Below are 56,630 nucleotides of genomic sequence, written 5' to 3' on the forward strand. Positions count from 1 at the left end.
GACGCTGCTGAGCGGACGCTTCACCTGGCGCACGATCTGAGGAGTGGGATGACGAGCAGCAGTCTGTTCACGAACGCGAAGGTGTTCACAGGGGAGTCCGAGACGACGTTCGCCTCGGCGTTCCGGGTGACCGACGGCGTGGTCGACTGGGTGGGGGATGCCGCAGAGGCGCCGGCCGCGCTCGACGCCGTCTCCATCGATCTCGGCGGGCGCACCGTGCTTCCCGGGCTGATCGACAGCCACACGCATCCGGCTCTGATCGCGGGCACCGGCGCGGCCGCGGAATGCTTTCCGCCCGCCGTCACCTCGGTCGACGATCTCGTGGCGGTGCTGCGTGCCCACGCCGACGGGCTCGCTGACGACGACTCCTGGGTGCTCGGACGAGGGTTCGATGACACCAAGTTCCCGGGACGGCAGATGCCGACGGCCGCCGACCTCGACCGGGTCAGCACTGAACGCCCGGTGCTCGTGTGGCGCTGCGACGCGCACTCCGCGGTCTGCAACACGCGTGCCCTCCAGATCGCCGGCATCACGGCAGAGACGCCCGACCCCGACGGTGCCCGCTTTGAGCGTGATGCCGACGGGCGGCCGAACGGCGTGCTGACCGAGATCGCCGCCGTGGGCGAGGTGGCCGCGTTCATCCCTTCGCCCTCGCGTGACGAGCAGATTGCCGCCCTCGTCGGACTGGGCGAGGAGCTCGCCTCGCGCGGCATCGTCGCCGTGTGCGATCTGCTGTCGACGCGCATCGACGACCCGCTTCGCACCTTCCGCGCGGCGGTCGAGCGCGGACTCCGCACCCGCGTCGCGCTGTACCCCGGATGGGATCCGGCCGAACCGCTCGCCGACCTCGCCCCCGGCGATCGCGAAGGGCAGATCCGCATCGGAGGAGTGAAAGTCGTCCTCGACGGCGCGTACTCCAACCGCACCGCGTGGGTGCACGAGCCGTACCCCGAATCGTGCGACCACGGACTGCGGCTCGTCGACGACGCCGACGTGTTGGCGGCGGGCGACTGGGCGCGACGCAACGGCGTGCAGCTCGCGGTGCACGCCATGGGCGACCAGGCGCTCGATCGCGTGGTCGAGCTGTTCGAAGACGCGGAGCCCTGGCTCGACGGCATCCCCTCCGTGCGCATCGAGCACGCCACGATCATCAGCGACGACTACCTCGTCCGGCTCCGCGATGCGCGCATGGTGTTCGGGATCGCGACCCACACGGTCTTCTTCTTCGCCGAGTACGACGGGTACGAGAAGGCGCTGCGCGCCGAGCAGGTGACGGACGCCTATCCGATCGCACGCCTGTACGCGGGGCTCGAACCGCTCGCGCTGTCGTCGGACCGGCCGGCCACCGCGTGGAGCGGCGCCGACGACGTGATGCTCTCGGTCGAGGCCGCGGTGCGCCGCCGCACCTACAACGGCATCGACTTCGGTCCCGAGGCCGCGATCACCGTGCCGCAGGCTCTGATGCTGTACACCGGTCGGGCGCGGCTGCTGTCGCCGCTCGAGGGTGTGGGCGTGCTGCGGCCAGGCTTCGACGGCAGCTTCGCGGTGCTCGAGCGCGACGTGTTCACGGTGCCGGATGAGGAGATCGCCGAGGTGCGCGTCGCGGAGACGTGGATCGGGGGCGAGCGCGTCTGAGGTCGCGCTCCCGCCCGACAGAGACCCGCGCGACCGGGACGGCCCCCACGTGGCGGGTGTAGTCTCTCGGGGTGCTGATCTTGAGGAGCGCCGGTCAGGCGCAGAGGGGAGTCACGGGCGCGTTCTGCGCCGGTGGCAGAGGCTGACGACCGGCCGGAGGCGGATTTCCGTCCCCGGTGATCCGTCATACCTTCTCTCCTTCCTCCTCTCTCGATCGTCTGATCGAGCCCGTTCGAAAGCACTCCTCTCATGCGTCCCATCGACGAGCGCGCCATCCGCGCCTCCTTCCTCAACGCCTCCCGCAAAGAGGTCGCCGACCTGCGTCTTCCCGCAGACTTCGCCGACATCGACTTCTCACGCCTCGACTACCTCGGCTGGTCCGACCCCAAGGCGCCGCGCCGTGCCTACGTCGTCACCGAGCTCGGCGATCGGCTGGTCGGCATCCTGCTGCAGCAGGCCGAGCAGCGCGTGATCGCCCGCGCGCAGTGCACCTGGTGCGAAGACGTCACGCTCCGCAACGACGTGCAGCTCTTCACCGCGCGCAAAGCCGGACCGGCCGGACGCAAGGGCGACACGGTCGGCACGCTCGTGTGCGCGAACTTCGGATGCTCCGCGAACGTGCGGCAGCTTCCGCCACTCGCCTACGCCGGATTCGATCGAGAGGCCGCGCGCGACCAGCGCACGATGCGGCTCGGCGAGCACGTGCGCGCGTTCGTGGGCGCCGTCGAGAGCTGAGCGCGGCTAGCGCGGCTGAGAGGTCAGAGATCGCCGCATCTTCGGGCCCGGATGCGACGGTTTCTGACCTCTCGCCGTCAGTCGCCCGCGACGACCTCGATCGCCGTCACGGTCTCCTCGTGGTCGCAGGCCTCGCCCACCCACAGGCGGATGCGCCCCGGCTCGACGCGGCGCACCCCGTCGCGCCCTGTAAACGCCAGTCGCTCCGTGGGAACGTCGATCTCGACCCGCCGCCGCTCGCCCACGGCCAACGGCACGCGTGCGAAGCCGATCAGCTGCGCCACAGGCCGGGCGACGCTCGCGAGCTCGTCGTGGGCGTACAACTGCACGACATCGGTCCCTGCGGTCTCGCCGGTGTTGCGCACCTCGACGCTCACGCGGAACGATCCGTCCGCTGCGACCGTCGCCTGCGTCCGCAGATCACTGTGCGCGAAGGTGGTGTATCCGAGGCCGAAGCCGAAGGGCCGCGTGGGGGTGGGGTCGACGCTGGTGACGTCGGCGCGTCCTCCGAGCACGGCATGCAGGTACGAGTAGGGCTGCGCGCCGGCCGACCGCGGCAGCGACACCGGCAGACGACCTGAGGGCGCCACGCGTCCGGTGAGCAGCCCGGCCAGCGCGGGGCCGCCCTCTTCGCCCGGGAAGAACGTCTGCAGCACGGCCGCGGGAACGCGCCCACCCGAAGAGCCAGAACCCGACGCGCGAGCAGCAGGAGCAGCAGCCGGAGAGTTCACCGCGCCGATCCCGGCCGTCACTCCGACCGCGACCTCGCGCGGCGGCAGCGCCCAGTCGAGCGCGTACGGGCGACCGGTCATCGTGACGAGCACGACCGGCGTCCCCGTGGCGACGACCGTCTCGACCAGCTCACGCTGCACGCCCGGCAGATCGAGCGTGTCGACGTCGTTGCCCTCGCCGACGGTTCCGCGACCGAAGAGTCCGGCCCGGTCTCCCACGACGAGCACGACGACGTCCGCCGCCTCGGCCTCGGCGACCGCCGCCGCGAATCCGCTGCGGTCGTCGCCCTCGACCTCGCATCCGCTCGCGTGTGTGACGTCCACGCCGGCGAGCTCCGCGCGCAACGCCTCGAGCACGGTCGGCAGCGCGATGCCCGCCGGGGTGCCCGGGTGGTGCGCGAGCACGTGGTTCACGAATGAGTAGCAGCCCATCAGCGCCTCGGTGCTGTCGGCGTTCGGCCCGATCACCGCGACGCGGCCGAGCGCCGTGGCATCCAGCGGCAGCACGCCGTCGTTGCTGAGCAGCACGACCGATTCCTCCGCGAGCTCGCGCGCGAGTGCGCGATGTGCGGGCGAGTCGAGGTCGACGGCATCCGGCGGGGCAGCCGAGAAGTCGGCGTCCAGCAGCCCGAGATCCTCCTTCTGTGTGAGCACCCGCCCCACCGAGCGGTCGACGAGGCTGACATCGAGCGAACCGTCGCGCACCTGCGCGGCAAGGGTCGTGTACGCGTCGGGCGAGGGGAGCTCCACGTCGATGCCTGCCCTGATCGCCAGTGCGGCGGCCTGCGCCGGGTCGGCCGCGACCCGATGCATCGAGCGCAGGAAGTCGATGGCGAAGTAGTCCGACACCACCACGCCGTCGAATCCCCAGCGCGTGCGCAGTACCTCGTCGAGGTAGTACGGGTCGGCGGCGACGGGCACGCCGTCGATGTCGGTGTACGAATTCATGACGCTGCGGGCGCCGCCCTCGCGGACCGCCATCTCGAAGGGCGGCAGCAGCACGTCGGCGATCTCGCGCGCTCCCGCGTGCACGGGCGCGTGGTTGCGTCCGGCGCGCGAGGCCGAGTACCCCACGAAGTGCTTGAGCGTGGCGTGCACGCCCTGCGACTGCATGCCCCGCACGTACGCGGTGCCCAGAGTGGCGACCACGAGCGGATCCTCGGCGATGCACTCGTCGACGCGCCCCCAGCGCGGGTCACGGATCACGTCGAGCACCGGCGCCAGGCCCTGGTGGATGCCGAGGCTGTGCATCGACGCCCCGATCGCCGCCCCGACGCGCTCGACCAGCGCGGGGTCGAACGACGCGCCCCACGCCAACGGAGTGGGGAACGTGGCCGCCTTCCACGCGGCGAGCCCGGTCAGGCACTCCTCGTGCACGAGCGCAGGGATGCCCAGACGCGTCTCGTTCTGCAGTCGCGCCTGCTCGGTCCACAGCCAGCGCGCACGCTCGATGGGCTCGACCGGACGGGTGCCGTAGACGCGGGTGAGGTGGCCGATCCCGTGCGCGGTCGCCTCGTCATAGCGAGTCGAGGTCTTCTTCTCGCCCGACATCGGCGCGACGACCTCATCGCCCTGATCGACCCAGAAGCCCACGAGCTGGGCCTGTTTCTCCTCGAGCGTCATCTGCGCGAGCAGAGCCTCGACGCGGTCCGAGAAGCGGGGGCGGGGGGTGGGATGCGACACATCCATCTCTTTCCGTAGTGAGTCGACGATCATGCTCAGCCCTTGACCGCGCCGGTCAGACCGCCGACGATGCGGCGCTCGAACAGGCTGAAGAAGATCAGCGCCGGGATCATCGACAGTGACGTGAACGCGAGCACCTTCGCGGTGTCGACGGAGTACTGCGATGCGAAGGACTGCACGCCCAGGGGGAGGGTGAACGCGGCGGCGTCGTTGAGCACGAACAGCGGCAGCAGGTAGCCGTTCCAGCTGCCGATGAACGCGAGGATGCCGGTCGTGATCACCCCGGGGAGTGACAGCGGCAGCACCATCCGCCAGAAGAAGCCGATGCGGCTGCATCCGTCGATGAACGCGGCCTCCTGGATCTCGTCGGGGATGGCCCGCAGGAACGGCACCAGGATGATGATCGTCGTCGGCAGTGCGAACGCGATCTGGGGCAGGATGACGCCGCCGAGCGAGTTCATCAGGCCGAGGTTGCGCACCACGATGTACAGCGGGGTGATGGCGACCGTCAGCGGGAACATCAGCCCTGCCGCGAAGAACGCGTAGAGCACTCCGCGTCCGGCGAAGCGGTACCGCGCGAGCACGTACGCCGCCATCAGGCCGAGTGCGACTGCGCCCGCTGTGGTGGCGAGGGCGACGACGGTGGAGTTCAGCACCTGCCGCCAGAATACGCCCCCAGCGATCACGTCGAGGTAGTTCGAGAACACCCACGGCTGCGGCAGCCCGGAGGGATCGGTGGTGATCTGGGCGTTCGTGCGGAAGCCGCCGATGATGATGTACGCGATTGGAGCGAGCATGAGCCCGACCGCGATCAGCGCGACGAAGTACACCACGGGGTTGGCCCAGGGGAGGGGTGCTCTGGTGGATCGTCCGCGTCGCTGCGTGACGAGTACCGAGGTGGCGGTCATCGTGTCTTCCTCTTCCTGATTCCTGAGGCGCCGGTCCCGGCTGCACCGGTGAGCGCGCCGTCGGTGTCGCGACGCAGCACCGCGCGCTGGTAGATCAGCGCCACGACGAGCGAGACGACGAACAGCACCACGGCGACGGCGTTGCCGTAGCCGAAGTTGCCGGCGTTGCGCCCCTCCGACACCATGTACGTCGCCATGGTCGAGGTGCCGGCGGTCGAGGCGATGTACTGGCCCCAGATGATGTAGACCAGGTCGAACAGCTGCAGCGACCCGATGATCGACAGGAACGCCCAGATCCGCAGCGTCGGCGCGAGCAGCGGCAGGGTGATGCGCCACTGGATCTGCCAGTACGAGGCGCCGTCGATCGCCGCGGCCTCGTGCAGCTCTTCCGGGATGCCCTGAAGACCGGCGAGGAAGAGGATGACGGCGAAGCCGACGTACTTCCATGTGATGATGACCATCAGCGTCCAGATGGCGATGTCGGGGTTCGACAGCCAGTCGGTCGCCAGGAACCCGAGCCCCATGTTCGTCAGCAGCGCGTTGAACGCGCCGCTGGTCTGCAGCATCAGGCTCCAGCCGGTGCCGACGACGACCTCGGAGATGACGTACGGGACGAAGATCAGCACGCGGATGAGCGACTGCCCCCGCATCCGCCGATTCAGCAGCAGCGCCAGCAGGATCGCGGCCGGGCCCTGCAGCACCAGCGACATCACCAGGATGAACCCGTTGTGCGCGAGTGCGTCATGGAACAGCGGATCCTGCAGGATCGTCAGATAGTTCTTCAGGCCGACGAAGTCGGTCGGTGCGCCGTATCCCTGCCAGCTGAAGAAGCCGTAGTACGCGGCCATCAGCACCGGGAAGATGACGAAGGCGAGGAAGACGAGCAGGGCGGGCCCGGCCAGAAGGATCACTTCCAGCCGGGCGCTCGCCTCACGCCTTCGCCGCGGCATCCTGGACGGCCTTGACGATGTCCTCAGGCGAGCCCTGTCCGGCGAGCATGGTGACCACGGCCACGTTCAGTGCATTGCCGACGTTCTGGCCGTAGACGGTGTCGAGCCACTGCGACGCCGAGGGGGCCGCGTTGTAGGCCTCGAGGATCGACTGCAGGTACGGCTCGGTGACGGCCTCCTGCGCGACGGTGTTGACCGGCGGGGCGTTGAACGCCTTGTAGTAGGCGGTCTGCACCTCGGACGTGCCGAGGTAGTTGAGGAAGTCGACGCAGGCGTCGGGCGCATCGACCGAGCAGGAGTAACCATCGACGCCGCCCATCATCGCGCCGGGCTCGCCGGCGCCGCCCTCGACCTCGGGGAACGGGAACCAGGCGAGGTCCGGGAGCGGCTTCTGGTCGGGGGTCAGGGATCCGATCACGCCGGGATTCCACGCGCCCATGAGCTCCATGCCCGCCTGGCGGTTGGCGATGAGTCCGGCCGAACTGCCGGCACCCTGCTGCGCGGTGGTGGTGAGGAAGCCGTCGTTGAACGGCTCGGTGCCCGCGAACGCCTGCAGGTCCTCGCCCGCGCGCACCCAGCACTCGTCCTCGAAGTTCATCTCGTCGGCCGCCTTGGCCAGGGTGTCGGAGCTGCACTCGCGCAGCGCGAACCAGTAGTACCAGTGCGCGGCGGGCCAGGCGTCCTTGGCGCCGAGCGCCACCGGGGCGATGCCGGCCGCCTTCAGTTTCTCGGTGGCCGCCTCGAGCTCGTCGAGCGTGGTGGGGTTCTCGGTGATGCCGGCCTGGTCGAACAGGTCCTGGCTGTAGAAGAGTCCGCCCGGGAGCACGGCGACGGGCATCGCGTAGATCTTGTCGTCGAGGCTGTTCGCCGAGTACGCGGCATCCGGGATCTCGTCGGCGGCGGCGCCCTCGATCACGTCGGTGAGGTCCTTGAGCTGGCCGGCTTTGACCATCGCCGCCATCTTGCCGCCGCCGCGCTGCAGGAAGATGTCGGGGGCGTCGCCCGAGTTCAGTGCGGTCTGCAGCTTGCCGTCGAGATCTTCGTTCTGGATGGACTGCACGTCGATCGTGACGCCGGGGTTCTCCTCTTCGAAGTCGGCGACCGTCTGCTCCCAGAACTCCACGCCGGGACCGGTGGTGGAGTTGTGCCAGAGGGTCATGGCGGACGAGCCGCCGTCGTCGGCGGTGCCGGCCGCACAGCCGCTGAGTGCGAGTGCACCGACGGCGGTGATCGCGGCCGCGGTGGCGAGAGGGAGCCTTCTGCTGTTCATGTGATCGTTCTCCTCATCGAGAGTTTGCGCGCCGCGACGATGCGGGCGTCCGCGGCAGGTGAGACCGCGATGGGATGCAGTCTCATGCGGTTTCACGGCGTCGTCAAACGTTTTCGAAAACAGTTTCCATGTGGCGCTCCGCGCGGGCTACGCTGAGCGATCATGAGCGGGAGAACCACGATCCACGACGTCGCGAAGGCGGCCGGCGTCTCGGTGTCGACCGTCTCGAAAGCCGTCAACGGGCGGTACGGGATCGCGGATGCCACGGTGCGCCGGGTGCTCGACGCGGTGAAGGAGCTCGGCTACGAGTCGAGCCTGGTGGCCAGCAGCATGCGGGCGCGCCGCACCGGGGTGATCGGGGTGCTTCTGGCGGACTTCGAGCCGTTCAGCGCCGAGATCCTCAAGGGCGTCGGCGCCGCCGTGCACGACACCGCTGTCGATCTCCTCGCCTACAGCGGGTCACGCCACGGTGCCGCGGAAGGGTGGGAGCGGCGCTCGTTGAGCCGGCTCTCGGGCACCCTGATCGACGCGGCGATCATGGTCACACCGACCGTCGTCAGCGCCAGCACCGAGATCCCCGTCGTCGCGATCGATCCGCACACCGGGCGCGCCGACCTGCCCACCGTCGAGTCGGACAGCTTCGGCGGGGCGCTCACCGCCACCCGGCATCTCATCGAACTCGGCCACCGCCGGATCGGCTTCCTGGCGGGTCGCCCGGATCTGCGCTCCGCGGGACTGCGAGACGCCGGCTATCGGCGCGCGCTGTCGGATGCCGGTATCCCGATCGACCCGTCGCTCATCGGCGTCGGACGCTACGAGCTCGAGACCACCCGCGACTCGGCGCGGCTGCTGCTGGCCGGACCGGTGCGGCCGACAGCGGTGTTCGCGGCGAACGACCTGTCGGCGATCGCCGTGATCGACGTCGCACACGAGCTCGGGCTGCGCGTACCCGAGGACCTCTCGGTGATCGGCTTCGACGACGTGCCCGAGGCCTCGCGGCGGGCGCTGCCGTTGACGACGATCCAACAGCCGATGCGTCGGCTCGGCGGTGTCGCCGCCGAGATGGTGTTCACCCTGCTGGCCGGGCAGCCGCTGGAGCAGATGCATGTGACGCTGCCCACGCGGCTGGTGGTGCGGGCGACGACGGCGCGTTTCGGGGGTTGAATCAGAGCTGCGTGAGTCAGCGCTGCGTGACCGAGCGCACGTGCGCGAGGGCGGGCTCGGCCAGCGCCGCCGAGAGCCGCGCGAACTCGTCGAAGCTGCGTCGGCCGGGCCAATCGGCGGGCAGCATCGAGGGCGGCAGACCGGGGTCGGTGTAGGGCAGCACCCGCCAGCGATCGATGAGCTGCACGTAGGCGGCGAAGGGCTCGTCGGGCAGCGCGGTCAGAGACTCCTGAAACGCAAGGTGCTCGGCGCGCAGCGCCTCGAGGTCCCACCACTGCGCGGCGGCCTCGACCAGCGAACCCGGCGGCACCGGCGCCGACGCCTGGAACAGTGTGACCCACGGCCGGGCATCGAGGTCGTCGACGATGTCGTGTACCTCGTCCTGCAGGTGCCCGGGGCAGATCCACAGCGCGGGGGAGACCGTGCCCGCACCGATCCACATCAGGCGGCGACGCAGCTGGTGGCGGACGCTCCGCGCGCTCTCCGGGATCGAGAACGACACGAGGCACCACGGGTCATCGTCGTCCATCTCGCGCATCTCGAAGATGCGGCGGTCTCCGCGTTCCAGCATCGGCACCGCCGCCGGGTTCAGGCGGTAGCCGGCCATACCGTCGCGGTCGGCGAGCAGCATGCCTTTCTGCTTCAGTCGGGTGATGCCGGTGCGCGCCTGCGCGGTCGGGATGCCGAGGTCTCGGGCCAGCGCGACGAGGTCGGCCGCCGAGATCCACCCGCCGAGGGGCCGCAGATAGACCCCGATCAGCGTCCGCAGCAGCGAGGCAGTGCTCCCGGGTCGCGCATCGATGTCGTCGAGCACTGCGGCACGGTGCCCGTCGGGCTCAGCGGCTCGCTCAGTTGCCACCGGACTCCAGCGCCTCGCGGATGGCGAGCACGCCCGTCACGGTCTCGACGTGCGAGGTGCTCAGCGGTGACAGCCCCAGGCGGATACCGTCGGGAAAGCGGAAGTCCGGGATGATCCCGCGGTCCCACAGCTGCGCGGTCACCGCGCGGAAGTCCGGGTGGCCGATCGTGACGTGCCCGCCGCGCAGGGCGGCGTCGCGCGGGCTCAGCAGTCGGACGTCGAGCGGGGCGAGCACCTCGTCGTACGCCTGCACGGCGAGGTCGGTCAGCGACACCGACTTCGCGCGCACGGCGTCGATCGAGGCATCGTCGATCAGGTCGAGCATCCCCTGCATCGCGAGCATGGAGGTCACCGGCGGCGTGCCGCTGAGCAGCTGACGGATGTCGTCGGCCGGCACGTACTCCGGTCCCATCGCGAAGATGTCGGCAGCGCTCCACCAGCCCTGGATCGGCTGACGCAGCACGCCCTGCAGGCCGCGGCGCAGGTACGCGAACGCGGGCGAGCCCGGTCCGCCGTTGAGGTACTTGTACGTGCATCCGACGGCCATGTCGACGCCCCAGGCATCGAGCTGCATCGGCACCACACCGGCCGAATGGCACAGGTCCCACATCATCAGCGCGCCAGCCGCATGCGCGACCTCGGTGATCGCGCGCATGTCTGCGAGGGCGCCGGAGCGGTAGTCGACGTGGCTGAGCGAGACCAGCGCCGTGCGGTCGGAGACGACCGCCGCGACATCGTCGACCGTGACGCCGCGCACCGGATCGGGGTGCAGCCAGCGGACGGTCGTGCCGGTCTCGGCCGCGACGCCCTCGACCAGGAAGCGGTCGGTGGGGAAATTGCCCGCCTCCATCACGATCTCGGTGCGACCGGCGCGCTCGGTGCGCTCGTCGGGGTTCGGGCGCAGCGCCGCGCGCAAGAGCTTGTAGATCAGGACGCTGGTCGAGTCGGCGACGACGGTCTGCCCCTTCGCGGCTCCGAGCGCGATGCGACCGATGCGGTCGCCCAGCTCCATCGGCAGCGCCATCCACTGCTCGTCCCACGAGCGGATCAGTCGGGTGCCCCAGTCGTGGCGGACGAACTCTGCGATCTTCTCGGGGATGTCGCGCAGCGGTCGGCCCAGCGAGTTGCCGTCGAGGTACGCCTCGACGCCCGGGGCGTCGGCGAAGGCGTCGAGGTGCGCGTGCAGCGGATCGGCGGCGTCGAGCTCGCGGGCACGGGTGAGCAGGTCGGTCATGTCACACCTTCAGGTCGTCGGCGGTGAGGGGGCGGGCGTGCAGGGGATCGGCGGTCGCGGGCGTCCGGCCGGGGAAGAACAGGACGACGGATGCCGGGTCGCATACGTCGACCGGGGCGAGGGCGCGCAGCAGGGCGGTGTCGTCGAGTCCGGCCCGGCGGAGCGCGGTGATCTCGGCGGCGTTCAGCCCGACCGGCGTCGGTCCGTTGCCCATGTCCGTGCCGTAGAGCACCGTGCCGCCGGCGGCATGGAAGCGCCGGACGTTGTGCAGGGCGACGGTGAGGTCGGCGTCGGCGTGGATCGCCAGGGTCGAGATCCAGGTGACGGATGCCGCCTGCCCGGCGATCTCGTCGTCGTCGAGCCGTTCCGTGAAGGGGGCGTGGGCCAGAGCGCGAGCGCCGAGTCGGGCCGCGCGCTGGGCTTCGCCGCGGCCTTCCGCGTGAGCGACGACCGGCAGGCCGCGGGCCGCCGCGAGCTCGACGATCGCGCGGAACAGACCGTCGTCGAACACGGGGCCGGCGTGCGCGTTGCTCGCGATCTTGATGCGGCTCGCCCCGGCATCCGCCATCTCCGCAACGGCGAGGGCGGCGGCATCCGCGTCTGCAATCTCGCGCACCGCACCCTCGGGCGCCCACTCCCGGTCCGACGGATATCCGCCCGGAGGCGTGAGGAACGCGCCCGCCAACTCGATGTGCACGCGGGGGCGCGTACGCAACTCAGCAGAACTTCGCGCGAGGGGGCCGGAACCGGCCTGATGCGCCGGGTTCGGCGACGTTTCTGCTGAGTTGTGAACGGCGAGCCGCGCTGCCACGACGGGATTCGCGCCCAGATCGACCACGCGACCGAGCGTCGAACCCGCGAGAAGGGTGTGGTCGACGAGCTGCAGATGCACGTGGTGGTCGGTGAATCCGCCGCACACGACGCCGTCGAGGCGGGGGAGCCCTGCGCGGGAGATGTCGGTGCGGACGCGCACACCTCCGTCGACGAGCTCCGCGACGCCCTCGCGCCACGTCTCGCCGTCGAAGAGCGTGACGGCGTGCATCAGCCGCCGATCTCCGTGCGCACGGTGTACAGCTCCGGGAAGAAGGTGAGATCGAGCGCGCGCTGCAGGAATCCGACGCCGCTGGAGCCGCCGGTGCCTACCTTCACGCCGATCGTGCGGGCGACGGTCTTGAGGTGACGGAACCGCCAGAACTGGAAGTTGTCCTCGAGGTCGACGAGGTCTTCGCACGCCTCGTACAGGTCCCAGTGCGCCTGATGGTTCTGGTAGATCTCGCGGATCGCGGGCACGAGCTCCGGCGTCTCGCGATAGGGCTCGCGCACATCACGATCGAGGATCTCGGCCGGCACCGGCAGCCCGCGACGCGAGGCGTAGCGCAGGAATTCGTCGTAGAGCGTGGGCTTCTCCCACTCGGCGGTGAGCAGCGCGAGGTTCGCCGGGTGGTCGCGGAAGACGCTCAGCATCTTCTCGTTCTTGTTGCCCAGGGCGAACTCGACCGCGCGATACTGCACCGACTGGAAGCCCGAGGAATTGCCGAGGGTGCCGCGGAACTGCGCGTATTCGGTGGGGGTGAGCGTGGCCAGGATCGCCCACTGCTGCGTCATCACGTCCTGGATCTTCTTCACGCGCGCGACCCGTTTGAGCGCTTCGCGGAGGTCGTCGCTGGCGAGCAGTTCGCGGGCCGACGACAGTTCGTGCAGCAGCTGCTTGAGCCAGAGCTCCGTGGTCTGGTGCTGGATGATGAACAGCAGCTCGTCGTGGTGCTCGGGAACGCTGACGGGATTCTGCGCCGTCAGCAGCTGATCGAGCGACAGGTAGGAGCCGTACGTCATCTTTCCGGAGAGGTCGGTGACGACGCCGGACTCCAGTGCGCGCTCGTTCTCAGTGCTCATGCACACAACATATCACCAACGTGTCGGTCGTCACGATGATGAAATATGGGGACGCTTCCTCGACGGACAGGCACCCGGTCGATACCGTCGGCATATGGGTGACAGCATCGAGGCGCAGACGTTCACGCGCCAGGACCGCACGCAGTTCCGAGCCAAGACCGAGCGATGCCTCGACGCCCTGGCGTCTATGCTCGCGGACGGCAGGTTCGCGCCCGTCGATGCCCCGGACTCGCAGCTCGGCTTGGAGATCGAGCTGAATCTCGTCGACGAGCAGGGCGCACCGGCGCGCAGGAATGACGCGGTGCTCGACGCGATCGCGTCGCCGGCGTTCCAGACGGAGCTCGCGCGCTTCAACGTCGAGATCAATGTCGCACCGCGGCCGATCGGGCGCGGGCATCTTCGGGAACTCGAGACCGTGGTGCGCGGTGCTCTCGAGGTCGCCGACCGTCGGGCGCGGTCGGCGGGCAGCGGCCTGGCCATGATCGGCATGCTGCCGACACTCGACGAGACGCATTTCACCGAGCGCTGGTTCTCGGCCGATCCGCGGTACAGCCTGCTGGGTCAGCAGATCCTTTCGGCCCGCGGCGAGGACATCGAGCTTCATCTCGACGGGGTCGCGCTGAGCGATGATCGCCCCCGCGAGCAGCTCGCCATGGTCTGCGACACGATCCTGCCTGAGGCGGCCTGCACCTCGGTGCAATTGCACCTGCAGGTCGCACCCGAGTCGTTTGCCCCCTACTGGAACGCCGCCCAGGCGATCGCCGGCGTGCAGGTGGCGCTGGCAGCGAACTCGCCGTTCTTCGCGGGCAAGGCGCTGTGGCATGAGACGCGCATCCCGATGTTCGAGCAGGCCACCGACACCCGTCCGCAGGAGCTGAAGAATCAGGGCGTGCGCCCCCGCGTCTGGTTCGGCGAGCGATGGGTGACGTCGATTTTCGACCTCTTCGAGGAGAATTCGCGATACTTCCCTGCGCTGCTGCCCGTGAGTTCGGACGAGGATCCCTTCGACGCGTTGGACGAAGGGCGTGCGCCGGAACTCGCCGAGTTGCGCATGCACAACGGCACGGTCTACCGCTGGAACCGCCCGATCTATGACGCCGGGAGCGGCACCGCGCACCTGCGCCTCGAGAACCGCGTGTTGCCGGCGGGTCCCAGCGTCGTCGACGTGGTGGCGGATGCCGCGTTCTACTACGGCCTCGTGCGCAGCCTCGCCGAGGCGGACCGCCCGATCTGGACGCAGATGACCTTCGACGCCGCGGCCGAGAACCTGCAGGCCGCTGCACGCGGTGGCATCGAGTCGCGGTTGTACTGGCCGGAGGTCGGCTGGATCAGCCCGAGTGAGCTGGTGCTTCGACGGTTGCTGCCCGCGGCGGCCGAGGGGTTGGACGCGTTCGGGGTCGATCGGGAGGTCCGCGATCGGTACCTCGGCATCATCGAGCAGCGATGCCTCACCGGGCGTAACGGCGCCGTCTGGCAGCGAGAGAACGTGGCGGCACGCGAGCGCTCCGGCGCTTCACGGGCCGATGCGCTGCGCGGCATGCTCACCGATTACCTCGAGCGCGCGCAGGCGGGCGAGCCCGTGCACACCTGGACGCACTGACACCGGCCGGCGTGACGTCCTGACCGCGTACGTGGCGGACCGCCACCGCGGTCAGAGCGCCGGGGTCCGCGGGGGCGGCGTGCGACGCTCGCCGGGCGCTCCGGCCGCCTCGAACGCGGCCGCGAGCTGCAGCAGGGCCGTGTCGTCGTACGCGCGACCGGCGAAGGTGAGCCCGATCGGCATGCCGGTGTCGCTCATCAACCCCATCGGCACCGTGACCGTCGGGATGCCCAGGTGCCGGACAGTCAGGTTGCCGTTCGCGATCCACACGCCGTTGCGCCAGCCGAGGTCGGCGGATGCCGCGTTCACGTCCATGTCCGCCGGGCCGACGTCAGCGACCGCGGGGAACACCACCGCGTCGAGCTCGAGCTCGTTCATCCAGTCCTCGAGGTCGCGGCGCCGGGTCTCCTCGAGGCCTCGGAGTCCCTCGGCGAGTTCCGGCATGTCCGTGAAGGCCGCCCCGGGGTGCGCGCGCACCCACTCCGGATACTCGGCGATGTCGTCGTCGAAGCCGGTGTACCGATCCGGCAGTGCGCCCGCCGGGTGCGGGAAGATCGTGGCGCCGTCGACCGCGGCCAGCGAGTGCAGCGCCGGATCACCGTTCGCCTGCAAGAAGTCCTCCCAGGCCCACGCCGACAGGTCGACGATCTCGCGCCGCAGGAACTCCGGCGAGACGAGACCGCGGGTTGCGATGGTCGGCGCGCCCGGGCGGTCGCCCTCGTAGTTCGACACCACGGGGAAGTCGACCTCGACAACGGTCGCACCGGCGGCTTCCAGGTCGTGCCTGGCCGCCTCCCACCTCGTCACGATCGACGCGCGCGTCTCGATCCGCTGTCCGGTCGGGCCGCCGATCCCCGGGTTCGCCGACGTCCCGGCAGCCGGGTCGGCGTTGATGTACATCCGCGGAATCCCGATCCGCGCTCCGACGAGCGACGCGTCGACTGCCAGCGACGGGTACGAGTCCGGCCGCACCGCCGACGCCTGCGGAAGCGCGATCCACGGCTGCGCGCGCCAGAAATCGCCGCGCATCTCGGTGTCGTCCGCGACGATCACGTCGAGCACATCGAGCAGGTCGGCCATCGAGCGTGTGTGCGGCACGACCACGTCCATCGTGGGTACGAGCGGCCAGTTTCCGCGCACCGAGATCACGCCGCGCGAGGGGGTGTACGCGCACAGTGCGTTGTTCGTCGCCGGGCCGCGCCCGCTCGACCAGGTCTCCTCGCCGAGGCCGAAGGCCGCGAAGCTCGCCGCGGTCGCAGTGCCCGATCCGTTCGACGAACCCGACGCGAAGGGCGCGGTCAGCCACTCCGCGGAGTACGGACTTTCGGCGCGGCCGTAGACACCGCGCTGCATACCGCCGTTCGCCATCGGCGGCATGTTGGTGAGTCCCAGGCAGATGGCTCCGGCCGCGCGCAGCCGCTCGATCGTGAACGCGTCGTGCTGCGCCACGAGATCAGCGAACGCGGGGCTGCCGGCCGCCGCGGTGAGACCCCGCACGAGATAGCTGTCCTTGGCCGTGTACGGGATGCCGTCCAGCGGACCCCGCGTCTCACCGCGCCCCCGCCGGGCGTCGGATTCGGCCGCCTCGCGCTCGGCCTCGGGATTCGCGACGACGACCGCATTGAGTGCGGTCGAGGTGTCGGGGCCGTCATAGGCGGCGATGCGCGCGCGATACGCGGCGACGAGGTCGAGCGCGGTCGCGGCGCCGGTCTCGAGCGCATGGCGCAGGTCGGCGATCGTGGCTTCGGTGACGTCGAACATGAGCTGGTCCTTCGGGGGTGGGGCGTTTCGTTTCGCTGGCGTCCTTCGTCTCGTCGCTGGCGCTCCGCTCAGAAGCCGGTTCCTGAGCGAGCGAAGCGAGACGAAGGGCGCTCAACGACCGGGGCGGTCAGGTCAGCGCCGGCTGCTGCTGCGTGATGCAGTGCACGCCGCCGCCGCGGTCGAACAGCGGGCGGGCATCGACGGTGACGACGCGGCGTCCGGGATACGCCTGCGCGAGGATCTCGCGAGCCTCGGCGTCGGCCTTCTCCTCGCCGAAGCCGCACGCGATGACGCCGCCGTTGGTGACGAGGTGGTTCACGTAGCTCCAGTCGACGAACCCCTCGTGGTCGCGCAGCGTGGCCGGCGCAGGCAGCGGCAGCACCTCGAAGCGGCGGCCCGCGGCATCGGTCTGCTGCTCCAGGAGGGCCCGCAGGTCTCGGGTGACGGCGTGGTCGGGGTGGGCGGCATCCCGCTGCTCGTGCAGCAGCAGGCGCCCGGGGGAGGGGATCGTCGCCACGATGTCGACGTGTCCCTTGGTGCCGAAGTCGTCGTAGTCCCGGGTGAGGCCGCGCGGCAGCCACACCGCTTTCGTCGTGCCCAGCGTGCGGCTCATCTCGGCCTCGACGCGCTGTCGATCGGCGAAGGGGTTGCGGCGCGGGTCGAGCTGCACGGTCTCGGTCAGCAGGACGGTGCCTTCACCGTCGACGTGGATGCCGCCGCCCTCGTTCACGAGCGTCGAGCTCACCACCTCGGCCCCGACGGCTCCGGCGACCACACGGGCGTGCTGCGCGGCCTTGCGCCACTCGGCCCAGTCGGGTGCACCCCAGCCGTTGAAGATCCAGTCGACGGCGCCGAGGACGCCGGGTCGCTCGTCGTCGACCACGAACGTGGGTCCGGAATCCCGCATCCAGAACTCGTCAACCGGGGCCTCGACGATGTCGATCGCCCCGCCCAGCATGCGCCGGGCCCGTGCGATCTCGGTCGGGTCGACCACCATCGTGACCGGCACGAACTCGGCCGCGGCATGCGCGACCGCGGTCCATGTCGCGTACCCCTCCTCGCGATCCGTGTCGCTGTCGCCGAGGGTCTGGCCTTCGGCGGGGAACGCCATCCAGATGCGCTCGTGGGGCGCGGTCTCCGCGGGCATTCGCCAGGCCATCGATGTCTCCTCGAGGGGTGAGAAACTTGTTGAACATGCGATCAACAAGTGCTACGGTAACCCGTGATGAACACGACGTCAAGACCCACCGGCACCCGGCGCATGTCGCCCGAGCAGCGCGATCGCTCGATCCTCGACGGTGCCATCGGCCTGGCCCGCGAGAGCGGTCTCGAGGCACTCACGGTGCGCGCCGTGGCGAACCGCGTGGGTGTCGCTCCTGCACTGGTCGTGCACTATCGCCCGGGAATGGACACGTTCCTCGCCGATGTCTTCGGTGAGATCGTGGCGGCAGAGCGCGACGAGGTGATGGCCGACTTCGACCCCGACGCCGGCGCGCGCGAGAACCTGTTCCACATGGTCGAGACGCTGCTCGACGGCGATCGCGACGACGTCACTCTCGTGTGGGTGCAGGCCTGGGCGCTGGGCGCCCGCAACGAACCGCTCGCCGCCCGCGTGCGCACCGAGATGGACCAGTGGCAGAGCGCCATCGAGGCGCATCTGGCCCGAGCCGTGGCCGCAGGCGAGCTGGTCGCCTCGCGCACCGACACCGCGGCCTGGCTGCTGCTGGCCATGGTCGACGGCATGAACGCCCATTCGCTGGTCAAGTGGGCGCCGCACGATCGCGCCGACCTCGCGCGGCGCGCGCTCGCCGTCGCACTCGACATCCCGGACACCTCGTCCCCCCGACACTCCTCCCCGTCTTCGAGAAACTAAGGAACAGCGCATCATGGATGCTTCCCGCATGCACGCGGCCTCACCCGAGTCGACCGCGATCGTCGACGCCGTGCTCGACTACTCCCGCCGGCGCATGCTGGCGGCCGACGTTCCGCTCGACAAGCCGCAGTCCGAGGCCGAGCTGAACCGTCTGATCGGCGCCACCATCACCGACTCGGGTCTGGGCGCATCGCGGGCGCTCAGCCTGTTCGAGCACGTGCTCGCACCGGCGTGCCTCACCACGAGCCATCCGCTGTACCTGTCGTTCATCCCCACCGCGCCGACCATGGCGGCGATCGCGTTCGACCTCGTCGTGTCGGCATCGGGCCTCTACGGCGGCAGCTGGCTCGAGGGCGCGGGCGCCGTGCACGCCGAGAACGAGGTGCTCGCCTTCCTCGCGCGCGAGTTCGGACTGCCCGAGACCGCGGGCGGCGTGTTCGTGCAGGGCGGCACGATCGGCAACCTGTCGGCTCTCGTCGCGGCGCGTGAGGCGGCGAAGGCGCGGCTGCTCGAGGCGGGCAAGGAGCTCCCGCGGCGCTGGAAGATCGTGTGCAGCGTCGAGGCGCACTCCTCGAACAAGTCGGCGGCGCGCGTGATGGATGCCGACGTGCTGCTCGTGCCCGCGGGCGACGACGGTGTGCTGCGTGCTGACGCCGTGCGCGCGGCGCTCGCCGAGCACGGCGACGAGATCTGCGCGGTGGTCGCCACCGCCGGCTCGACCAACTTCGGCATCGTCGACGACATCGCCGCGATCGCGGCGCTCAAGGACGAGTTCGACTTCTGGCTGCACATCGACGGCGCCTACGGGCTCACCGCGATGCTGGCGCCCGAGGCCCGGCACATCTTCGCCGGCGTCGAGCGTGCGGACTCGGTCATCGTCGATCCGCACAAGTGGCTGTTCGCGCCGTTCGACTGCTGCGCCCTGATCTACCGCGACCCCGCTGCGGGCCGCCGCGCGCACACGCAGCACGCCGAGTACCTCGACACTCTCACCGACGCCGCGGAGTTCAGCCCGTCGGACTATTCGATTCAGCTCACGCGTCGCCCGCGCGGCCTGCCGATGTGGTTCTCCCTCGCCACCTACGGCGTGGCGGCGTACCGCGACGCCGTGAGCGCGACCATCGCCCTGACGCACCGCATCGCCGACGAGATCGCGCGCCGACCCGAACTGCGCCTCGTGCGTGACCCGCAACTGTCCGTGGTCGTGTTCGAACGCGACGGCTGGGAGCGCGCCGACTACGAGCGCTGGTCCGCCGCGCTGCTCGACGCGCAGCGCGCGTTCGTGGTGCCGAGTTCGCACGGCGGCCGCCCGAACACGCGCTTCGCGATCCTCAATCCGCTCACGACGTTCGACGACCTCGTGGCCATCCTCGACACCATGAGCTGACGCCTGATGGGGTCGGGCCCGGGCCGGCGAAACGGGAGCCGAATCAGCGCGTGGTGTGCGCGTTCAGGAAGTCGATCGTCTTCTGCAGCGCGGTGCGCGCATCGGGCATGTCGAGGTGGAACTGGTACTCGTGCGGCAGCTCCGGCTCGTGCGGGGCCGGCCAGAACTGGGTGGTCACGTCGACGCCCAGCTCTTCCAGCCGCTGCGCCATCGGGATCGACTGCAGCCAGGTGAGGCCGTCGCCGTTGCCGCCCGAGATGTACGTGGTGGGGAAGTCGGCGGTGACCCAGTCGACGGTCGACATGGTGGCGCCCGTGGCATCCTCCGCCCACGTCTTGGTGCCCGAGTAGGCCCACATCGCCGATTTGAAGCCCCATCCGACGACACCGTCGAGTTCGGCGAGAGCGCCGAGGTCGTAGACGCCGCAGTTCAGGACCGTGGCCGCGAGCTGGTCCGCGCCGATGGCGGGCGTGATGTCCATGATCGACGCATAGTCGGGGCTCGTGATCAGCGTCGCCATCTGACTGGCGAGCTGCGCTCCGGCCGAATCCCCGGCGAGCACGATCTGGGTCGGGTCGACGCCCAGTTCTTCGGCGTGCTCGTCGATGTACGCGAGCGCGTCGTTGAGCTGGTGCACGGCCAGCGGGTACACGCCCTCCGGGCCGATCGTGTAGTTGACCCCGATCGTGGTGTACCCCTCGCCGGCCAGGATGCGCAGGTACGGGTCGACGTTCTCCTTCTCACCCGAGATCCAGGCGCCGCCGTGGATCCAGACGATCGTGGGCAGGGGCCCGGTGGCGGATGCCGGTGTGAAGACGTCCATGGTGGTGTCGACACCCGCGTCGCCGTACGCCACGTCGAGGTTCTCGGTGAGTTCGGTGTCGGGGACGTGCTTGTCCATCTCGGCCGCGGTCTCATTGCCGCCCTTGGTGAACACCGCTCTGATGAGCATCGCTGACGGCCAGGGCGTGATCGATCCGATCAGTGCGATGACGGCCACGACGGCCAGTCCGATCCCGACCACGATCTTCGTGCGCCGCCACGGTCGCCGAGCCTTCACCTCGTGATCGACCTCTGCAGAGTGCGCGCGCGATGCCATGGAACCCCTCCCTGCGCCTCAGTGTGCCAGTATTCTGCCGCTGCCGTGAACGCGTGACTCGAGCGTCGGACAGCGGGCTCACAGTGCACTCCAAGCTTGAGAGTGCAATATTGTACTTCATGACCGAAAGTGCAGGTTCGCTCCGAGATCTTCGCAAGCGCGAGACGATCCGTTCGCTGACCGACATCGCCCGACGCCTCACGGTCGAGCACGGATTCTCAGGCTTCACCGTCGAGGATGTGTGCGCCGAGGCGGGGGTCTCGCGCCGAACGTTCTTCAACTACTTCGAGAGCAAAGAGAACGCGGTGTTCGGCTTCACCGAGATCGACCCGCGCCTGCTCGCGCTCGACGACGAGTTCGTGGCGAGTGATGGCGACCTGCTCGACGACTTCGTCGCGGTCATGCTGCGCCGATGGACTCTCGTCGACCCACTGTCGGACGCCCCCGCGCTGATGTCCGTGATCGAGCATGAGCCTCGACTGCTGCGTGGTGCCTTCGACCGTCTCGCCGAGAACGAGCGCCGCGACGTCGCGCTCATCCTGCGCCGTGAGGGAGACGATGCCGCGCTGCGCGCCGAAGTGGTCGTGCACATGACAGGCGCGCTGATCCGCATGGCCGTCGACCAGATCCTCACCCACCATTCCACCGAGTCCGTCGACGAGATCGTCGGACGACGCCTCGCCGTCGCCCGTGCCGCGTTCGCCGGGGCATCCGCCGCTTCATCCACCCCTGCTCTGTCGAAGGAAACCGAATGACCGCCACCGTCACCCAGGATGCGCCGTTCCTGCTCACCAAGCGCCGCATCTGGATCATCTTCAGCGCCCTCATCGCCGGGATGCTGCTGTCGAGTCTCGACCAGACGATCGTGTCGACCGCCATGCCGACCATCGTCGGCGAACTCGGCGGCGTCGATCATCAGGTCTGGATCACCACGGCGTATCTGCTCGCGACGACCATCGTGATGCCGATCTACGGCAAGTTCGGCGACGTGCTCGGACGCCGGAACCTGTTCCTCGTCGCCATCGCGTTGTTCACGCTCGCCTCGGTCGGTTGCGCCTTCGCGACCGACTTCTGGATGTTCGTTGTCTTCCGCGCCCTGCAGGGCCTCGGCGGTGGCGGACTGATCATCCTGTCGCAGGCCATCATCGCCGACATCGTGCCCGCGAACGAGCGCGGCAAGTACATGGGGCCGCTGGGTGCCGTGTTCGGTCTGTCGGCCGTCGCCGGACCGTTGCTGGGTGGCTTCTTCGTCGACCACATGACGTGGCAGTGGGCGTTCTACATCAACATCCCGGTCGGCATCGCCGCGTTCATCATCGCCGTCGTGGCGCTCAAGCTGCCGTCGAAGAAGGCCGAGAAGCCGATCGACATCTTCGGCGTGATCTTCCTCTCGATCGCCACCACCTGCCTCATCTTCTTCACCGACTTCGGCGGAGACAAGGAGTTCGGCTGGGCGTCGATGGCTACCTGGTCGTGGGGCGCCGGCCTCATCGTCGCCGTCACCGCGTTCCTCATCACCGAGTCTCGGGTGCAGGACCCGATCATTCCGCTGAGCCTGTTCCGCAACCCGATCTTCGTCAACGCCACTGCGATCGGCCTCGTGCTCGGCATCGGCATGTTCGCCGCGATCGGCTTCGTGCCGACGTTCCTGCAGATGTCCTCGGGCACCTCGGCCGCAGAATCCGGTCTGCTGATGATCCCGATGATGGTCGGTCTGATCGGTACGTCGATCTTCTCCGGTATCGCGATCTCGAAGACCGGCAAGTACAAGATGTACCCGATCGTCGGCACGATCCTCACCGGCATCGCGATGGTCTCGATGACGACACTCTCGGCATCGACGCCGATCTGGCTGATCTGCGTGTTCCTGTTCGTCTTCGGCGCCGGGCTCGGACTCATCATGCAGGTCGTGGTGCTGGTCGTGCAGAACGCGGTGCCGTCGAACGAGATCGGGACGGCGACGAGCACGAACAACTACTTCCGTGAAGTCGGTGCCTCCCTCGGCACCGCGGTGTTCGGCACGCTGTTCACGACGCGTCTCACCGAGAACCTCGTCGGCGTGTTCGCCGGAGCTGGAGCATCCGCCGACGATGCGTCGCAGGCCGCGGCCACCATCGACCCGGCCACGCTGAACTCGCTCCCCGACGAGGTACGCGACGGAATCGTCACCGCCTACGCCGATGCCCTCGCGCCCGTGTTCTGGTACCTGGTGCCGTTCATCGTGCTGGCCTTCGTGCTGTCGCTGTTCCTCAAGCAGATCCCGCTGTCGGATCAGGCCGGCCTCGTCGCCCGCGGCGAGGCGATCTCGGGCGAGGAGGCCGAGCGCCTCGAGGCCGAGATGCGATCCGGGGCCGTGGCGCGGTCGGGCGGGGACGCTGCGTCGGATGCGGATTCCGCGGCGCGCCGAGCCGACGGATCACGGACCGACTGACGATTCGCGGAGGGGATCGTGCGCAACGCTCCCCTCCGCAGAACGTCGGGGCGCTCCGCGAAACGTCCGCCCCAGCTCACACCCCGGCGAGCACCGCTGCCGTGTCGCTGATCGTGATCTGCGGGGGATACAGTCCCATCACGTGCAGCGCCGCGGCGTGGTTCTCGGCCGTCGACCCCGCGCAGGCGTCGGCGGCGATCGTGACGCGTGTGCCGGCATCCGCGGCCGCCAGCGCCGTCGAGAGCACGCAGCAGTCCGTCGAGACGCCGGCGAGCACGACGTGCGCGCCGCGTCCGACGATCGCCTCGAGCTCCGGCCCCCACTTGCCGAACGTGGGCCGGTCGAGGGTCGGATGCCGCACCAGATCCGCCGCGTCCGGAACCAGCGCGTACAGCGGATCGGTCGGCGGGCGGTCCGCGAACGGCCAGGCCGCGAAGTAGTCGCCCCACGACGTCGAACGGTCAGCCGTCGGCATCCATCGCGTCACCAGCACTCGATCGCCGAACGCGTCGGCCAGTGCGCGGATGCGCGGCATGGCCTCGGCGAAGAACGGGGAGCCCCAAGGTGAGTCGGGCGACGCGAAGATCGTCTGCGGATCGATCACGATCAGCCACGGCCGACCCGCCGCGCCTTCCGTCCTGAAGGACTCAGCGGCCACAGACGAGCTCACCCCTGCTCCTGTCGGCGGATCTTGGCGGCGCGAGCGAAGTACGTCACCAAGAACGAGAGCACGAGCGCGAAGAACACACCGAGGTTCGCGTACGCCCAGTCGCCGTCTGCGCCGCCCACCAGGAACAGCAGGTAGCCCTGCCAGTTGTTCCACGGCGCGTCTGCGGCGAAGTTGTTGAGCACGAGGCCCCAGCCGATGATGCTGGTGACGACCATGGTGCCGATCGATGTCCAGTCCCAGGCGCCGTAGCGTCCAGCCGCGTCGAACAGGGCGTCGTCGTCGTAGTCCTTGCGACGGCGCAGGATGTCGGCGATCAGAATGCCGGCCCACGACGCGAGCGGCACGCCGAGCGTGATCAGGAAGCTCTGGAACGGGCCGAGGAAGTCGGTGGCGAAGAAGACGACGAAGATCGTGCCGACCGTCAGGATCACGCCGTCGATCGCGGCGGCAGAGGGACGCGGGATGCGGATGCCGAGGCTCAGCAGTGTCAGACCCGACGAGTAGATTCCGAGCACAGCCCCCGAGACGAGCGCCAGGACCGCCGTGATCAGGAAGGGCACGAGTACCCACGTCGGCAGGATCGTGGCGAGAGCGCCCACAGGGTCGGACTGCACGGCGAGGAAGAGGTCCTCATCGGAACCAGCGAGGAGGAGTCCGAACACCACCAGGATCACGGGAGCGACCGAGCCGCCGATGGTGTTCCAGACGACGATCGCGCCGTCCGATGCAGTGCGCTTCTGGTATCGCGACCAGTCGGCGGCGATGTTGATCCAGCCGAGCCCGAAGCCGGTCATCACCAGGACGAGCGCTCCGACGACCTGGCCGATGCCGCCGTCCGGGCGCGCCATCACGGCGGCGAAGTCGATGCTCGGCGCAGCGAGGATCACGTAGAGGATCGTCACGATTCCCGTCACCCAGGTCAGCACCGACTGCAGCTTCATGATCGTGTGATATCCGAGCACGGACGCCGTGACGATGAGCGCCGCGACGATCACGGTGGCGGTGATCCGCAGCCCGATGCTGTCGCCGTCACCGCCGAGCTGCGTGATGACCGTGGCGGTGGCGAGCACGGCGGTGATCGCGAGGAACGTCTCCCAGCCGATCGACGTCAGCCACGAGATGATGCCGGGGACCTTCTGCCCGTGCACGCCGAACGCCGCACGAGAGAGGACCATCGTCGGCGCGGATCCGCGCTTTCCGGCGATCGCGATCAGCCCGCACAGCAGGAAAGACACCACGATGCCGATCACCGAGACGAGCGTCGCCTGCCAGAACGAGATGCCGAATCCGAGCACGAACGAGCCGTACGCCATGCCGAACACCGACACGTTCGCTGCGAACCACGGCCAGAACAGGTCGCGCGGCTTCGCGGTGCGGTCGGATTCGGGGATGATCTCGATGCCGGCACGCTCGATGAGACCCGGCTTGATGTCCGTCATGGACACATCTTGGCACTGCGCGCGGGGTGGTCGGGCGAGGGCGAGCGTCGAGCGCGCGGCGGGGGTCGCAGATGGCCGCTCTGGATGCCGCGATGCGGCCATCCGCGCCCCCTCCCACCGCCGAGTGTGCGGGCCTGCCGCAGCAGGGGTCGCGGATGGTCACTTTGGATGCTGGGGTGCGGCCATTCGCGCCCCCTCCCCAGCCGCGCCCGGCCCCTGCCCGGACCCCGCGCGGCGAGCTCAGCGCGTGAAGAACGCCTCCGCGGTGCGGGCGAGGTCGTGCAGGTCCGACACCCCGGCGAGTTCGCGTGCGGAGTGCATCGACAGGATCGGGATCCCCACGTCGACGGTGCGGATGCCGAGACGCGTCGCCGTGATGGGACCGATCGTCGATCCGCACGGCACGGCGTTGTTCGAGACGAACTCCTGCGTCACGACGGCCGCCCGGACGCACCAGTCGCGCCAGGCCGCCGTGCCGACGGCATCGGTCGCGTAGCGCTGGTTCGCGTTGAGTTTGAGGATCGGGCCCGACCCGAGCACCGGCTGCACCACGGGGTCGTGCTTGGCGACGTAGTTCGGGTGCACGGAGTGCCCGACGTCGCTCGAGAGGCACCACGACGAGGCGTAGGCCCGGCGGCGTTCCGAGGCGTCGGCGCCGAGGCCGGCGTAGACCCGTTCGAGCACGTCTTCGAGGAAGGGGCCGGCCGCGCCGGAGCGCGACGACGAGCCGAGCTCCTCATGATCGAAGGCGGCGAGCACGGCGATCGGTGCGCCCTTCTCCGGCGTTCGGTCGGCGATCGACGCCAGCGCGACGACGCCGGCGTGCACGGAGGCCAGGTCGTCGAGACGGCCCGAGGCGAAGAACGCGTCATCCTTGCCGAACACCGCACCGCGGGCCGTGTCGGCGATGACGACGTCGTATCCGCGGATCTCGGATGCGGCGACATCCGCCGATGCGGCCAATTCGGCCAGCACGTCTGCCTGCGTCGGGTCGCCGAGGCCCCACACCGGTTGCGTCTCGGCCTGCTTGTCGAGCGCGAGACCGCTGTTGGCGGTGCGGTCGAGGTGGATGGCGAGCTGCGGCAGACGCAGGAGCGCGCCCGTACCGGCAAGAACCACCCGGCCGTCCGCGAGGGCGAGACGTCCCGCGAGCCGGAGTTCGCGGTCGAGCCAGGAGTTCAGCAGCGGCCCGCCGTAGACCTCGACGGCGGCCTGCAACCAGCCGCGGGTGCCGGTCGTCGGCTGCGGCTTGAGCTTGAAGCCGGGGGAGTCGGTGTGGGCGCCGAAGATGTGCGCGGGCGTGGTGGCCGCGGCATCCGTCGGCACGACCCAGGCGATCACCGCACCGTCGCGCACGACCACGAAGCGTCCGCCGGCTGGCGTCGGCCAGGCGTCCTCCTCCTGCAGCCGCGTGAAACCGGCGGTTTCGAGGCGATGCGCGACCTCGCGGGCGGCGTGGTAGCTCGAGGGTGATGCGGCGACGAAGTCGGCGAGGTCTTCGGCGTGCGCGAGGGCGACCGGGGTGACGGGCATTGTGAGCCTTCCTGGAGACGGGCGTCATTCGAGCGTAGTCGCGACGTCGACGAGTGTCGGAGGATCCCGATATCGTTGTCGCGTGGGGAAGGCGCACGGCTGGCCTTTCGGGAGTCCGGTGGTTCTAGGAGTCCTTTGGTGCGCGCTCGAACAGGTCAGTCTCTCCGTCGTGTCTTCGCGGGGGCCGTCTCGGCGTTGATGCTCGCCGCCGGTCTCACGCTCGTCACCGAGACAGCGGCTCCGCAGTCGGCGATGGCCGCGCAGAGCCCGACGAGCTGTACCGGCGTCGCCGCTTTGGTCAACGGCGGGTTCGAGGCTCCGGTCTTCTCTGGCGCATTCGTGCATTACCTGCTCGAGGACCAGATACCCGGATGGCATACGACCGACGTCCGTGACCGCATCGAGCTCTGGGGCACCGGGGCGCTGGGCGTCCCCTCCGCCGTCGGTCGCCAGTTCGCCGAACTCAACGCCTACAGTGCGAGCACCCTCTATCAGGACATCGAGACGACCCCGGGTCAGACGTTCGCCTGGTCGCTGAAGCATCGGGGTCGCGACGGCACCGACGTCATGCGCGTCGTGATCGGCGCTCCCGGCGGCCCACTCCTTCAGAACGGCCCCGCCCTGAGCGACCGCAACACCGCCTGGGCGGCGCACAGCGGGACCTACACGATCCCGGCCGGCCAGACGGTGACGCGCTTCGGGTTTCAAGCGGTCAGCTCCGCCACCGGCAACGTCTCCGCGGGCAACTTCCTCGACGACATCACGTTCGGCACGGGTCCCTGCCTCGTCACGAGCAAGTCGGTCACGAACCTCACGCGCACCGGGACGACGGCTGAGGTCGGCGACACGCTGCGCTACACCGTGACCACCCGCAACGACGGAGGCAACCCGGCGCGACGATCGGTCTCGAGCGACGCCCTTCCGGCAGGTCTGGACTACGTGCCCGGCTCGATGCGCATCACGGCGGGACCCGGCCGCGGGCCGCTCAGCGATGCGGCTGTCGATGATCGTGCCGAATTTGTCGCAGCCGATCGCACCGTCCGTGTCCGACTCGGCGAGGCCGCCACTGCTGCGGCGGGAGGATCGATCGGCGTCGGAGCGGCCACGAGCTACACCTTCGACGCGACGGTCCGGACGTCTGCCGCGGACACGACGATCTCGAACGAGGCGCGCGTGGCTTTCGTCGACACCGTGGCTGTGCCGAATCTCGACCGCCTCTCGATCAGTGACGCGACGCAGACGCTGGTGGGCCCCGCCGCCGACCTCGCGCTCACCAAGACGCTCGACACCGCGACGCTCGTCGCCGGTCGCGCCGCGACGTTCACGATCACGGCGTCCAACAAGGGGCCGCACACGGCGACCGGCGTGACGGTCACCGATCCCATTCCGACGGGCCTCGTCGACGTCTCCGCGACGTCTGACAGCGCCACCTGCACCGTGGACGCGAAGGTGGTGTGCGCGGTTCCCGACCTGGCCGTGGGCGACACCGTCGACATCGAGGTCACCGGATCCGTTGGGGCATCGCGCGACCCTGGTGCCGCGCTGTCGAACACCGCGACCGTGTCGGGGTCCCGCACCGACCCCACGCCCGCCGACAACAGCGCCACCGCCTCGGGGACGCTGTCGACCGAGGCCGATGTGTCGATGGTCAAGACCTTCGCGCCCGATGCCCCGGTCGCCGGCCGCACGGTCACCTACACGCTCGCCGCGCACAACGACGGGCCGTCCGAGGCGCGAGATGTCGCGATCAGCGATTCGCTGGACCCGACGTCGACCTTCGTCAGCGCGACAGCCGGCCAGGGCGACTGCACCCGGGACGAGCAGATCCTGCGATGCGACCTCGGCACCCTGGCGCCTGATGCGACGGTGACCACGACGGTGGTCGTGCGCCTCGCGTCAGGAGCCACCCCGGTCGTGCAGAACAGTGCATCGGTCTCGACCAGCACGAGCGATCCCGACCCCGACGACAACGTCGACTCCACCAGCTTCCGCCCCGACGTGGTCGCCGACCTGTCGGTCGTCAAGACCGCGTCCGCAGAGCAGGTCGCCGCGGGGGACTCGATCGACTTCACGCTCGCCGTGAGCAACGCCGGCTCGTCCGAGGCGACCGGCGTGCTGCTCGACGACACGCTCCCCGACGGCTTCACCGCCACCGGAGTCGACGGCCCCGTCGGCTCGGACTGCTCCTTCACGCCCTCCGCGATCCGCTGCAGCTGGGACTCGTTCTCCGTCGGCGCCCCGTCGAACGTGGTCGTGCACGCACGCGTCGCCGCCGACGCCCCCGCCGGGACCGTCACGAACACGGCATCCGTCGTGGCACCCGCGCAGGATCCCGACACGAGCGACAACTCCGACTCGGTCGACGTCGAGGTGGTGCAGTCGGCCGATCTGAGCATCGTGAAGACAGCCCCTGCGACGGGCGTGCCCGGCAGCCCGATCACGTACACCTTCGTCGTCACGAACGGCGGTCCGTCGACCGCGCGGGGTGCGACGCTGACAGACGCGCTTCCCGCCGGTTTCGCGGCCACGTCGATGGATGACCCGGACTGCACCCTCGATGCGGATGCTGCGCGCTGCGCGCTCGGCGACATCGCGCCCGGCGGTTCGGTCACGCGCGCACTCACCGGGAGTTGGGGGCAGGCGCTCACGGGTACCGGCTCGAACACCGCGACCGTGAGCTCCGCGACGCCGGATCCCGACGCGACCGATGATTCATCGACCGCCGAGGTGACACTCGCGCCGCGCGCCGACGTTCGCGTGAGCAAATCCACCGCGACCACGTCGGTCACCCGCGGCAGCGTCGCGAGCTTCCTCATCACGGTCAGCAACGACGGTCCGTCGACGGCAGCAGGGGTCACGGTGGCCGAGCTGGCGCCGGCGGGCCTGCAGCTTGCGAACGCGGTCGCATCGGCAGGCTCGTGGTCGCTCGAGGATGCGGTCTGGACCGTCGGCTCGGTGGCTCCGGGCGGATCCGCGACCCTGCGTGTCGAGGCGACAGTGGTGGGCGAGGGGGCGTTCACGAACACGGCGACCGCTCGTTCCCAGACGGCCGACCCGGATGCGACGAACGACACCGCTTCGGCATCGGTGACCGGGACGCCGGTGCCGGCCGCCCCGAAGACCGAGACGCCTCCGACAACCGGCATCGTCCCACCCGTCGCCCCTGTGGCACCGTCACCGGAAAGCGGGGCCGTCATCGCGCCGACGGCCCGGCCGTCCGTGCAGGCCTCATCCTTGGCGGCGACCGGTGGCGAGGTCACTGGGATCGGAGCAGGAGCGGCACTCGCGCTGATCGCCGTCGGATCGCTGCTGGTGTTCGTGCGTGCACGGCGCCGTCGCCGAGTGGGCTACGGTGGTGGTGATAGCGCCTAGGGTTCCGGGGTCTCGCACCCGCCTGGTCCGAGCGGCGCCACGGCTCTTCTCCGCAGGAGAGCCGTCATCTGACAGGACAAAAGCCCGGAGGACCCTGTTCGTCGTGCCCGCGACCAACGGAAGGGTCCCGCTGTGTCCGTCTTCGCCTTCGCCCTGGTCATCTCCGCCGCCTTCGCCCACGCGGCGTGGAACGTCATCGCGCACGGCATCAGCCGTGCCGGAGCGCCGTTCCTCTGGTGGGGTGCTGTCGGCAGCACGGTCGTCTGGATCGGAGTCGTGCCCTTCACCGGCGGACTCGGCACCGACGACCTCGGCTCCTTCGCGCTCGGCGTCGGCGTCTCGTCGCTGCTGCACGTCGGATACATGGCGGTGCTGCAGCGCGGGTACCGCGAGGGCAACCTCTCGACCGTGTACGCCACGGCCCGGGGTACCGGACCGTTCCTGTCGGTGATCATCGCGATCGTGCTCCTCGGTGAGCGTCCGACTCCGCTCGCACTCGTGGGCATCGCCGCGGTGATCGGCGGAGTCGTGGCGATCGGCCTGGTCGACCGCGGACGCGGTGACGGCGCCCGGCGCGGGATCGACCTCGGAATCGTGTTCGGCATGCTCACCGGTGTCGCGATCGCGATCTACACGATCTGGGACGCCCACGCCGTGCGCACGTGGGAGCTCTCGCCGGTGGCGTTCATGGTGGGTACGACGCTGCTGCAGGTGCCGTTCTACTCCATTGCCGTGCGACGTCGCTGGGGAGCGGTCTGGGCGCTGGGTCGTGCGCAGTGGCGCCGCATTCTCGTGTTCGGTGTGCTGTCACCGCTGTCGTACATCCTCGTGCTGACGGCGATCCAGATCGCCCCGGTGGCCCTCGTCGCGCCGCTGCGCGAGGTGAGCGTCGTGCTCGTCAGCCTGTTCGGTGTCTTCGTGCTGAAGGAATCACGGCCGGGGTGGCGCATCGGCGCCTCGCTCGTGGTGGTCGGCGGGATCGTGCTGCTCGCGGTGTGACGTCTGCCACCCCAGACCAAGGGGTTCTTGATCAGGATATTGGACTTCCCACGACGGCTGAAAAAGGATGACATACGACAGCGCATCGGGTTCTGTCACAGCTCATCCGGCGGGGTTTCGGAATGTCTTCTCAGATCAAGTGGTACGCATCATGGCGCAAGAAAGCAGCGAATGCGTTGCTCGCGCTCGTTCTATCCGGAGCTGGGGTGTTAGCGCTGGCTGGCCCTGCTGCGGCTGCCCCGAGTGACTGCGGCCTCGGCCTCCATTGCACCTATTCGGGCTACAACTATGGGAACGACGCGTGGCAACAGCCGTCTACGCATAAGTTTGAGAGTTGCGTCGATGATATGTACATCGGCTGGCGGTCGTACAAGAATGTCGCCTCGTCGGCATTCAATAACGGGAGAACGGACCGCTCTTATCTCTACACGGGCGCGTTTCAGACAGGAACCCGAATCCCGTTCGAACGAGGAATGGGCACTCCGAATCTCGGGACTCGCAACTTCAACGACACCGCTGAGTCGGGGTATTTTGAGTCGAATCTGTCGCGCGCTCGTGCGATCCTGTGCCGCTGATGTTCGACGGCAGATGCTGTGCATTCGCGATTATGTCGGCGTTCGTCCTGGCCGTGGGCTTGACGGGCTGTTCCGAACCCAGCGGCGAGAACAGTGCGCACGCTGCGAACCGAGACGAGTGGGTTATGCCGCTGAATGAGTTCTCCGTGTATCCGGGGGAGCTCGACAACTACGCCGAGCAACTCTTGATTGTCGACTGCCTTTCGTCCCAAGGATACGAGTGGCCCGTGCCGTGGCAGGACACTGATTTTTCGCAACCCGAGGGTTTCAACAGCATCGGATACCGTTTGTTTACGGAGGAGCTCGCGAAGAAGTGGGGCTATCATTTCGCACCACCGGCAGACGAAGAATCGTCGAAGTTATGGGACGAGTTCGTCTCGTTTGCAAACAGCTACTCGCCTGACGCGAATTCGACGACGAGTTCCTTCGCTGCCAAGACGAAGTGCGCGACGATGGCTCCTTCACCCACAACGAGGGGGAGAGCTATCTTGCTCAGTTGGCCATCCAAGCGGAGCAGGTTGCGTCGCAAGACGACGAGGTCCTGGCTGCTACCTCCCGATGGAGGGACTGTCTTCGACCTCGGGTGGAATTCACGGTGCCGCAGGATCCATGGTCAGGGATGCCCCCGAGCGACGCTGCGACGAAGTGGGGGGTCGGAAGTGGAGGGACCTCAGAGCCGTCAGCAGAGGAGATTGCAGCAGCCGTCGCGGACGCGGAGTGTCGGGACTCGAGCGGTATGAGCGCGGCGATGTATGAGCGTACGAGGCGTGAGCAGCAGAAACTTGTCGACGAGAACCGCGACAAGCTCGACCGGATCCGCGCTGAGGCGATCGAGCGAGAAGCGAAGATGCTTGAGATCGTCGCGGAGAACGCTCCGGCAGGTCCTTAGGCGAATGGACCAACTCACTGGCGATGGCTCGACTTCCCGCCGCTCCGGCGAGCGTGCCCGATCCTCCGCGGCCGTGGCGCTTGTGCTGAGCCTCTCGGTGGGTCTCGTTGGCTGCTTCGACGGCTCGAGCAGCGTCGACGGGTCTGTCAAGAATCGGGCGCTCTGGTCTCAGCCCCTCGACGAGTTCTTCGTATACCCCGTTGAACTCGACAACTATGCAGAGCAGCTGCTGATCGCCGATTGCGTCACCGCGCGAGGATACCGGTGGCCGGTGCCATGGCAGGACACGGAGTTCTCGCACCCCGAGGACTTCACTGCGCTCGGAGCGCGATTGTTCACGCCGCAGCTCGCAGAGAAATGGGGCTACCACTTCGCGCAGTTGGACGACAACCAGAGCGCGGAGCTGTGGCTGGAGTTCGCAGAGACCACGGACGCTTACTTCCCAAATGCGGAGTTGGACGATGCCCTCCTGAGCTGCACGGATCAGCTGCGTGACCGAGACAAAGACTTCGCCATCAACTTCGACGGCCAGAACTATCTCGCTGAGCTGTCCACACAAGCGCAGAAGGTCGTGGAACAAGACGCGGAGGTGGTGGAGGCGACCGCAGCATGGCGTGAGTGTCTGCAGCCGCAGGTCGATTTCTCGCTGCCTCAGGACCCATGGACAGAGATGCCTCCGAGCGCCGTTGCCCAGAAATGGGGAGCTGTGACCGGCGGCACCACCGCGCCGTCGGCACCGGAGATCGCAGCGGCGGTCGCGGACGCGGAATGCCGCGAGTCGAGCGGCCTGGCATCGCTTGCGTACGAGAAGAACTGGGCGGAGCAGCAGAAACTCGTCGAGAAGAACCGCGACAAGCTCGACCGGATCCGCGCGGACGCGATCGCGCGGAAGGCGAAGCTGCTCGAGATCGTCGCGGAGAATGCGCCGCCTGCACCATAGCGATTCCCGATACCGAGTGATCCAGCGACAAACCCGGGCAGCCGACCAGCAATGAGAGATTCATGACCAAGACAACCGTGCCGGACAAGACAACCGTGCCGGGAACGTCCAGACGATCGCGAGCGTTCGTTCTCGCCGGTGGGCTGGCGATCGTGCTTGCGCTCGGTGCCGGCTTTTGGTTCGCCGCGCAGTTCCAGTCGTCGGCACAGCAGGAAGCGAATGCCAAGGCTCCCGCGCCCGGCCCTGTGTTCGCGGAAGTCACGCAGGGATCCCTGGCCGGTGAGGTGAGCTTCGCCGGTCAGGTGGGGCCCTCGACCCAGACTCCGGTGACGGTCACTCCCGTCCCGAATGCATCGCTCGCCGTCGTCACAGGTCACCCCCTGGAGGCAGGAGCGACCGCGTCATCGGGTCAGGTGCTCACGGAGGTCAACGGTCGTCCTCTCTTCGGCGTGCAGTCGCCGTTCTCCTTCTACCGTGACATGGGCGTGGGAGACCGCGGGCCGGATGTCGAGGCGCTGCAGCGCGCGCTCGCGGCTCGGTCGTACCCGGTCACCGCCGACGGGCGCTTCGGCGCTGAGACGTCCGCCGCCGTCACCCGCTGGTATCGCGAAAGCGGCTACGAGCCGACCACTCGCAGCACGCCCGCCGACAAGACCACGCCGGGCGAGACGCCGAAACCCGAGGACCGCGATGTCGCAGCGCCGGCGCCGGCTCCCGCTCCCGCTCCCGCTCCCGAAGGGTACGTCCCCGTCGCCGAGCTCGTGGCGATGCCGACGACCACGGCCCAGGTGGTCCAGGGGGTGCAGGTCGGACAGCGTCTGGCCGTCGAAGGCCAGCCCGATCTCATCCTCGGCTCGGCAGATCTCGTCGTCACGATCACGGTGCCTGCCACCGATCTCGGCGACGTCGTCACGGGAGACGCAGCCACCATCTCCATCGACGGGGTCACGGTGGAAGGCACTGTCGGTGCCATCCCCGCCCCCGGCGCGGCGAATCCTGCGCCGGCTGCGGAAGAACCGGCTCCGCAGGGGGCGGCGGAAGACCCGGGATCGGAGCAGGCGGCGGAAGTCAGCTTCGCCGTCGTCCCCACCAGCCCGCTTCCGGCAGCCACCGGCCGCGCACGTGTGACGGTGACCAAGCAGATCGTGGCGGAGGACGCCTTGATCGTCCCGGTTCTCGCGGTCTCAGACCGGGGAGCCGCCAAGAACGTCCTGACGAAGCAGGAGAAGGACGGGTCTCTCGTCGAAGTTCCCGTGAGCGTTCTGGGCACTCTGCAGGGGGAGGTCGCCGTGGCGCCGCTGAAGCCGGGTGCCCTCACGGTCGGCGATCGAGTCCGGGTCGGCTGACGTGCCGCTGATCCAGCTGCGGGGCGTGCGTCGGACCTACGCCGCGACCGGCGTTCCCCGCGTGGAGGCACTTCGCGGTATCGACCTCGACATCGACCAGGGGGAGTTCGTCGCCATCGTCGGGCCGTCGGGCGGGGGCAAGACGACCCTGATGAACATCCTGGGTCTGCTGGATGACGCGACTGCCGGAACGTACCTCCTCGAGGGGGAGGAGGCGCGCGCCAGCGACGGACGCCGTTCCACGAGGGTACGGGCGCGCACGATCGGCTTCGTGTTCCAGGCTTTCCATCTGCTCGACGCCCGACCCGCCGTCGACAGCGTCGAACTGAACCTGCTGTACCGAGGGATGCCGCGGGCGGAACGGCGCGAGAAGGTGCTCCGTGCGATCGAGTCGGTGGGCCTCAGCGAGCACGCGTTCCAGAGCACGTCGACCCTCTCGGGCGGCCAGCGGCAACGGATCGCCATCGCTCGGGCGGTAGCTGCCGACGCCAGACTGATCCTCGCCGATGAACCGACCGGAAACCTCGACTCGACCAACGCGGCTCGCGTCCTGGATGAGCTTCAGCGCCTCAACGACGCCGGGGCGACGGTCATCGTCGTCACGCATTCCGCGGAGGTCGCGGCGCGTGCCCGCCGCGTGGTCCGCATCGCCGACGGCATGCTCGTCGCGGATGAGAGGCGAGCGGGTGCCTCGGCGGGCACCGAAACGAGAGCGCGGGCGAATCGCGCCGCCCCCGCGCACGATGACAGCCATCCACCGCCGAAGGGGCGCATCCGGCTCGCCGACATGCTGCGGGACGCCTGGGCCTCGGTGCTCTCTCGACGAACGCAGACGCTCGGTCAGGGGCTGGCTGTGGCGATCGCGGTGGCGCTGACGATCACGACCTTGGGACTGTCGGCGTCGGCCCGCGCACAGGTCTCGGCCACCTTCGATGCGCACCTGAACCGCGAGGTCTCGGCGCACTGGTCGACAGGTGTCAGCAACTCTCCCCTGATCGAGGAGACCCCCCAGCGAGCCGAGCAGTTGAGCGGAGTGGATGCGGTCGCGGTCGTCGTCGACCTCGGCGTGAGCACGGTCTCGACGTTCGCCGAGGCGCGGCAGGTCCAGCCACATGTGGCAGTGGGGGATATCGCATCGGCGGCGCGTCTCTCCATCGACGAGGCGCCTTGGCATCGGGGACCGCTCGAGGCGGGAGAGGCGTATATCGGAGACCTTCTCGCGAACGATCTGCAGCTCAGCAGCATCGCCGGTGCGCCCACGATCCTGATCGACGGCGAGGCATTCATCGTGGCGGGTGTCATCACCGAGTCATCCCGACTTCCCCTGCTGCGCGGAGAAGTGGTGCTCGGACCGCGCGAGGACCTCACCGCGAGGGGCCCCATCGATGTGACGCTGCTGGCGGTGACGTCGGCCGGCGCGGCACAGCAGGTCGCCGCCCAGCTGCCCGCTGCGCTGAACCCGTTCCAACCCGAGCAGATCGTCGTCGCGGCGCCGACCGACTCCGCGCAGTTGAGAGGGCAGATCGAACAGGGCGTTCAGGCCACGCTCACGGCGTTCACGCTGCTCGCCCTGATCGTGGCTGTCGCCGCTCTGATGAACGCCACGCTCCTGGCGGTCAACGCACGGCGCGGCGAGATCGGCATGCGCAAGGCTCTCGGAGCTCGGGATCGCCAGATCGGCGCGCTGATCACTCTCGAGTCGGCATACATCGGCCTGGTCGGAGGCGTCGCCGGACTCGTCCTCGGAATGGCGGCGATCCTCGTGGTGACCGTGACGCAGCGCTGGGCGCCCGTCTTCGACGTGGTCCTGCTCCCTGTCGCCATCGCTGTCGGGCTGATCGTCGGAGCCGGCGGGGGCGGATTGGCGTCGATCCGGGCGGCGCGTCTTCGCCCGGCGGAGAATCTGCGCAGCTGATCTCGCCGGAGCCTGCGCGTCAGCGCCAGCGTCAGCCTCAGAGGATGCTGATCACCAGGTGCTGGCCCTCGTCGGCGGCGCGGCGATGCACGGCCGTCACGGCATCCAGTGCATCGGCCAGCTCGGCCCGCAGTACATGCGGCTCGTCCGACCAGATGTTCGGGAAGATCCCCGCGGCGGCGAACGCCGAGAAGTCGGCCTGATGCAGCAGCGCCTCGCGGTCGAGCGCGTCGAGGGCGTCGATGATCGCGGGCACCTCGTCGTTCTCGGTGCAGCCGACGAAGTCATCCCCGCCGAGGGCGTGCACGCCGACCACCGACTCGCTGAGGGGATCGTCGTCGCGAGGGGCTACGGCCGAGGCACCGGTCAACAGGTAGTGCAGCCCGTCCCACATCGTGTCGAGGTACACGGTCGGCGCGCCCGTCGACTCCAGATCCTCGAGCGTCGAGACGAGGACCTCGGGTGCCAGCGACACCAGTCGATCGAGCGTCAGCTCATCCACCAGCGTGTACGCCGCGCGCATTCCCACTCGTCCATCTCCGATATATCGATTCGATCGGTTCGAATATACGGGTCGCATGCGACCCCTTCGAACGCGGCGTCACATTCCGACGGCGCGCATGTAGTGGCCGTCGGTCGAGATGCCCGACGCCGCCACCGTGAAGCGCACGACCTCGCTGAGGTAGCGGTCCTCCGACGCCTCGAAGATCGTGCCGTGCGCATCGCGCGAGGTGCGGCTGAGGCGGAGGATCGGGGCGCCCTGCGGCACCCGCAGCAGTCGGGCGTCCTGCTCGTCGGCCGCCACGGCGTCGATCACATGCTGCAGGCCGACGATGGGGTGCCCGTGCGAGCCCAGGTGCTCGGTGATCGACACCTTGTCGAGGTCGACCTCGAACAGCGTGCGTCCGACCGCCTCGGTGTAGAACAGGCGCTCGAGCATCGTGGGTCGCCCGTCGAGCAGGCGCAGCCGCACGACGCTCACGATCGTGTCGTCGGGACCGACGCCGAGCGCGGCCCCGTGGTCGCCCGCGCGACGCAGGCTCAACTCCTGCGTCTGCGCCCCCGGCGTGACGCCGAGGTCTCGGGCCCAGCGGGTGAACGGCACCGAGACGTCGACCGCCTGACTCTCCTTGCGCGCCACGACCCGTGCCGGACGCCCGCGACTGGTCTCGATCAGCCCCTCGCCGCGCAGCGCGCTCAGCGCATTGCGGATCGGACCGCGCGACGTGTGCCAGCGCGCCGCGAGCTCCGCCTCGGTCGGCACGTCATCGCCGGGGCGCAGTTCTCCCGAGGCGATCCGCTCGCGCAGCTCATCGGCGATCTGGGTGTACACAGCTTCAGTCACATAGGCACACTACTTGACCATGCGGCTGATCGGGGCCCCGTTATCCGGCCGTTCACCGGGGCGAATGCCGGGTGAACGAACTCTGAACAGTTCCAAGTTAGGTACATTTCTTCGGCTCGAGGCTGGAATAGTCATCCGTGGATCACCCCTCCCACCTCTGAAAGGTCCTCATGAAGCTTCGTGCTCTCCCCGCCCTCGCGGGCGTCGCACTTCTCGCGCTCGGTCTCGCCGCCTGCTCCGGCGGCGCCGAGGCGACCAGCACCCCGGACAGCGACACCGCCGCTTCGGGCAGCGGCTTCGCGGTCGACGAGAACACCCTCGTCTTCGGCGTCGTCCCCGACTCGGTCGACACCGAGACCAACTACCAGCCGCTCATGGACTACATCTCCGAGATCACGGGCAAGACCGTCGAGTACCACGAGTCCACCGACTACGCCGCGCTGATCGAGGCCGCTGTCGCCGGCAAGGTCGACGTCGCCTCGTTCTCGGGCTTCACCTACGTCACCGCCACCAACAACGGCGCGAAGCTCACCCCGATCTCCTCGATCGTCACCGAGGAGGGCCAGGAGCCCGGCTACTTCTCGCAGGCCATCGTGCCGGCGGACAGCGACATCGACAGCATCGAAGACTTCACAGGCAAGAAGGTCTGCTTCGTCGACCCGTCGTCGACGTCGGGCTACCTCTTCCCGTCGTACAACCTGCTCGAGGCCGGCATCGACCCCACGGCCGACATCACCCCGGTCTTCGCGGGCAAGCACGACGTCAGCGTGCAGAAGGTCGGCGAGGGCGTCGAGTGCGAGGTCGGCTTCGCCGAGGACTCCGAGGTCGAGAAGTCGGACGCCGTGAAGGTCATCGACGAGACCATGGTCCCGGGTGCACCCCTGGTGTACTCCTCGACGCTGCCCGACGACGTCTCGAAGCAGCTGATCGACGGCCTGGCCGAGATCACGATCGACGACATCATCGCGGCGGGTGTCGACGGTGCCGACACCGACGAGTTCCGCAGCGTGTTCTTCGCCACCCAGCCGGTGGACGACGCGTACTACGACCTCATCCGCGACATCTGCAAGGAGACCGAAGCGGAGCAGTGCAAGGCCTGACCCGGCCTGACTGACCCACGTGCGGAGCCGGTCGGGACGACATCGTCCCGACCGGCTCCCACTCCCATATCGACTCAGCCCAGCATCCAGGAGAACCGATCGCCATGAGCACCCCGACCGCCCCGGCCACCGACGCCGTCGTCCGCCTGACCGGTGTGACCAAGACCTTCGGTTCGACGACCGCACTGCGCAATGCCTCCCTCGAGGTGTCCCGCGGCGAGATCGTCGTCCTGCTCGGGCTCTCCGGCTCGGGCAAGTCGACGCTCCTGCGTCACCTCGACGGGCTGGAGCTGCCCACCTCCGGCGAGGTCGAGGTGCTGGGCTCCCGCGTTCCGACCCTTCGCGGTCGCGCCCTGCGCGGATTGCGCAGCCGCGTCGGCTTCATCTTCCAGCAGTTCGAGCTCGTGCCCTCCCTGACCGTGCTCGAGAACGTGCTGACCGGGTCGCTGTCGCGCGTCCGCGGTCCGCGTCTGGGCCTCTTCGGGTACTCGAAGGCGTCGAAGGTGCAGGCGCTCGAGCACCTCGATCGTGTCGGCCTCCTCGACCGCGCCTACCAGCGCAGCGACACCCTCTCGGGCGGCCAGCAGCAGCGCGTGGCGATCGCCCGCGCTCTGATGCAGAAGCCCGACATCCTGCTCGCCGACGAGCCGGTCGCCTCGCTCGACCCCGAGTCCAGCGACCAGGTGATGGCGCTGATCCGCGAGATCGCTGCTGACGAGGGACTCACGGTCGTCTGCAGCCTGCATCAGGTCGATCTCGCCATCTCGTGGGCCGACCGCATCGTCGGCCTGCGCCACGGCGAGATCGTGCTCGACACCCCCACCGGCGACCTCACCAAGGCCGAGGTCATGGAGATCTACGGTCGCGTCGCCACCACGACCGCCGAGATCACGGCAGTCGCCATGGAGCTGGTCGAGACCGTCACCGCCAAGGAGCCCGTCTCGTGACGCTGACCGCCCCGCCGTCCGGCCCCGCGACCCAGGGAGGTTCGGCGAGCGTCACCGCACGCGCGCCCAAGCGTCCGATCTCGCCCGAGCGCATCGCGGCCTCGCTCACGCTGGTCGCCCTCGTCGTGCTCGGCATCCTCGCCGTCGACGAGGTCGGCATCTCGATCCCGGCGATGGTGCAGAGCTGGGGCAACGCCGAGAACTTCATGGCCCGCGTCGGCGGGCTCTCGTTCCCCGAGCCGGGCGACCTGCTGTGGCTGATCGCCCTCACGGTCGGACTGGTCCTGATCGGCACGCTCCTCGCCGCGGTGCTCTCGGTGCCGGTCGCGTACCTCGCCGCCTCGAACACCACCCCGAACAACGGCTGGCGCGCCGCCGCGCGCTTCATCGGCGTGCTGACCCGGGCGCTGCCCGACGTCGTGCTCGCGATGGCGTTCGTGCTGATGTTCTCGCTCGGCACGCTGCCGGGCATCCTGGCGATCGGCATCCACTCGATCGGCATGATCTCGAAGATGTTCGCCGATGCGATCGAGCAGATCGACGAAGGGCCCCGTCTCGCCATCCGCGCCGCCGGCGGATCGAAGATGCAGGAGTTCAGCGCCGGCATCCTGCCGCAGGTGCTGCCCAGCTGGGTCGCGACCGTGCTGCACCGCAACGACATCAACCTGCGCGGCAGCGTGGTGCTCGGCTACGTCGGCGTCGCCGGTCTCGGGCTCGAGATGTCGTACGCCTTCAAGTCGCTCAACTACGGCAAGGGGCTCGGCATCGCCCTGGTCATCTTCATCCTCTGCGTGGCGATGGAGATCATCTCCTCGCTCGTGCGCGGCGCGATGCTCGGCCAGGAGCGGCAGACCCGGTCGTGGATCGACCGGATCATCCACCCGCGTCTCGGCGCCGCCGCGGCATCCGCTCCCGCCGGTCCTCCGGCCTGGGCGCGGAGCCCGCAGACCGCGGTGCGTCGCCCGTGGACCCCGCAGCGCGTGCGCAACACCGCGGCCGGCATCGTGGCGGTGCTGGTGGTGCTCGGCAGCGTCGTCGTCAGCGACATCAACTGGATGGACTTCGTGACCTTCTGGGCCAAGCTGCCCGAGGTCGCGGGTAAGTTCTGGCCGCCGTCGTTCGGCAACTACGAGGCCGCCGCCATGATCGCCGCGATGCGCGACACGGTCGCCATCGCCCTGGCCGCGACCGTGCTCACGCTGCTGCCCTCGCTGATCCTCGGATCCCTCGCCGCGAGCAACGTGGCCCCCAGCCGGGGCGCGCGCGGCGTCGCCCGATTCCTGCTCGTCGGAATCCGCGGCATCCCGGAGCTGATCCTCGCGATCGTCCTCGTCGTGATCACGGGACTCGGACCGCAGGCCGGTGTCATCGCTCTCGCGATCGGCGGCATCGGGCTGCTCGGAAAGCTGATCGCCGACTCCTTCGAAGAGGTCGATCGCGGCCCCGAACGGGCACTGCGTGCGGTTGGCGCCACGCGCCTGCAGACCTACACCTCGGCCACGGTGCCGCAGGGCGTGCAGGCCCTCATCGGGCACAGCTTCTACATGCTCGACACGAACATCCGTGCGGCGACGATCCTCGGCATCGTCGGTGGCGGCGGAGTGGGCTACTACCTGCTCAACGCCAGCCAGGGATCGCGCTACGAGACCGTCACCGCGATCGTGCTGATGATCCTCGTCACCGTGCTGGTCGTCGAAGGACTCGCGATGTGGATGCGCAAGGTGTTCCGTTGAGCGCGGCGGAGAGCGGCACCGACACGGCCGACGTCGTCGTGGTCGGCTCCGGCATCGTCGGACTCGGTGCCGCGTATGCCGCCGTGCGCCGTGGGCTGCGCGTGATCGTGGTCGACCGCACCGACGGGCCGAGCGGCGCCACGGTGCGCAACTTCGGTCACCTCTGCATCGGCGCACAGGGCGGGGAGGCCCGGCGCTACGCCGACGTCTCGCGTGAGCTGTGGCTGCGTCTCGCGCACGACGCCGGGTTCTGGCTGCGTGAGTCGGGCACGCTCGTCGCAGCACGCCATGCCGATGAGCTCGCGGTGCTCGAGGCCGCTGCCCCGACGGGCGGCATCCGCATGCTCGACGCTGACGAGCTGCTGCGTCTGGCACCGTTGCGGCGCGAAGGACTCCTCGGCGGCGCCCACGTCGAGCCCGACCTGCAGACCGATCCGCGGGCGGCCGCGGGCGCCATCGTGCGGCATCTGACCGGGCTGGGCGTCGACTTCCGCTTCCGCACCGCCGTCACGGCGTTGCGCGCGGGGCAGGTCGAGACCACGCGGGGAAGCATCCGCGCGGGGCACACGGTCGTCGCCGTCAACCACGACATCGACCAGCTACTGCCTGAGATCGCCGAACGCCGCGGCGTGCAGCGCTGCGCTCTCGACATGATGCGCGCGGCGGTCACCCTGTCGCATCCGCTCGCCGCACCCCTGCTCACCGGCTGGTCGCTCGTGCGCTACGGACGATTCGCCGACATGCCCGAGACCGCGCAGCTGCGCGACCGACTGCACACCGAACGCCCCGATCTCGCGGCGCTCGACCTCAACCAGATGTACACGCAGCTGCCCGACGGCTCGCTGATCATCGGCGACTCGCACGCGACCGCCGTGAGCACGTCGCCGTTCCAGCCCGAGGCGGCCTTCACGGCGTTCCTCACCGAGGCCGAGGCGCTGTTCGAGATGCCGAGTCCGCGGGTGCTCGAGCGGTGGCAGGGCGTGTACGCCAAGGCCGCCGGCGAGTTCCTCATCGAACGCAGCGATGCGGGGGCGCTGGTGCTCGCCGCCACCACCGGCATCGGAATGACCACGGGTCTGGGGCTCGCCGAAGAGAATCTCACCGCCGCCTTCGGGTGGGCACCCGCAATGGAAGGAACATCATGACCACTCCTCTCGAACTCGTCGTCCTCGACATGGCCGGAACCACAGTGCTCGACGACGGTGTCGTGGAGCAGGCGTTCCAGCGCGCCGCCGAGCGCACCGGAGTCGCCGACCGGATGCCGTGGGACGAGGCGCTCGGGTACGTGCGCACGACCATGGGGCAGTCGAAGATCGACGTCTTCACACATCTGTCGGGCGGAGATGTCGCGGCAGCCACGCGGGCGACCGCCGCGTTCGAGGGTGCTTACGCCGAGATCGTCGCCGAGCAGGGCGTCAGCGAGATCCCCGGTGCTGCGGACGCGATCCAGGGGCTGAAGGATGCCGGCCTGTCGGTCGTGCTCACCACCGGCTTCGCCCCCGTGACCCGCGACGCGCTGCTCGACGGACTCGGCTGGCATGGACTGATCGATCTGGCGCTGTCGCCGGCGGACGTCGGTCGCGGACGCCCCGCGCCCGATCTCGTGCTCACCGCGCTGATCCGCACGCAGACCTCGTCGGTGCACGCGGTGGCCGTCGCCGGCGACACCGCGACCGACGTCGAGACCGGTCGCCGCGCGGGTGCCGCCTTCGTCGCCGGTGTGCTCTCGGGCGCCCATGATCGTGACGCGCTGACGGCTGCGGGAGCCGATGCCGTGCTCCGCGACGTCACCGAACTGCGCACGGCGTTCATCGAGCGCGGGCTGCTGCGTCTCGTCGCCACTGCCTGAGACGACGGATGACATGGGTACGCTGCTGATCCGTCCGCCCGGACACCGCCGCGACGTCACGCTGCGTCCCGCCGCCACCGCGATGGTGTGGACGGGCGTGGGGCAGCCGCATGAGACGATCGCCGTTCCCGGTGTCGCCCTCGCGGATGCCGACGTGCTGGTCGCGATCGAGATGTCGACGATCTGCGGCTCCGACGTGCACACCGTGCAGGGGCGTCGGTCGGCGCCCACCCCGCTCGTGCTCGGCCACGAGAGCGTCGGTCGCGTGATCGCCATCGGCGACGAGGGAGCGCTCGCCGTCGACGGCACTCCGCTGCACATCGGCGACCGCGTGGTGTGGTCGGTCACGGTGTCGTGCGCGAGCTGCGACCGCTGCCTGTGCGGGATGCCGCAGAAGTGCCGCACCCTCGGCAAGTACGGGCACGATCGCATCGGCACCCACGGCGACCTCACCGGCGCGTTCGGCAGTCACATGCAGCTGCGCGCGGGCACCGCGATCGTGCGCGTGCCGGAGGCGCTTCCCGCGTCGGTGCTCGCGCCCGCCTCCTGTGCGACCGCCACCGCGTGGTCGGCCGTGGCCCGCGCCGCACGCTGGCGCGACCTCGACGGGGCGGCGGTCCGCGTCCACGGTGCCGGTCTCGTCGGCCTGTCGGCTGCGGCGATCGCTGCCGAGCTGGGTGCGGATGTCGAGGTGCACGACCCGAACCCGCAGCGCCGTGCGCTCGCCGCGCGGTTCGGCGCGGGGGAGCTCGACCGCGAGCCCGATGTGGTGATCGAGGCCTCCGGTCACGCCGTCGCCGAAGCCCTCGCCGGCGTGACCGTCGGCGGAGTCGTGGTGCTCGTGGGCAGCGTGTTCCCCGCCGACCCGGTGCCGTTCGATGCGGAGAGCATCGTGCGACGACTCGTCACCGTCACCGGGGTGCACAACTACACCGGCGCGGAGCTGGCGGAATCGGTGGCGTTCCTCGCAGGCCGCGGCCGCGCGTATCCCTTCGCCGAGGCCGTGGGCGCGGTGCGTTCGCTGGCCGACATCGACGACGCGATCGAGGCGGCTTCCGCTCCTGGAGCCCCGCTGCGGATCGGGCTCGTCCCGGGGCACTGAGTCTCGCGCGGGGTGGGCGCTTCGACAGGACCCACCGCCGATGATGTGTGCGATTGACACATACCCCTTCGGCAGGGCTCCTGCGAGTCTGGGTGGACGGCCGGATCGCCCGCCACCGTCGACGCCGCCGCGGGCGTCGCAGAAGGGACCACATCGATGATCGACGACGAGCTGCGCGCCCGACTGGAAGCCCTCGGCGGGATGGATGCCGGCCCCGGTGCCCTCGACGGGGTGGTCGTGATCGACGTCACCCGAGTGGTCGCCGGTCCGTACTGCTCGATGATCCTCGCCGACCTCGGCGCCACCGTGATCAAGGTGGAGCACCCGGACGACCCGGACTACACCCGCAGCTTCCCGCCGATGCTCGCGCGTGAGGACGCCGACCCGTTCAGTGGGTTCTTCGCCCAGTACAACCGCAACAAGCTCGGCGTCTCCCTCAATCTGCGCCATGCCGAAGGGAAGGCCGCGCTGGAGGACCTCGTCGCGAAGGCCGACGTGCTCGTCGAGAACTTCCGCCCCGGCACGATGCACCGGCTCGGACTCGGTCACGAGCGCCTGCGCGAGATCAATCCGCGCCTGGTGTACGCCGCGCTCAGCGGCTACGGCCAGACGGGGCCCTCTCGCGGGCGCCCCGCCTACGACAACAGCGCACAGGCGACGGGCGGGCTGTGGTCGATGAACGGCCCCGCCGGCGGACCACCCACCCGCGTCGGCACGATCATCGGCGACCTCGCGGCCAGCCTCTACGGCGTCATCGGCGTGCTCGCCGCGGTCCGTCACGCGGAGCGCACCGGCGAGGGGCAGCTCGTCGACGTGTCGCAGCAGGATTCCGTGCTCACACTCACCGAGAACGCCGTCGTGTCGTACACGACGGAGGGGGTCGTTCCGGTGCCGCTGGGCAACCAGCATCCGTTCGTGCGGCCCTATGAGTTGTTCGCCTGCCGCGACGGGTACGTGTTCTTCGGCGGCTACACCGACAAGTTCTGGCGCATCTCGTGCGAGACCTTCGGGTCCGACGACGACTACGCCGCGCACCCGGATCTGCACCGGATGGCCGACCGCTTCGACGCTGTCGTCTACGCCGAGCGCGTCAAACCGATGGTGGAGCGCTGGTTCGCCGATCGCACCAAGGCCGAGCTCGAAGCCCTCGCCGGCGACCTGGTGCCGCTCAGCGCCGTGAAGGACATCGCGGAGGTCGTCGCCGACCCGCAGATCGAGGCGCGCGACATGGTCGTCGACAGCGATTACCCCGGGTACGGACCGCTGCGCACTTTCGGCTCGCCGGTCAAGCTCGACCGCACGCCGCCGCGCGCGCGGGGTCTCGCGCCCGACGTCGGCGTGCACACCGACGCGGTGCTGCGCGACCTGCTCGGCTACGGCAGCGATCAGATCGACGCGCTCCGCGCCGCCGGGACGATCTGATGGGGCGCGTGCGCCTGGACCGCGACGGGGCACTGGCCGTCATCACGATCGATCGCCCCGAGAAGCTCAATGCGCTGACTCTCGCGATGTACGAGCAGCTCGGCGAGGCGTTCGCCGAGGTGCGCGATGATCCGCGCATCGGTGCGGCGATCCTCACCGGCGCGGGGGAGCGGGCGTTCTGCGTCGGCGCCGACCTCAGCGAGTCGATCCCGGCGCTCACCGATGGCCGTTTCGACATCAGCGAATGGGATGCCGCCCACCAGAAGAACTCCGCCCTCGACAAGCCCGTGGTCGCCGCGGTCAACGGCCTCTGCCTGGGCGGCGGCTTCGAGATCCTGCTCTCCACCGACATCCGCCTCGCCGCCGACGATGCGCAGTTCGCGCTGCCCGAGACCGGCGTCGGAGTGGTGCCGGCCGGTGGCACGCTGGTGCGGCTGATCCGTCAGATCCCGTACGCCTGGGCCATGGATCTGATGCTGCGCGGTTCGATGATCGACGCGGCGACCGCCCTGCGCTACGGCATCCTGAACCAGGTCGTGCCCGCGGACGAACTGCAGTCCGCAGCAGTGTCGGTGGCCGAGGATCTGCTGACGCGAAGCCGCACGGCTGTCGCGGCGGTGAAGAGCGCCGTGCGCGCGCTCGCCGATCTGCCCGAGGCTGAGGCGTTCGCGCTCGAGGCGCGCCTGGGGCAGGCGGCGTTCACCAGTGCCGACGCCCGGGAAGGGCTGGCGGCGTTCGCGGAACGACGCCGGCCGGTGTTCCCGTCACACGGGGTCTGACGCGAACGGGCGCCCGGTGACACTCAGTCCTGCGGGGCGGTGCGACGGGGTCCGGCCCGATGCAGCCCTTCGGCGTGGAAGGCCAGCAGGTTCATCGCCGCCTCGACCGTGGCGTCGAGCACCTCGGTGGGGTCGCCCGTGAGCGAGAGGAACCGGTGCCCCGCGCCCTCGGCGGTCGACCATCCGAGGTAGACCGTGCCCGCCGGGTGCCCGTCTTCGGAGTCCGGGCCGCCCACCCCGGTCGTCGACACGCACAGGTCCGCGTCGAAGAGCTCGCGTCCCGCGACAGCCAGATGCTCCGCACACCCGGGTGAGCAGGGGTCGGTGCCGGTCGGCAGGCCGAGCACGCGCTCCTTCACGTCGGTGAGGTACGCGACCAGGCCGCCCGCGAACCACTGACCCGCGCCCTCTCCGGCGCCGACCGTGCTCGCGAGGCGCCCGGACGTCAACGACTCGACGACGCCGATGCGGAGCCCGCGCTCGCGAGCCAGCTCGCCCAGGCGTTCGATCGCTGCGGTGGTCTCGGTCACCTCAGGAGATGCCGTTCTTCTGGTCGCCGTCCTGGTTGTAGTCGTCCGGAGCGGGCTCTGCCTGCGGCGAGTCGGTCGAGGCGTCAGCCGACTGCTCGGCGTCTGCGGTGTAGTCGGGGCGCGGTGCCTGCAGCTGCTGGTCGTCGTACTCGCCGCCCTTGCGTCCGCCGAAGGGGCGCCCGTGGTCGGCGAACTCCTCGCGCGCGAACACGAAGGTCCACGGCCCCGCCGTGAAGCTCGCGCCGGTGCGCAGGGTCTGGCTGTCTTCACCCGGGTGTGTGGCGCCCGAGACGGAGGAGGAGCTCTTCTCGCCGTCGCCGTGCAGCGTCAGCACGTACTCGTCACGGTCGTCGTGCTGCACTGTGGCGTGCACGGGGTCGGTGTCGGCGAGGCGCAGTTCGTTGCCGTCGGCCGAGCCGATGCGCACGAGGTCGACATCGAGCGCGAACTCCGTGCGGTCCCCGTCGCGAGTCACGCGCAGACGCGGGTTTCCGGCGCCGAACTCGGCGTGCGTGGTGGTGGGGGTGTAGCCGTCTGTGGTGTCGTCGGACATGCGTATCGTCTCCTCGAAAGTGTCCCTTCGAGCATAGGCGGGACGGCCGATGCACACCTAGGGGTTGACTTGCCTGCGGCGCGGCGTTTCGCCGGGAGTTCTCGGTTCGAGCCAGGGGGTAATACGCTACCCAGGAAGGGCCGTCATCGACGCGCCCATCGGACCAGGACGGCATCGATCCGAGGAGCGGGCACACATGGGAAAGTTCGTCTACGAAGGCGGAGTGAAGACCGAGATCGAGGACCGCGCTCTGACGCACCTCCAGCTCGTCATCACCGCCAAGCTGCGCCGCGGCGAGCCGTTCCCGTTCAGCTGGCGTGAAGACGCCAGCGTCGGCGGCGGACGCGTCACCGTGTGGGTCCAGCCGGGCAGCTCGCTGGTCTTCAAATACTTCGGCAGCCGGCAGCCCTCCGTCAACCGGGCGTGGATCGAAGCGCTGGCGTTCACCGCCAACGCCCCCAGCGGTCTCTACCTCGTGCCGGAGCCCGCCGAGGGCGAACAGGCCGTCGCCACCGACGCTCCAACGTCCGCACCCTCCTGATCGGTCGCGCCCGCGCCGCTGTCAACCCCCTACGCGCAGTCTGTGGGCTGCGGCATCGTCGACCTCTCCGACGCGTAGAGAGGCGACACCATGACGAACCCCGCACCCGACCCCCGCACCGCTCACCGCACCGACGGCTTCCCCGGCCAGCAGCAGGATCAGCCCGGGATCACCGACGAGACCACGCCGGAGCCCGATCACGGGGAGTCGACCTACGTCGGCAGCGGGCGTCTCGAGGGGCGTCGTGCACTGATCACGGGCGGCGACTCCGGCATCGGTCGAGCCGTCGCCATCGCGTTCGCCCGTGAAGGCGCCGACGTCGCGATCGTGCACATGCCCGAGGAGCAGGAAGACGCGGATGCCACGCTCGAACTCGTGCGTGAAGCCGGTCGCACCGGCGTCGCCCTCGCGGGAGACCTGCGGGAAGAGGAGTTCGCCACCGAGGTGGTGACCGAGACACGTCGTGCGCTCGGCGGTCTCGACATCCTGGTCCTGAACGCCGCGTTCCAGCACGACATCCAGGGCTTCGAGAATCTTCGCACCGAGGACATGCGCCGCGTCTTCGAGACGAACCTCGTCGGCCTCGTGCACTCCGCACGCGCCGCATGGGCAGACCTCGAGCCGGGATCCAGCGTCATCGTCACCGCCTCGGTCCAGGCGTACAACCCCTCGCCCGGGCTGATCGACTACGCGATGACGAAGGCCGCGCAGGTGGCATTCGTGCAGGCGCTCGCTGAAGAGGGCGGACCGCGCGGCATCCGCGTGAACGCCGTCGCGCCCGGTCCGATCTGGACGCCGCTGATCCCCGCGACCGGATGGGACGCCGAGAAGCTCGAGTCCTTCGGTCAGGACGTGCCGCTCGAGCGTGCCGGGCAGCCGGCCGAGCTCGCCGGCGCCTACGTCTACCTTGCATCGAACGAGGCCTCGTACACCTCGGGTGCCGTGCTGCCGGTCACCGGCGGCAAGCACCTCTGAGGAGTCATGGGACCCGCGCCGACGGGGCGAGTGTCGATTGGACGCGACCGGGGCTGATGCCCCACGCTGAGAGGCGTGCAGCAGCCCGCGTCGTCCCGAACCCTCACGGGCATCGCGCTCGTGGTCGGCTCCTGCCTCTCGCTGCCCTTCGGGGCGGCGGTCGCAGCTCAGCTGTTCCCGGTGCTCGGCCCGTGGGGCGTGACCTCGCTGCGGGTGGCGATCGCGGCGCTTCTGCTCGTCGTGATCGTCCGCCCGCGGCCCCGCGGCTGGACGCGGGAGCAGTGGACAGCGGCCGCCCTGTTCGGCGTCTCGCTCGCGGCGATGAACGGCTCGTTCTACGCCGCCATCGATCGCATCCCCCTCGGTCCGGCCGTCGCGATCGAGTTCCTCGGCCCGCTGGTGCTGGCCGCGGTGCTCACGCGGCGGCTGTCCGACGCGGTGTGGGTGGGTATCGCGCTGGTCGGCATGGGTCTTCTGGCGGTCGACGGGCTGCTCGGCGCTGACCCGCTCGATCCGCTCGGCGTGCTCTTCATCCTGATCGCCGCGGCGTTCTGGGCGATGTACATCCGCATGAGCGCCCGCGTCGGCACGCTCATCCCCGGGGCCGGCGGGCTCGCCATGGGGCTCGTGGTCGCCGCCGTGCTGCTCGTGCCGATGGGCGTGCCCGCAGCCCTCACCGTCGCCGGCGACACGCAACTGCTCCTGCTCGCCGCGGTCACCGCGGTGCTGTCGTCGGTGATCCCGTACAGCTTCGAGCTCGCCGCGCTCCGCCGCCTGCCCGAGCGCGTGTTCGGCGTGCTGCTGAGCCTCGAGCCCGCGTTCGCGACGCTGGCCGGCTGGCTCGTACTCGGGCAGGATGCGACGCCGTTGCGCATGCTCGCGATCGCGCTCGTGGTGGCCGCGAGCGTCGGCACGACCCTCGGCATCCGTCGTCGTCATCGCGCCCGACGCGACGACGGCGATCCGCCGGGAGTCTTCACCGCCCCCATCCCGCTGCCGGACTGACAGCCGCGCCGTCAGGCGGCCACGGGCACGGGGAGCGGATAGCGTCGGCGCAACAGCGCACGCTGCACGAGGGTCCACACCACCGTCACGGTCAGGTAGAGCGCAGCGGCGAGCGGCACGAACGCGGCGAACACCGCGGTCAGGTAGTGCAGCGCGCTCATCGCCCTCAGCATCCCGGGCGAGTTCAACGGGTTGTCGTCCTCGACCGGCGCCGGGCGGAACACGCGCCGCGTCACTTCGGCGACCGCGATCATCACCAGCAGCAGGGCTCCGAAGACCAGGAACGTCGACGCGGTCGCCGTTCCTCCGAAGAGCGCCGAGATCAGGCTCGTGCCCAGCGGCGCACCGAACAGGTCGTGCGTGAGCAGTTCGTTCGGGTGGCCAGCGATGTCGGGCCGGATGAACAGCGTGTAGAGGATGCCGACGACCGGCGCCTGAGCGAGCAGCGGCAGCATCCCGGCGAAGGGCGAGGTGTTCTCGGACCTGTACAGCGCGAGCGTCTCCCGCTGCAGGCGCTCAGGGTTCTTCTTGTGTCGGCGCTGCAGTTCGCGCAGCCGCGGAGCGAGACGCGCACGCATCTGCTCGGCCTTGGCCTGCGAGAAGCCGACGGGGATCAGCAGCGCGCGCACCAGCAGCGTGACGAGCACGACCGCGGCGGCCGACGCGGCACCGCCCGCGAGAGGTTCGAGCAGAGTGGACAGGCCCATGAGGGCGCCGTAGGCGGCGTCGAGCAGGGCGGCGAGAGGAGGGAAGGCAAAGGGGTCCATGAAGAGAGTCCGTTCGGAGAGTCGGGAAGGGTCGGCGAGAGCCGCGCGGTCCCGAGTGAACGGACTACGCGGCGGTCGCGACTCCCGGCGCCCGCGGACGCGGGTGGCCCGCGGCATCCGGATCGCTCTGCGAGAGAAGAGTGGAGACGTCGATCGCACGCCAGGGATGCGGTGCGGTGCGGCCGGTCGCCTGGTGCACGCTCAGCACGAGGGCGAGCGTGAGAGCGGTGACGGCGACGAGGGCGATCGCGAGGCCGAGGGCCGCGGCATCGGGTACCGAGATCAGGCCGAGCGCGGTCAGCAGGATGCTCAGCAGCTGCTGCATCCACTCGCCCATGTGACCACTCCCTGTTCTCAGCGAGGCTACCACCGGGTGTGCGGGCGTAGCCTCGATGCATGACTGATCTGCGTGCACTCTTCGGCGTCGAGCATCCGATCGTCCTCGGTCCGTTCGGCGGGTTGTCATCGGTGCCGCTGACCGCGGCCGTGAGCGAGTCCGGCGGGCTCGGGTCGTTCGGGCTCTACGGCTTCGACGGTGAGCGGATCCGTCGCACCGGAGCCGAGCTGCGGGCGGCGACATCGCGTCCGTTCGCGCTGAACATCTGGCTGCCGACGGGCGACGAGGTGCAGCCGAATCCGCAGCACATCATCTTCGCGCAGGCGCTGCAGCCCTTCTATGAGGCGGTCGGCGTCGAGGTGCCCAAGCGCCCCGAGAGCTACGTTCCTGCGCTCGACGAGCAGCTCGAGGCGATCTGGGATGTCGCTCCCGCGGTGCTGAGCGTCGTGTTCGGGGTGCCGTCGGCCGATCTGGTCGCCGAGGCGCAGCGGCGTGGCATCCGCCTGGTCGGCACCGCCACGACCGTCGCCGAGGCCGTCGCGCTCGCCGAGAGCGGCGTCGACGCGATCGTCGCCACCGGGGCCGAGGCGGCCGGTCACCGGGTGTCGTTCCTGCGCACGGCCGAGGAGTCGCTCGTCGGCACGTTCGCGCTCGTGCCGCAGGTGGTCGATGCCGTCGACGTGCCCGTCATCGCCGCCGGAGGCATCGCCGACCGCCGCGGGGTGGCCGCGGCATTCGCGCTCGGAGCGAGCGCCGTGCAGGTCGGCACCGCCTTTCTCGCGACCGCGGAGTCGGCCGCGAACGATGCGCACCGCGCCGCCATCCGCCACGCCGCCGCCGACGACACCGCCCTCACGCGCGCGATGAGCGGCCGGCTCGCCCGCGGCCTGCGCAACCGGGCTGTGCGGGCGATCGAGGCGAGCGGCACGATCGCGCCCTTCCCCATGCAGAACTGGCTCACCGGGCGCTTCCGCGCCGCCGCAGCGGAGCAGGACCTGGGAGAGATGCAGTCGCTCTGGATGGGCCAGGCCGCCCCGCTCGCCCGCTACGACACCGCCGCCGCGGCGTTCGCCGAGCTGCTTCTGGGGGTTCCGGACTGATGTAGAGCGCCGACCGGGGAGACAGCTCGTCGGCTAGAGGATGACGGTGGAGCGGCCGTGCACGATCACCCGGTCCTCGGCATGCCACTGCACGGCACGGGCGAGCACCTGACGCTCGACATCGGCGCCGCGGCTCTGCAGCTGTGCGGCAGATTCCGAGTGGGTCACGCGGGTGACGTCCTGCTCGATGATGGGTCCCTCGTCGAGGTCGGCCGTCGCGTAGTGCGCGGTCGCGCCGATGAGCTTCACGCCGCGATCCTTCGCCCGGGCGTAGGGGTTCGCGCCGATGAAGGCGGGCAGGAACGAGTGGTGGATGTTGATCACCGGCACCTCGAGGCGCTCGATGAAGTCGTCAGTGAGGATCTGCATGTAGCGGGCGAGCACCACCAGGTCGACGTTGCCGCGCAGGAGCTCGAGCTGGCGCTGCTCCATGAGCTGCTTGTCGGTGGAGGTGATGTGCACGAACGGCACACCGAACGAGCGCACCGACTCGGCGAGATCGGGGTGGTTCGAGACGACCATCGTGATGTCGATGTCGAGCTGCCCGCGCTGTGTGCGCCAGAGCAGCTCCATCAGGCAGTGGTCGTACTTCGACACGAAGATCGCGACGCGCTTGCGGCGTGCGGTGTCGTGCAGCGACCACTCCATGTCGAAGCGCTCGGCGACGACCGCGAGGTCCGCTTCGAGTGCGGTGCGGGCGGCGGAGAGACCGGCGAGGTGGATGACGGTGCGCTGGAAGAAGCGGCCGCCCTCGGAATCGGTCGAGTGCTGGTCCAGCGAGATGATGTTCGCGCCGTGCTGGGAGAGCACGCCGGCGACGGCGGCGACGATGCCGGGCTGGTCGTCGCAGGCGATCAGAAGACGGGCGGTGTCGGGCTGGGACATGGATGCTCCTCCAGGGTGTCCCTCGATTCTGCCGTGCCCGCGTACCGCGCGACGAATCGCGGCGGCCCAGGGGGATACTGGGGGACGTGGTGATGTGGCGAGGAGGACGGTGATGACGGCATCCGCTCTGCTGACGCAGGCCGTCGCCGAGCTCGCCGGCGTCTCGAAGGAGGGGCTCGGCGAAGAGCGCGATTCCCGGTGGCGCGGCCGCCGCATCGTGCGCGTCGGCGCCGCATGGCATCTGGGCGTGCTGCTGCTCACCGACACCCATGCGCTGGCGACCGCCGAGGTGCTGCGCGCCGCAGATCCCGGTCGCCGCGGCTACACGGCGGAGTCCGCGAGGGCACGGGCGGCGCGGCGCGAGGAAGCCCTACGCGGAGGTTTCGCCGCGGGCGAGATCGTGCACGTCGGGTGGAGCGTCATCGACGTCGACGCGGTGGATGCCGGGGGCTCATCGGGTCCCTTGGCGCTGCTCGACGGTGTGCCGTCGGTGCGGTGGAGCACCGCGGGCGGGTACATGCCGCTGGAGCGCTACCTGCGTGAGCGGATCGATCTGCTGCACGCCTGACGCGGGTGGCGGGGTACGCGCTCACGCTCAGCGACGATCACACCTACACGCGCTATCGCGTGTTCCGCGGGCACTACGACTTCGCGACATCCATCCGCTTCCAGATCGACGGCATCACGACCCTTCCCCAGGCCTCGAGCGACCACCGCCCGATCCTGGTCACCGCGCGCCCGGACTGACGCGGGGGCTGCGCGCCGTCCCGCAGGTGTCACACATGGCCGCTTGCGCGCGCGCCACGCGGCCATTCAAGTCCCCTCGCGTGCTTCTGCGCTGCTGCCCGCTTCCCGCAGGTGTCACACGTGGCCGCTTCCCTCCTCGCCATGCGGCCATCTGTGTCCCCTCGTGTGCTCCTGCGCTACGGCCCTCTCCCGCAGGTGTCACACCTGGCCGCTTCATCCCTCGCCATGCGGCCATTCATGTCCCCTCGCGCGGGGCTAGGCAGGTGCGCCCTCGAGCAGGTGTCATATGTGGCGGCCAGCACAGGCAGGCCGTTCAGGCGAAGGTCTCCGCGAAGCGACGGAGCAGCTGCGTACCCTCGGTGACCGAGGCGAGCACCGTGTTCTGCACGCTGTCGAACTCATCGGGGTCGAAGTATCCGGTGGTGCGATAGAACGTCATGCGGTCGGCGAAGTCGCGCGGGGTGGGCTCGGGGTGGAACTGCGCGGCGTAGAGGTGCGTGCCCACGCGGTAGGCCTGCACCGGGCAGGCCTCGTTCGTGGCGAGCAGCGTCGCGCCCTCGGGCAGTGCCGCCGCACTCTCCTTGTGCGCGGTGAACACCGTGAGCGCAGGCGCGCTGGGTCCGAAGACCGGGTCGGCCGCGCCCTCAGGCGTCGTACGGATCACCGTGGCGCTCGCCGCCTCCGGAGTCTCGGTGGTGACCGCCCCACCCAGCATGTGCGTCACCACGCCGATGCTGAAGCAGGTGAAGAACACGGCGATGTCGGCATCCATCGCGCGGTCGGCGATGGTGCGCAGATCGGCCTCGACCCGCAGCTGCTCGGGAAGCTTCACCTCGTCGGTCACGTTGAACGGCGAGCCGCCCACCACGACCCCGGAGTAGCCGCGCAGACGGGCGGGATCGAGCGGAGCGTCGAGCAGATCGAGGCGGTCGACGACGTCGACGCCGAGCGCCCGCCGGAACGACGCGTGCTCGGCATCGGCCGCTCCGCGTTCCGGGCGCACACAGACGTAGAGAAGCGAACCCATCCGGCGATTCTAACGAGGGGCGGATGACCCCGAGAAACGCGCGAGACGCCCTGTGTCAGCGCGAGGAGTTGGATGTGCGGCCGCGCACGATGCCCACGAAGGTCTCGATGTCAGGACTCGTGGCGTCGCGCGACCACACGAGTGCCACGGTCGAGACCGGCCCGTCGCGCAACGGACGGTGACCGGCATCCTTGCGCTGATGCGCGCGAGCGAGTGACATCGGAACGACCACGATCCCCACGCCGGATGCGGCGGTGGCGATCGCCTCGTCGGTCGGCAGGGCCGCGAATCGTGCCGGCGTCGTACCGGGAAGATCGATCGGGCCGAGCACATCGTCGGTCAGCGCGATGACGACTTCACCCGCCAGGTCGGCGATCGTGAGCTCATCGACCGCGAGCAGGTGCGAGTCGGCGGCGGCGACCACGACGGGCGTCTCGTCATAGAGGGTGATCACATGCAGGTCCGCGTCATCGACGGGGAGGCGCAGCAGTGCGGCATCCACCTCGGCGAGAGAGTCGAGCTGAGAGGCGACCTCGATCGGGACGACGTCGAGCGGCACCTGCGGCATCCGCTGCTTCCAGGCGTCGATCCACTTTCCGGGCGTGGCACCGGGCACGACGCCGAGACGGAACACCCGCGGCGCCTCGGTCTCGAGAGGGGCGTCGAACACGACCTTCGTCTGCGGTGGCGTGCGCTTCGCCGGGGCCTTTCCGCCGTTGCGGGCGGCGCCGGTGACGGCGGTCCTCTTCGGGCGCGCGGGGCCACCGCCGCTGCGCCGCGCCGGTCGCCGTCCCTGAGTCGCCATGAGGACCAGGCTATCGGGCGCGACGCGGCGCGGCGGGCGCGGCTAGAGCGACGACTCGGACGAGCGCCGCTGCGCATGGCGGAGCAGACCGGCCGCGCCCGTCACCAATACCAGGACTCCGATCGTGAGCAGCATCGCGGCCACCGCCCCGCTCGGGGTGAGCGAGGTCATCCAGTCCGCGGCATCGTCA

52 protein-coding genes and 1 pseudogene (2 of these 53 running past the window's edge) are annotated in these 56,630 nt (G+C 69.6%); 29 read left to right on the top strand and 24 right to left on the bottom strand.

The features are described 5' to 3' along the window. From AC2D10_RS14940 to AC2D10_RS14950, 3 genes are all read left to right on the top strand, one after another. A protein-coding gene (locus AC2D10_RS14940; protein WP_484708790.1) for an amidohydrolase crosses the window boundary here: on the top strand, nt 1–40 show its 3' portion. Its footprint begins 1,427 nt before the window's first position; 40 of the gene's 1,467 nt are visible here — the last part of the coding sequence; its start codon lies beyond the left edge, outside the window; it ends in the stop codon at nt 38–40. An 8-nt stretch (nt 41–48) separates the two neighbouring features. After that, the gene (locus AC2D10_RS14945; protein WP_484708791.1) at nt 49–1,635 is read left to right on the top strand and encodes an amidohydrolase; all 1,587 of its coding nucleotides are present in this window, start codon (nt 49–51) and stop codon (nt 1,633–1,635) included. Nucleotides 1,636–1,884: 249 nt separating this feature from the next. After that, nucleotides 1,885–2,370, top strand: a complete 486-nt coding sequence (locus AC2D10_RS14950) for an FBP domain-containing protein (RefSeq protein WP_484708792.1) — start codon at nt 1,885–1,887, stop codon at nt 2,368–2,370. 77 nt (nt 2,371–2,447) lie between these two features. Here AC2D10_RS14950 and AC2D10_RS14955 read toward each other — a convergent pair whose 3' ends face one another. The 4 genes from AC2D10_RS14955 to AC2D10_RS14970 are packed head-to-tail and all read right to left on the bottom strand — an operon-like array spanning nt 2,448 to nt 7,912. After that, the gene (locus tag AC2D10_RS14955) at nt 2,448–4,784 is read right to left on the bottom strand and encodes a beta-xylosidase/alpha-l-arabinosidase (protein WP_484708794.1); all 2,337 of its coding nucleotides are present in this window, start codon (nt 4,782–4,784) and stop codon (nt 2,448–2,450) included. Between the two features lie 35 nt (nt 4,785–4,819). Then, nucleotides 4,820–5,692 carry a carbohydrate ABC transporter permease gene (locus AC2D10_RS14960; protein ID WP_484708795.1) on the bottom strand — a complete coding sequence of 291 codons (873 nt, stop codon included), beginning with the start codon at nt 5,690–5,692 and terminating at the stop codon, nt 4,820–4,822. Continuing rightward, a complete protein-coding gene (locus AC2D10_RS14965) occupies nt 5,689–6,642 on the bottom strand; it encodes a carbohydrate ABC transporter permease (protein WP_484708796.1) in 954 nt (317 codons plus the stop codon). Before AC2D10_RS14965 ends, AC2D10_RS14960 begins: the two co-directional genes overlap by 4 nt. After that, complete coding sequence (locus AC2D10_RS14970; RefSeq protein ID WP_484708797.1) at nt 6,623–7,912, bottom strand: ABC transporter substrate-binding protein; 1,290 nt, start codon at nt 7,910–7,912, stop codon at nt 6,623–6,625. The genes AC2D10_RS14965 and AC2D10_RS14970 overlap by 20 nt, the downstream gene beginning before the upstream one ends. A gap of 162 nt (nt 7,913–8,074) precedes the next feature. On the opposite strand from AC2D10_RS14970, the gene AC2D10_RS14975 reads away from it, so the two are divergent. Further along, entirely contained in the window at nt 8,075–9,076 is a 1,002-nt protein-coding gene (locus tag AC2D10_RS14975; RefSeq protein ID WP_484708799.1) for a LacI family DNA-binding transcriptional regulator, read from the top strand. A 16-nt stretch (nt 9,077–9,092) separates the two neighbouring features. Here AC2D10_RS14975 and AC2D10_RS14980 read toward each other — a convergent pair whose 3' ends face one another. From AC2D10_RS14980 to AC2D10_RS14995, 4 genes are read right to left on the bottom strand one after another with little or no spacing between them, the layout of a single operon-like run. Further along, nucleotides 9,093–9,935 (bottom strand): PaaX family transcriptional regulator, encoded by an 843-nt coding sequence (locus AC2D10_RS14980; RefSeq protein ID WP_484708800.1) that lies wholly within the window; start codon nt 9,933–9,935, stop codon nt 9,093–9,095. Further along, nucleotides 9,925–11,169, bottom strand: a complete 1,245-nt coding sequence (locus AC2D10_RS14985) for a kynureninase (RefSeq protein ID WP_484708801.1) — start codon at nt 11,167–11,169, stop codon at nt 9,925–9,927. The genes AC2D10_RS14980 and AC2D10_RS14985 overlap by 11 nt, the downstream gene beginning before the upstream one ends. A 1-nt stretch (nt 11,170) precedes the next feature. After that, nucleotides 11,171–12,211: an amidohydrolase family protein gene (locus tag AC2D10_RS14990; protein WP_484708802.1), complete on the bottom strand. Its 1,041-nt coding sequence runs from the start codon at nt 12,209–12,211 to the stop codon at nt 11,171–11,173. After that, nucleotides 12,211–13,062 carry a tryptophan 2,3-dioxygenase gene (locus tag AC2D10_RS14995; RefSeq protein ID WP_484708804.1) on the bottom strand — a complete coding sequence of 284 codons (852 nt, stop codon included), beginning with the start codon at nt 13,060–13,062 and terminating at the stop codon, nt 12,211–12,213. The genes AC2D10_RS14990 and AC2D10_RS14995 overlap by 1 nt, the downstream gene beginning before the upstream one ends. Between AC2D10_RS14995 and AC2D10_RS15000 the strand changes: the two genes are divergently transcribed. Further along, nucleotides 13,061–14,662 (top strand): glutamate-cysteine ligase family protein, encoded by a 1,602-nt coding sequence (locus tag AC2D10_RS15000; protein ID WP_484708805.1) that lies wholly within the window; start codon nt 13,061–13,063, stop codon nt 14,660–14,662. The two genes, AC2D10_RS14995 and AC2D10_RS15000, sit on opposite strands and share 2 nt — an antisense overlap. Nucleotides 14,663–14,713: 51 nt before the next feature. On the opposite strand, the gene AC2D10_RS15005 is transcribed toward AC2D10_RS15000, so the two are convergent. Both AC2D10_RS15005 and AC2D10_RS15010 read right to left on the bottom strand, forming a co-directional pair. Then, the gene (locus tag AC2D10_RS15005) at nt 14,714–16,423 is read right to left on the bottom strand and encodes an amidase (RefSeq protein WP_484708806.1); all 1,710 of its coding nucleotides are present in this window, start codon (nt 16,421–16,423) and stop codon (nt 14,714–14,716) included. 127 nt (nt 16,424–16,550) lie between these two features. Beyond that, the gene (locus AC2D10_RS15010) at nt 16,551–17,582 is read right to left on the bottom strand and encodes an agmatine deiminase family protein (protein WP_484708809.1); all 1,032 of its coding nucleotides are present in this window, start codon (nt 17,580–17,582) and stop codon (nt 16,551–16,553) included. A 66-nt stretch (nt 17,583–17,648) separates the two neighbouring features. Here AC2D10_RS15010 and AC2D10_RS15015 point away from each other — a divergent pair, with 66 nt between their 5' ends. Continuing rightward, the gene (locus AC2D10_RS15015; protein ID WP_484708811.1) at nt 17,649–18,296 is read left to right on the top strand and encodes a TetR/AcrR family transcriptional regulator; all 648 of its coding nucleotides are present in this window, start codon (nt 17,649–17,651) and stop codon (nt 18,294–18,296) included. A 13-nt stretch (nt 18,297–18,309) separates the two neighbouring features. Next, the gene (locus AC2D10_RS15020) at nt 18,310–19,683 is read left to right on the top strand and encodes a pyridoxal phosphate-dependent decarboxylase family protein (RefSeq protein WP_484708813.1); all 1,374 of its coding nucleotides are present in this window, start codon (nt 18,310–18,312) and stop codon (nt 19,681–19,683) included. A 43-nt stretch (nt 19,684–19,726) separates the two neighbouring features. Here AC2D10_RS15020 and AC2D10_RS15025 read toward each other — a convergent pair whose 3' ends face one another. Then, nucleotides 19,727–20,782: an alpha/beta hydrolase gene (locus tag AC2D10_RS15025; RefSeq protein ID WP_484708815.1), complete on the bottom strand. Its 1,056-nt coding sequence runs from the start codon at nt 20,780–20,782 to the stop codon at nt 19,727–19,729. Nucleotides 20,783–20,901: 119 nt separating this feature from the next. On the opposite strand from AC2D10_RS15025, the gene AC2D10_RS15030 reads away from it, so the two are divergent. Then, nucleotides 20,902–21,537, top strand: coding sequence for a TetR/AcrR family transcriptional regulator (locus AC2D10_RS15030; RefSeq protein ID WP_484708816.1), 636 nt, complete (start codon nt 20,902–20,904; stop codon nt 21,535–21,537). Beyond that, nucleotides 21,534–23,213 (top strand): MDR family MFS transporter, encoded by a 1,680-nt coding sequence (locus tag AC2D10_RS15035; RefSeq protein WP_484708818.1) that lies wholly within the window; start codon nt 21,534–21,536, stop codon nt 23,211–23,213. The genes AC2D10_RS15030 and AC2D10_RS15035 overlap by 4 nt, the downstream gene beginning before the upstream one ends. 76 nt (nt 23,214–23,289) lie before the next feature. Here the strand turns inward: AC2D10_RS15035 and AC2D10_RS15040 are convergent, their stop codons facing one another. The 3 genes from AC2D10_RS15040 to AC2D10_RS15050 form a co-directional block, all read right to left on the bottom strand. Continuing rightward, complete coding sequence (locus tag AC2D10_RS15040) at nt 23,290–23,883, bottom strand: cysteine hydrolase family protein (protein ID WP_484708819.1); 594 nt, start codon at nt 23,881–23,883, stop codon at nt 23,290–23,292. Further along, a complete protein-coding gene (locus AC2D10_RS15045; protein ID WP_484708820.1) occupies nt 23,880–25,322 on the bottom strand; it encodes a purine-cytosine permease family protein in 1,443 nt (480 codons plus the stop codon). The genes AC2D10_RS15040 and AC2D10_RS15045 overlap by 4 nt, the downstream gene beginning before the upstream one ends. 240 nt (nt 25,323–25,562) lie before the next feature. Beyond that, nucleotides 25,563–26,855, bottom strand: a complete 1,293-nt coding sequence (locus AC2D10_RS15050) for a M18 family aminopeptidase (RefSeq protein ID WP_484708821.1) — start codon at nt 26,853–26,855, stop codon at nt 25,563–25,565. A 138-nt stretch (nt 26,856–26,993) separates the two neighbouring features. Here AC2D10_RS15050 and AC2D10_RS15055 point away from each other — a divergent pair, with 138 nt between their 5' ends. The 6 genes from AC2D10_RS15055 (at nt 26,994) to AC2D10_RS15080 (ending at nt 36,891) form a co-directional block, all read left to right on the top strand. Continuing rightward, the gene (locus tag AC2D10_RS15055) at nt 26,994–30,227 is read left to right on the top strand and encodes an isopeptide-forming domain-containing fimbrial protein (RefSeq protein WP_484708822.1); all 3,234 of its coding nucleotides are present in this window, start codon (nt 26,994–26,996) and stop codon (nt 30,225–30,227) included. Between the two features lie 132 nt (nt 30,228–30,359). Further along, entirely contained in the window at nt 30,360–31,226 is an 867-nt protein-coding gene (locus tag AC2D10_RS15060; protein ID WP_484708823.1) for an EamA family transporter, read from the top strand. A 1,194-nt stretch (nt 31,227–32,420) separates the two neighbouring features. After that, nucleotides 32,421–32,690, top strand: coding sequence for a hypothetical protein (locus tag AC2D10_RS15065; protein WP_484708824.1), 270 nt, complete (start codon nt 32,421–32,423; stop codon nt 32,688–32,690). A gap of 4 nt (nt 32,691–32,694) precedes the next feature. After that, nucleotides 32,695–33,630, top strand: a complete 936-nt coding sequence (locus tag AC2D10_RS15070) for a hypothetical protein (protein WP_484708825.1) — start codon at nt 32,695–32,697, stop codon at nt 33,628–33,630. 62 nt (nt 33,631–33,692) lie between these two features. Next, the gene (locus tag AC2D10_RS15075; protein WP_484708827.1) at nt 33,693–34,976 is read left to right on the top strand and encodes a peptidoglycan-binding protein; all 1,284 of its coding nucleotides are present in this window, start codon (nt 33,693–33,695) and stop codon (nt 34,974–34,976) included. After that, nucleotides 34,939–36,891, top strand: coding sequence for an ABC transporter ATP-binding protein/permease (locus tag AC2D10_RS15080; protein WP_484708828.1), 1,953 nt, complete (start codon nt 34,939–34,941; stop codon nt 36,889–36,891). The genes AC2D10_RS15075 and AC2D10_RS15080 overlap by 38 nt, the downstream gene beginning before the upstream one ends. Before the next feature lie 37 nt (nt 36,892–36,928). Here AC2D10_RS15080 and AC2D10_RS15085 read toward each other — a convergent pair whose 3' ends face one another. Then, on the bottom strand, nt 36,929–37,414 hold the full coding sequence (locus AC2D10_RS15085; RefSeq protein WP_484708829.1) for a YfbM family protein: 486 nt from the start codon (nt 37,412–37,414) through the stop codon (nt 36,929–36,931). Nucleotides 37,415–37,492: 78 nt separating this feature from the next. Continuing rightward, entirely contained in the window at nt 37,493–38,236 is a 744-nt protein-coding gene (locus AC2D10_RS15090; RefSeq protein ID WP_484708830.1) for a GntR family transcriptional regulator, read from the bottom strand. 170 nt (nt 38,237–38,406) lie between these two features. Here AC2D10_RS15090 and AC2D10_RS15095 point away from each other — a divergent pair, with 170 nt between their 5' ends. The 8 genes from AC2D10_RS15095 (at nt 38,407) to AC2D10_RS15130 (ending at nt 47,168) form a co-directional block, all read left to right on the top strand. After that, the gene (locus tag AC2D10_RS15095) at nt 38,407–39,336 is read left to right on the top strand and encodes a phosphate/phosphite/phosphonate ABC transporter substrate-binding protein (protein ID WP_484708832.1); all 930 of its coding nucleotides are present in this window, start codon (nt 38,407–38,409) and stop codon (nt 39,334–39,336) included. Nucleotides 39,337–39,440: 104 nt separating this feature from the next. Beyond that, nucleotides 39,441–40,283, top strand: a complete 843-nt coding sequence (gene phnC / locus AC2D10_RS15100; RefSeq protein WP_484708834.1) for a phosphonate ABC transporter ATP-binding protein — start codon at nt 39,441–39,443, stop codon at nt 40,281–40,283. Beyond that, nucleotides 40,280–42,016: a phosphonate ABC transporter, permease protein PhnE gene (gene phnE, locus AC2D10_RS15105; protein WP_484708836.1), complete on the top strand. Its 1,737-nt coding sequence runs from the start codon at nt 40,280–40,282 to the stop codon at nt 42,014–42,016. The genes phnC and phnE overlap by 4 nt, the downstream gene beginning before the upstream one ends. Further along, nucleotides 42,013–43,161, top strand: coding sequence for a TIGR03364 family FAD-dependent oxidoreductase (locus AC2D10_RS15110; RefSeq protein WP_484708837.1), 1,149 nt, complete (start codon nt 42,013–42,015; stop codon nt 43,159–43,161). The genes phnE and AC2D10_RS15110 overlap by 4 nt, the downstream gene beginning before the upstream one ends. Next, complete coding sequence (locus tag AC2D10_RS15115) at nt 43,158–43,865, top strand: HAD family hydrolase (RefSeq protein WP_484708839.1); 708 nt, start codon at nt 43,158–43,160, stop codon at nt 43,863–43,865. Before AC2D10_RS15110 ends, AC2D10_RS15115 begins: the two co-directional genes overlap by 4 nt. 13 nt (nt 43,866–43,878) lie before the next feature. Then, nucleotides 43,879–44,967, top strand: a complete 1,089-nt coding sequence (locus AC2D10_RS15120) for an alcohol dehydrogenase catalytic domain-containing protein (protein ID WP_484708841.1) — start codon at nt 43,879–43,881, stop codon at nt 44,965–44,967. 156 nt (nt 44,968–45,123) lie between these two features. Beyond that, nucleotides 45,124–46,389, top strand: coding sequence for a CaiB/BaiF CoA transferase family protein (locus AC2D10_RS15125; RefSeq protein ID WP_484708843.1), 1,266 nt, complete (start codon nt 45,124–45,126; stop codon nt 46,387–46,389). Next, nucleotides 46,389–47,168 (top strand): enoyl-CoA hydratase/isomerase family protein, encoded by a 780-nt coding sequence (locus AC2D10_RS15130; protein ID WP_484708845.1) that lies wholly within the window; start codon nt 46,389–46,391, stop codon nt 47,166–47,168. The genes AC2D10_RS15125 and AC2D10_RS15130 overlap by 1 nt, the downstream gene beginning before the upstream one ends. A gap of 23 nt (nt 47,169–47,191) precedes the next feature. Here the strand turns inward: AC2D10_RS15130 and AC2D10_RS15135 are convergent, their stop codons facing one another. Both AC2D10_RS15135 and AC2D10_RS15140 read right to left on the bottom strand, forming a co-directional pair. Further along, complete coding sequence (locus AC2D10_RS15135; RefSeq protein ID WP_484708847.1) at nt 47,192–47,698, bottom strand: CinA family protein; 507 nt, start codon at nt 47,696–47,698, stop codon at nt 47,192–47,194. 1 nt (nt 47,699) lies between these two features. After that, entirely contained in the window at nt 47,700–48,251 is a 552-nt protein-coding gene (locus AC2D10_RS15140; RefSeq protein WP_484708849.1) for an FHA domain-containing protein, read from the bottom strand. A 196-nt stretch (nt 48,252–48,447) separates the two neighbouring features. Between AC2D10_RS15140 and AC2D10_RS15145 the strand changes: the two genes are divergently transcribed. The 3 genes from AC2D10_RS15145 to AC2D10_RS15155 all read left to right on the top strand — a co-directional run bounded on the left by AC2D10_RS15145 (nt 48,448) and on the right by AC2D10_RS15155 (nt 50,772). Continuing rightward, entirely contained in the window at nt 48,448–48,792 is a 345-nt protein-coding gene (locus AC2D10_RS15145; RefSeq protein ID WP_484708850.1) for a DUF7882 family protein, read from the top strand. Nucleotides 48,793–48,882: 90 nt separating this feature from the next. Continuing rightward, nucleotides 48,883–49,767 carry an SDR family oxidoreductase gene (locus AC2D10_RS15150; RefSeq protein WP_484708852.1) on the top strand — a complete coding sequence of 295 codons (885 nt, stop codon included), beginning with the start codon at nt 48,883–48,885 and terminating at the stop codon, nt 49,765–49,767. 75 nt (nt 49,768–49,842) lie between these two features. After that, nucleotides 49,843–50,772, top strand: coding sequence for an EamA family transporter (locus AC2D10_RS15155; RefSeq protein WP_484708853.1), 930 nt, complete (start codon nt 49,843–49,845; stop codon nt 50,770–50,772). A gap of 11 nt (nt 50,773–50,783) precedes the next feature. Here the strand turns inward: AC2D10_RS15155 and AC2D10_RS15160 are convergent, their stop codons facing one another. Both AC2D10_RS15160 and AC2D10_RS15165 read right to left on the bottom strand, forming a co-directional pair. After that, nucleotides 50,784–51,539, bottom strand: coding sequence for a YidC/Oxa1 family membrane protein insertase (locus tag AC2D10_RS15160; protein ID WP_484708854.1), 756 nt, complete (start codon nt 51,537–51,539; stop codon nt 50,784–50,786). 64 nt (nt 51,540–51,603) lie between these two features. Continuing rightward, complete coding sequence (locus tag AC2D10_RS15165) at nt 51,604–51,876, bottom strand: DUF6412 domain-containing protein (RefSeq protein WP_484708855.1); 273 nt, start codon at nt 51,874–51,876, stop codon at nt 51,604–51,606. A gap of 59 nt (nt 51,877–51,935) precedes the next feature. Between AC2D10_RS15165 and AC2D10_RS15170 the strand changes: the two genes are divergently transcribed. Continuing rightward, on the top strand, nt 51,936–52,976 hold the full coding sequence (locus AC2D10_RS15170; RefSeq protein ID WP_484708856.1) for an NAD(P)H-dependent flavin oxidoreductase: 1,041 nt from the start codon (nt 51,936–51,938) through the stop codon (nt 52,974–52,976). Nucleotides 52,977–53,009: 33 nt separating this feature from the next. On the opposite strand, the gene purU is transcribed toward AC2D10_RS15170, so the two are convergent. Beyond that, on the bottom strand, nt 53,010–53,861 hold the full coding sequence (gene purU / locus AC2D10_RS15175; protein WP_484708859.1) for a formyltetrahydrofolate deformylase: 852 nt from the start codon (nt 53,859–53,861) through the stop codon (nt 53,010–53,012). Nucleotides 53,862–53,973: 112 nt separating this feature from the next. Here purU and AC2D10_RS15180 point away from each other — a divergent pair, with 112 nt between their 5' ends. Both AC2D10_RS15180 and AC2D10_RS15185 read left to right on the top strand, forming a co-directional pair. Next, nucleotides 53,974–54,429, top strand: a complete 456-nt coding sequence (locus AC2D10_RS15180) for a glutaminase (RefSeq protein ID WP_484708860.1) — start codon at nt 53,974–53,976, stop codon at nt 54,427–54,429. A 2-nt stretch (nt 54,430–54,431) separates the two neighbouring features. Further along, nucleotides 54,432–54,608: pseudogene (locus AC2D10_RS15185) on the top strand (endonuclease/exonuclease/phosphatase family protein); the annotation flags it as partial. A gap of 313 nt (nt 54,609–54,921) precedes the next feature. Here AC2D10_RS15185 and AC2D10_RS15190 read toward each other — a convergent pair. The 3 genes in view from AC2D10_RS15190 to AC2D10_RS15200 are tightly spaced (at most 55 nt apart) and all read right to left on the bottom strand, a layout consistent with a single transcriptional unit that may run on beyond the window. Further along, a complete protein-coding gene (locus tag AC2D10_RS15190) occupies nt 54,922–55,635 on the bottom strand; it encodes a glutamine amidotransferase-related protein (RefSeq protein WP_484708861.1) in 714 nt (237 codons plus the stop codon). Nucleotides 55,636–55,690: 55 nt separating this feature from the next. Further along, nucleotides 55,691–56,440, bottom strand: coding sequence for a LysR substrate-binding domain-containing protein (locus AC2D10_RS15195; protein WP_484708862.1), 750 nt, complete (start codon nt 56,438–56,440; stop codon nt 55,691–55,693). 42 nt (nt 56,441–56,482) lie between these two features. Then, a protein-coding gene (locus AC2D10_RS15200; RefSeq protein WP_484708863.1) for a hypothetical protein crosses the window boundary here: on the bottom strand, nt 56,483–56,630 show its 3' portion. 140 nt of this gene lie beyond the right edge of the window; the window shows 148 of its 288 coding nt (coding positions 141–288); its start codon lies off the right edge, out of view — the gene reads right to left on this strand; the stop codon is at nt 56,483–56,485.

This window comes from Microbacterium sp. PI-SA-G (assembly GCF_057215335.1).

Coding starts and splice junctions, on each gene's coding strand:
- AC2D10_RS15045 (WP_484708820.1), bottom strand. CDS start 25,322: ATGACGGACATCAAGCCGGGTCTCATCGAGCGTGCCGGCATCGAGATC.
- AC2D10_RS14985 (WP_484708801.1), bottom strand. CDS start 11,169: ATGACCGACCTGCTCACCCGTGCCCGCGAGCTCGACGCCGCCGATCCG.
- AC2D10_RS14975 (WP_484708799.1), top strand. CDS start 8,075: ATGAGCGGGAGAACCACGATCCACGACGTCGCGAAGGCGGCCGGCGTC.
- AC2D10_RS14960 (WP_484708795.1), bottom strand. CDS start 5,692: ATGACCGCCACCTCGGTACTCGTCACGCAGCGACGCGGACGATCCACC.
- AC2D10_RS14950 (WP_484708792.1), top strand. CDS start 1,885: ATGCGTCCCATCGACGAGCGCGCCATCCGCGCCTCCTTCCTCAACGCC.
- AC2D10_RS15140 (WP_484708849.1), bottom strand. CDS start 48,251: ATGTCCGACGACACCACAGACGGCTACACCCCCACCACCACGCACGCC.
- AC2D10_RS15130 (WP_484708845.1), top strand. CDS start 46,389: ATGGGGCGCGTGCGCCTGGACCGCGACGGGGCACTGGCCGTCATCACG.
- AC2D10_RS15195 (WP_484708862.1), bottom strand. CDS start 56,440: ATGGCGACTCAGGGACGGCGACCGGCGCGGCGCAGCGGCGGTGGCCCC.
- AC2D10_RS15120 (WP_484708841.1), top strand. CDS start 43,879: ATGGGTACGCTGCTGATCCGTCCGCCCGGACACCGCCGCGACGTCACG.
- AC2D10_RS15010 (WP_484708809.1), bottom strand. CDS start 17,582: ATGGCCTGGCGAATGCCCGCGGAGACCGCGCCCCACGAGCGCATCTGG.
- AC2D10_RS15190 (WP_484708861.1), bottom strand. CDS start 55,635: ATGGGTTCGCTTCTCTACGTCTGTGTGCGCCCGGAACGCGGAGCGGCC.
- phnC (WP_484708834.1), top strand. CDS start 39,441: ATGAGCACCCCGACCGCCCCGGCCACCGACGCCGTCGTCCGCCTGACC.
- AC2D10_RS15075 (WP_484708827.1), top strand. CDS start 33,693: ATGACCAAGACAACCGTGCCGGACAAGACAACCGTGCCGGGAACGTCC.
- AC2D10_RS15065 (WP_484708824.1), top strand. CDS start 32,421: ATGCCCCCGAGCGACGCTGCGACGAAGTGGGGGGTCGGAAGTGGAGGG.
- AC2D10_RS15150 (WP_484708852.1), top strand. CDS start 48,883: ATGACGAACCCCGCACCCGACCCCCGCACCGCTCACCGCACCGACGGC.
- AC2D10_RS15125 (WP_484708843.1), top strand. CDS start 45,124: ATGATCGACGACGAGCTGCGCGCCCGACTGGAAGCCCTCGGCGGGATG.
- AC2D10_RS15025 (WP_484708815.1), bottom strand. CDS start 20,782: ATGGCATCGCGCGCGCACTCTGCAGAGGTCGATCACGAGGTGAAGGCT.
- purU (WP_484708859.1), bottom strand. CDS start 53,861: ATGTCCCAGCCCGACACCGCCCGTCTTCTGATCGCCTGCGACGACCAG.
- AC2D10_RS15165 (WP_484708855.1), bottom strand. CDS start 51,876: ATGGGCGAGTGGATGCAGCAGCTGCTGAGCATCCTGCTGACCGCGCTC.
- AC2D10_RS14970 (WP_484708797.1), bottom strand. CDS start 7,912: ATGAACAGCAGAAGGCTCCCTCTCGCCACCGCGGCCGCGATCACCGCC.
- AC2D10_RS15170 (WP_484708856.1), top strand. CDS start 51,936: ATGACTGATCTGCGTGCACTCTTCGGCGTCGAGCATCCGATCGTCCTC.
- AC2D10_RS15095 (WP_484708832.1), top strand. CDS start 38,407: ATGAAGCTTCGTGCTCTCCCCGCCCTCGCGGGCGTCGCACTTCTCGCG.
- AC2D10_RS15020 (WP_484708813.1), top strand. CDS start 18,310: ATGGATGCTTCCCGCATGCACGCGGCCTCACCCGAGTCGACCGCGATC.
- AC2D10_RS15180 (WP_484708860.1), top strand. CDS start 53,974: ATGACGGCATCCGCTCTGCTGACGCAGGCCGTCGCCGAGCTCGCCGGC.
- AC2D10_RS14990 (WP_484708802.1), bottom strand. CDS start 12,211: ATGCACGCCGTCACGCTCTTCGACGGCGAGACGTGGCGCGAGGGCGTC.
- AC2D10_RS14995 (WP_484708804.1), bottom strand. CDS start 13,062: ATGAGCACTGAGAACGAGCGCGCACTGGAGTCCGGCGTCGTCACCGAC.
- AC2D10_RS15070 (WP_484708825.1), top strand. CDS start 32,695: ATGGACCAACTCACTGGCGATGGCTCGACTTCCCGCCGCTCCGGCGAG.
- AC2D10_RS15050 (WP_484708821.1), bottom strand. CDS start 26,855: ATGCCCGTCACCCCGGTCGCCCTCGCGCACGCCGAAGACCTCGCCGAC.
- AC2D10_RS15030 (WP_484708816.1), top strand. CDS start 20,902: ATGACCGAAAGTGCAGGTTCGCTCCGAGATCTTCGCAAGCGCGAGACG.
- AC2D10_RS14965 (WP_484708796.1), bottom strand. CDS start 6,642: ATGCCGCGGCGAAGGCGTGAGGCGAGCGCCCGGCTGGAAGTGATCCTT.
- AC2D10_RS15005 (WP_484708806.1), bottom strand. CDS start 16,423: ATGTTCGACGTCACCGAAGCCACGATCGCCGACCTGCGCCATGCGCTC.
- AC2D10_RS14945 (WP_484708791.1), top strand. CDS start 49: ATGACGAGCAGCAGTCTGTTCACGAACGCGAAGGTGTTCACAGGGGAG.
- AC2D10_RS15085 (WP_484708829.1), bottom strand. CDS start 37,414: ATGCGCGCGGCGTACACGCTGGTGGATGAGCTGACGCTCGATCGACTG.
- AC2D10_RS15000 (WP_484708805.1), top strand. CDS start 13,061: ATGCACACAACATATCACCAACGTGTCGGTCGTCACGATGATGAAATA.
- AC2D10_RS15115 (WP_484708839.1), top strand. CDS start 43,158: ATGACCACTCCTCTCGAACTCGTCGTCCTCGACATGGCCGGAACCACA.
- AC2D10_RS15160 (WP_484708854.1), bottom strand. CDS start 51,539: ATGGACCCCTTTGCCTTCCCTCCTCTCGCCGCCCTGCTCGACGCCGCC.
- AC2D10_RS15035 (WP_484708818.1), top strand. CDS start 21,534: ATGACCGCCACCGTCACCCAGGATGCGCCGTTCCTGCTCACCAAGCGC.
- AC2D10_RS15145 (WP_484708850.1), top strand. CDS start 48,448: ATGGGAAAGTTCGTCTACGAAGGCGGAGTGAAGACCGAGATCGAGGAC.
- AC2D10_RS15015 (WP_484708811.1), top strand. CDS start 17,649: ATGAACACGACGTCAAGACCCACCGGCACCCGGCGCATGTCGCCCGAG.